The sequence below is a fragment of the Microlunatus antarcticus genome (genome assembly GCF_014193425.1).
Classification (GTDB): domain Bacteria; phylum Actinomycetota; class Actinomycetes; order Propionibacteriales; family Propionibacteriaceae; genus Microlunatus; species Microlunatus antarcticus.
In genome coordinates this window covers 227,540-284,561 of the sequence record NZ_JACHZG010000001.1, presented here as the reverse complement: position 1 = coordinate 284,561, position 57,022 = coordinate 227,540, and the positions used below count along the sequence as shown (strand labels likewise).

The window sequence follows — 57,022 nt, the reverse complement described above, 5'->3', positions numbered from 1 at the left end:
GCGCGCGGGGCGTCTCGAGCCCGGCCGCCTCCAGACCCTGGCGGGCCACCGAGGCGAAGATGCCGCTGACCGCGCCGAGCACCAGGCCCGCCACCACCAGCAGCGCGACGACGGCCACGACGATCCGCTTGAGGTCCATCGGTGTCGCACTCCCTCCGTGGACGCTAGAGTCTGGCCTGCCTCGTCCGCACCCCCGGGCGGCATCACCGGTGCCGGCGCGTCGTGCCGCCCGGCCAGTCTAAGGAGGTCGGCATGACTGCACCCAACGCTGAGAAGGTACGCGAGCTCAGCGGCCTGACGTTCGACGTCACGGTCGAGATCCCCAAGGGGAACAAGAACAAGTACGAGGTCGACCACGAGACCGGGCGCATCCGGCTCGACCGGACCCTCTTCACCTCGACGGCCTACCCGGCTGACTACGGCTTCATCGAGGGCACGCTCGGCCAGGACGGCGACCCCCTCGACGCGCTCGTGATGGTGTCCGAGCCGACGTTCCCCGGCTGCCTGATCAAGTGCCGCGCGATCGCCATGTTCCGGATGACGGACGAGGCGGGCGGTGACGACAAGGTGCTCTGCGTGCCGGCCTCGGACCACCGCCGCGACCACCTGCGCGACATCACCGACGTGCGCGAGTACCTGCTGCTCGAGATCGAGCACTTCTTCACCGTCTACAAGGACCTCGAGCCCGGCAAGTCCGTCGAGGGCGCCACGTGGACCGGCGTGGACGAGGCCGAGAAGGAGATCCACGCGAGCTTCCAGCGCGCCGAGGGCACGAGCTTCGCGCTCGGGGCCTCCGGGCACTGATCGACGCCTGCGCCTTTCTCCCACGGATGGTCGGTCCGTGCGCTCCCAGGTCCTGAGCGCACGGATCTCGTCCCCCTCGGCCTCGCTACTATCCCGGCATGCCCACTAGGGAATCGAGGCCCGACGCGCTGATCATCGGCGCGCCGAAGGCCGGGACCAGCGCGCTGCACGCCGCCCTCGCGCGGCACCCGCAGGTGTACGCGTCGGCGGTCAAGGAACCGAAGTACTACATGTGCACCGACGCGCCACCGCCGGCGTACGTCGGGCCGGGCGACGCGCACAGCCAGCAGGAATGGGTCTGGCGGGCCGACGACTACGCCGAACTGTTCGAGCCGGCTCCCGCGGACGCCGTACGGCTGGAGAGCACGCCCTTCTACCTCTACCTGCGCTCGGCGCGGCGGCGGATCGCCGAGGAGCTGCCGGACGCGAAGCTCGTCGTGATCGTGCGCGACCCCGTCGACCGGGCGTACTCGAACTGGATGCACCTCTACGTCGACGGGCTGGAGCCGGAGGCCGACTTCGTCACCGCCTGCCGCCTCGAGGACGAGCGGGTCCGGGCCGGGTGGGCGCCGTTCTGGCACTACCGCCGGATGGGGCGCTACGGCGAGCAGCTGGCCGACCTCTTCACCCACGTCGACCGCGAGCGGGTGCTCGTGCTGCGCTACTTCCAGCTGGTCAGCGCCCCCGTCGAGACCCTCGACCTCGTGGCCCGGTTCCTGGGGATCGAGGAGGGGCTCGTCGGCACCGTCCCGCCCGACAACTCGCGCGGGTTCGTCCGGCCCGGTCTCCGGACCGAGGCCCTGAGCCGGGTCATCCGGCTGGGTGCGGCCGCCGGGGCGTACGCACCCCCGCAGGTCTGGCGCCGCGCGAGCGAGCCCCTCACCCGGGCCCTCCAGCTCGGCGGACCGGACCGGCGCCCCAAGCTGACCCCCGAGCAGCGCGGCGAGCTGCTCGAGGGCTGCACCGACGACATCGCCGTGCTCGAGGACGTCCTCGGCCGCTCGTTCGACGACTGGCGCTCCGTCGAGGGCCGCGGCTCGTTCACCGAGCGGGTCACTCCCACGTCCTGACCCCTGGCACGCGCTCGTCCCCTCGCTCGAGCGAGCGGTACGCCCGACGCCTGAGCGGTACCTGTTCCCGGCCTGAGAGCGCGCCCGCCCGGGAACAGGTACCGCCGAGCTGCTTGCGTGACCGCTCGATCTGTCCACAGGAGTGGTCCGAAGGTCGCTGACGCCTGTGCACGAGCGGCACGATCGCGCGCGCCTCACCATCCTCTCGGCGTGGCCACTCCCGACCTGTCCGGCGTCGTACGCCCTCGCACCTCGCGCACCCTGCGGGAGCAGGGACTGAGCAAGCACCTGCTCGACGGCCCGAGGTACCGCCGGACCTCGCCCGGGCGGTACGTACCGGTCGGCGTGCCACCGACGACCATCCAGCGGCTCGTCGAGTCGGCCGCCCACCTGCCCGTCGGCGGCGCGCTCGGCGGCTGGTGCGCGGCCCACCTGCACGGGGCCACGAGGTTCGACGGGCTGGACCGCAGCCTGCGTCCGGCGCCCGTCGTCCTGTGCGTGCCCGACGCCCTGCACCGACGTGCGACCCCCGGACTGCGGTACGTGCGGCAGGAGCTGGCCGATGACGAGGTCGTCCACGTCGGAGGGATCCCCGTGACCAGCCCGGCCAGGACGGCCTCCGACCTGGCCCGATGGGCAACGAACCTGGAGGAGGCGGTGGTCGACCTCGACGCTCTGCTCGCGGCGGGCGTCGTCCAGGAGAGCGCGCTGCCACTCCTGGCCGACGGCCTCGGTGCACGTCGCGGCTCCCGCCAGGCGCGGTCCGCTCTCGCCCTCGCGCGGTACGGGGCCCGCTCACCGGGCGAGACCCGTCTACGGCTGACCTACGTCCTGGGGCTCGGCGTGCCGACGCCTCTGCTCAATCCTCGCGTCCACGACCGGCTGGGACGCTTCCTGGGCATCCCTGACCTGCTGGACCGCGACGCCGGGCTCGTCCTCGAGTACGACGGCGGCACCTGGCGGGACAGCGAACGACCCGACGGGCACCTCGATCCGGAGCAGCACCGTGAGGACAACGAGCGCGAGGAGTGGTTCGAGCGGAACGGTCTGCTCGTGCTGCGCGCGACCAAGGCGGACGTGGCCCGGCACCGCCCGGGTCTGGTCTCGCGCATGGGTGCTGCCCGCGCGGAGGGCCTGCTGCTCGGTCCGGCTCGCTGGACCTGGCGGGTAGATCCCGAGCGGTACACCATCCCGCCCGGGCGAGCCCGTTGACCGGGAACCGGCACCGCTCGATGCGGCGGTGCACCGGTCGAGGGCAGGAGCTAGTCGGAGACGGAGGTCATGAGTTCGTGCGAGCCGTCGGCCCGGGCAGCCTCGAAGTAGAAGCGACGACGGCCGTCGGGCAGCGCGACCACGCTCACGTAGCGCAGGGCGCCGTCGCCGTCGGGCGACATGGCGACGGGCTCGGGCGAGCCGACCAGACGCCCGTCGACCTCCTCCGCGACGCCGGTCTGCTCGAACCAGTTCGAGGCGGCGTCGGCGCGGCCGTCGTAGAGGACGCGGAGCGGCTCGTGCGACAGCACCGCCGTGACCCGCGCACCGCGGGCGTCCCAGCGTCCGGGCGCACCCTCGAGAATCGTCTCCTGGACGCCCCACTCGAGGCCGTCGTCGCTCGTCGCGTACGCGGTGACCATCCGGTCCTCCGCCCCCGCCGGCTCCAGCGGGTGGCAGCAGACCCACATCTCCCAGCGCCCGTCGGTCACCGTGACGACCGGGTCCTTGACCCCCCAGCGGCGGTCGCCCGGCAGCACGATCCGACGCCGGCCGCTCGCGAGCTCCTCGGGTCGGGCCGCGTCCACCGCCTCGATCCACCAGTGCTTGGAGTCGGGCGTCGCACAGCTGAGGTAGAGACGCCAGCCGCCGCCGGGCACCGGCAGGACCACCGGCCGCTCGAACGAGGCCGCCGCGAAGGTGTCCCGGTCGACGCTGGCGACGGGCACGAAGTGCACCCCGTCCTCGGACCGGGAGACCACGACGCTCACCCCGCGACCGGCGTCGAGGGGACGGCGTACGCGGTAGGCCATCCAGAAGACGCCGTCGGCGAGCACGACGCTGGCCGCGCCGGCCCAGTTCCCCGCGCCGCGTCCCGGCGCCGGGACGACCACCTCCGCCCCCTCGTACCGGGGCAGGTCCACGCCGACGAGGGTGCTCACCGCGACACCATAGGTCAGGCCGTCGCCGCCCGGGCCGCATTCCCAACCGTCGAACTAGGGAAGATCGCCCGGGTCGGGTGCCGAGCCCCCGAGGCGCTCCAGCACGAGGCGCGCCAGCTCCGCGGGCCGCTCGTCCGGGATCCAGTGGCCGGCGTCCTCCAGCACGACGAAGCGGTAGTCCGCCTCGACGCACAGCCCGGTGTGCTCGGCGGCCCACCGCCCCAGCGCTGGGTCCAGAGCACCCCAGACGTAGGTCGTGGGCACCCGGACCCGCGGGAACGGGGTGGCGGTGCGCCCGAGCAGCGGTCGCCAGGCGGCGCGGTACCAGTTCAGGAGGGCCCGCGCCGTCGACCGGTCGGCGAGCAGCGCCAGCACGGCGGCCGGGTCGGGGGTCCGCATCCGCGCGAGCAACGGCCCCGCGACGCGCGGGGAGCCCAGCAGCAGCTCGGGCAGGACCGGCAGCTGGAAGGCTCCGATGTACCAGGAGCGCAGCGCCTGACCGTGGAGCATGGCGGCGACGAGGGCGCGCGGGTGCGGGGTCGAGGCGACCGTGAGCGTACGCACGCGGTCGGGGTGGGCGGCCGCCACCGCCCAGGCGACGGCTCCGCCCCAGTCGTGGCCGAGGAGGTCGAAGCGTTCCGCCCCGGCCGCGTCGGCCAGCGCGAGCACGTCGCCCACCAGCGAGCGGAGCGCGTAGGCCGAGACCGCGTACGGACGCGCACCGCGCGAGTAGCCGCGCTGGTCCGGCGCGAGCACCCGGACACCCGCGGCGGTCAGGTGCTGCGTCACCGGTCCCCACGAGGCCGAGGTCTGCGGGAACCCGTGGAGCGCGATCACGACCGCACCGCCCTCCGGACCGCTGTCGCGGACGTCGAACGTCAGCCCGTCGTGCCCGTACGTCTCCAGCCGCTCTCCCATCGGCCCAGCGTTCCACCCGGCCAGGCCGCAGACCGTCGCTGCTCATCTGAGCAGGTTCGTCCACCGATGTTGGCGACCCGGCGGCGGACGCCCTAGCGTGAGGTCACCGGGCGGCGACGCCCGACGCTCCTCCCGCCCGACGACAGGAACCCGATGACCCAGACGACGATGACCGCAGCCGTGATGCACGCCCCCGGGGACATCCGGGTCGAGCAGGTGCCGGTCGCCTCCCCCGGCGCGGGCGAGGTGCTGCTGAAGGTCGCGGCCTGCGGCGTCTGCGGCTCCGACATCCCGCGGATGCTCCGCAACGGCGGCTACGTGATGCCGATCATCTGCGGCCACGAGTTCTCCGGCTGGGTCGAGCAGCTGGGCGAGGGCGTGACCGGCTGGGAGGTCGGCGACCTGGTCTCCGTGCCGCCGCTGATCCCCTGCCGCCGCTGCGACTTCTGCCTGCGCGGCGACTTCGGCCTGTGCGAGGACTACGACTACTTCGGGAGCCGCAACGACGGCGCGTACGCCGAGTTCGTCGTCTCCCCGGTGGGCAACCTCCTGAAGATGCCGGCCGGCATCGACCCGCGGGCGGCCGCCATGCTCGACCCGGCGGCGATCGCGCTGCACGCGCTGTGGAAGACCGGCCTGCGCACCGGGCACCGGGTGCTCGTCGTCGGCGCCGGTCCGATCGGCCTGTTCGCCGTGCAGTGGGCCAAGCTCGCCGGCGCGAGCCAGATCGTGACGATCGACCTCTCCGAGGAGAAGTCGGCCATGGCCCGCGAGGCCGGTGCGACCGACGCCGTCCAGACCCACGCCGAGGCGCAGGCGCTGGGCGGGGCCGGCTACGACATCGTGCTGGAGTCCGCCGGCGTCGCCGTCACCGCCGACATGGCGGCCAACCTGACCGGTCCGCTCGGGCACGCCGTCTTCGTCGGCATCCCGCACGCCCCCGTCGAGCTGTCGAAGGAGACCTGGAACCGCTTCATGCGGCTCGAGATCACCCTGCACGGGTCGTGGAACTCCTTCTCGGCCCCGTTCCCCGGCGCCGAGTGGCGGACCGCCGCGGACAAGCTCGCGAGCGGCGAGCTGAAGTGGGAGTTCATGATCACCCACGAGCTCCCGCTGTCGGCGCTGCCCGAGATGATGACCAAGCTCGGCGACCGCTCGGAGTTCTCCTCCAAGGTGATCTTCGTCCCGAACGCCGGCTGAGCGTGGGCATGCTGCTCGGGCTCGACCTCGGCACCGAGGGCGCGCGCGTAGGCGCCTTCACCACCGACGGGGTCGCGCTCGGGTCGGTCCACCGGCCCTACCGCACGACGTTCCCGCGTGCGGGCTGGGCGGAGCAGGACCCGCAGGACTGGTGGGCGTCGCTCGTCGACGCGTCGCGCACGCTGCTGGCCACCCCGGCCTGCCGGGCCGCCGGACCGGTGGTCGCGGTCGCCTCGGCCACCACCGCCTCGACCGTCGCCGTCCTGGACGCCGACGGCGTACCGCTGCGGCCCGCGATCCTCTGGATGGACTCGCGCGCCTCGCCGCAGGCCGACCGGACCGCGACCTTCGCCGCCGAGCACCCGATCCTCGCCTGGTCGGGCGGCTCGGACGCGTCGGAGTGGCTGCTCCCGAAGGCGATGTGGCTCAAGGAGCACCAGCCCGAGACGTACGACCGGGCCGCCCGGATCGTCGAGGCGGTCGACTACCTGACCTTCCGGCTCACCGGCCGCTGGGTGGGCTCGCAGATGAACGCGGTCTGCAAGTACAACTACGACGGCCTCGAGGGTGCCTTTCCCACCGCGCTGTACGCCGCGCTGGGCATGGCCGACCTGGTGCCGAAGCTGCCCGACGAGATCCTGCCGGTCGGGTCGGTCGTCGGCGCGCTCACCGCCACGGCCGCCGCCGAGCTCGGCGTGGTCGGCGAGCCCCCGGTCTGCATCGGCGGGATCGACGCCCACGTCTCGCTGCTGGCCTGCGGCTCGCCGGCCGGCGTCGTCTCGCTCGTCTCCGGGACCTCGTCGGCGATCGTCGCGGAGGTCGAGGACCCGGTGACGACGACCGAGGTCTGGGGCCCGTACCCGCACGCGCTCCGGACGTCGCGGTGGCTGGTCGAGGGCGGTCAGGTCACCAGCGGCTCGGTGCTGAAGTGGACGGGCGAGAACCTGATGGGCGTCGCCCGCGAGAACCTCTCCACCCTCGTCGCCGGTGCCGCGGCGGTTGACCCGGGCGCCCACGGGATCCGGGCGCTGGACACGTTCATGGGCAACCGCACGCCCTACCGCGACGCCCGGCTGCGGGGGGCCGTCGTGGGGCTCACCCTGGGCACGACCCGCGAGGAGCTCTACCGGGCCGCGATCGAGGCGGTCGCCTGCGGGACGCGGGGCGTCATCGACTCCTTCGTGCGCGCCGGCGTGGCCTGCGACCGGCTCGTCTTCTCCGGCGGCATCGAGAAGAACCCGCTGTGGCAGCAGATCAGCGTGGACGTGCTCGGGCGCGAGGCCGAGATCGTGGCCGGGGACAACCTCACGCTGCGGGCCTGCGCCGTGGTCGGCGCGGCCGGCGCCGGACTGGTCCGCGACCTCGACGAGGGCGCCGCGGCGTACGCCCCCACCACCCGGACGCTGACCCCCGACCCGGCCCACCACGAGGTGTACCGGCAGACGTACGACGACTACGTCGGGCTGCTCGCCGCGCTGACGCCGATCATGCACGAGTCGGTCGACCGGCTGGCCCGCCGGTGAGCCCGACGCCGACGACCCCGACGTCGGAGGCCGACCGGCCGGCGCCGACCGACCCGGGTGAGCTGCTGCTCCAGGTCGCGCAGCGCTACTGGGAGCAGGACCGCACCCAGGAGGACATCGGGCGCGAGCTGCACCTCACCCGCTGGAAGGTCGGACGGCTGCTCGAGCAGGCCCGGGCCGAGGGCATCGTGCAGATCACGGTCGTGCACCCGACGACCCGGCGCCGCGAGCTCGAGGCGACCCTGACCGAGCGCTACGGGCTGGCCGACTGCATCGTCGTCCCCACGCAGGACCGGGAGCAGGACACCGTCACCCACGTCGTGCGCGCGGCCGCCGGCTACCTCCGGGCGCGCGGGCCCCGGCTCCGGACGCTCGGCGTCTCGTGGGGGAACACGCTGCAGGAGATCGCGGCCATGCTGCCGAGCGGCTGGGCGCACGGGCTGGAGATCATCCAGGTGAACGGGGGCATCAGCCGCTCGGTGCGCCCGACCACGGCCGCCGACGTCGCGATGAGCATCGCCCGCAGCGGGCACGGCCGCGCCAGCCTGCTGCCGGTCCCGGCGATCGTCGAGCACGCCAGCACCCGCGAGGCCCTCTACACCGAGCACTTCGTCCAGGAGACGCTCACCAAGGCTCGCGCCGCCGACGCGCTGCTGTTCTCCCTCGGCGCCCTGTCGCCGAGCTCGGTGCTCGTGCGCAGCGGGGCGGTGACGCCGGACGAGCTGGAGCGTCTCCGCGCCGCCGGGGCCTGCGGCGACGTCCTCGGGCACTACCTCTCCCCCGACGGGACGATCGCCGACCCCGACCTGGAGAGCCGCACGATCGGGCTGAGCCTCGACGACCTCCGCGCGGCGACGCAGGCCATCGCCGTCGCCTCGGGCCCGGCCAAGGCGCCCGTCATCCGGGCCGCCCTCACCAGCCGGCTCTGCTCGGTCCTCGTCACCGACGAGGCGGCCGCGCGGTCGGCCCTGGAACCCTGACGCACAGCACTCACAACACGCACGGCACGCGCACCACAGCCGGAACCCCTGACCCACCTCACGAAGGAGCACCCACGATGAGCACCACCACTCACGACACGCCCAGCCCCGCCGACGTCGCCCGCCTGATCGACCACACCCTGCTGAAGCCCGAGGCGACCCGGGCCGACGTCGCCGCCCTGGTCGACGAGGCCGTGGCCCTGGGCACGTACTCCGTCTGCGTCTCGCCGTCGATGCTGCCCCTCGCGGTGCCGGCCGGGAGCGACCTCAAGGTGGCCGTCGTCGCGGGCTTCCCGAGCGGCAAGCACACCTCGGCCGTCAAGGCCGCGGAGGCCGCCGGCGCGGTCGCCCAGGGTGCCGACGAGGTCGACATGGTGATCGACGTGGGGGCCGCGCGGGCCGGTGCGTACGACGCCGTCGAGGCCGACATCGCCGCGGTTCGGGCGGCCGTGCCCGGCACCGTGCTCAAGGTGATCATCGAGTCCGCCGCGCTGAGCGACGAGGCGATCGTGGCCGTCTGCCAGGCCGCGGTGTCGGCCGGCGCCGACTTCGTCAAGACCTCGACGGGCTTCCACCCCTCCGGCGGGGCGACCGAGCACGCCGTCGCCCTGATGGCCCGGACGGTCGACGGCCGCCTCGGCGTCAAGGCCTCCGGCGGCGTCCGCACCCTCGACGACGCCCGCCGCATGATCGCGGCCGGCGCGACCCGGCTCGGCGTCTCCGGCTCCCGGGCCCTGCTCGAGGACGGCCGTCCGGACTCCTCCTACTGAGCCCCGGCCCGCCGCTCAGACGCTGAGCCCGGCCCCCGCCGGGTAGAGCGGGTCCTCGGTGTCGTTGGCCACGTCGGACTGCGAGCGGCGTACGGCGTCGGCCGACCGGGGCACCTCGAAGGGCAGTCGGCCGAGCGGGGCCACCGCCCCGGACAGCACGTCGGCGAACGCCTCGGCGGACGCGCCGACGTCGGTCAGGAGCACGGTCGCGACGTCGGCGAACGCCGCCAGCAGGGCCGGGCGCTCGAGGTTCGCGCCGATGATCAAGGGTGTCGTCCGCGCGATCTGGCGCAGCCGGGCCACGAGCCCGGGCCGGTAGGCCAACGACCCCTGGTGGAAGAACGTCTCGAGGAACAGGTCGTCGCGGGGCTCGAACGGCGCCTCGAGCCGGACGACGGCCACGTCCGCCTCGGCCGGGTCGCCCACGACCTCGCCGAGCCGGGCCGCCGCGGTCTCGGGCCACCCCTCGACGTAGAGCCTCAGCCCGGGCCGCAGCGGGAGGACGGGCGCACCGGCGACCGGGCGGTGCTCGAGCAGGACCATCGACTCCGCCTGCGCCCGGCGGCCGGCGGCGCGGAGGTCCGCACGTCCGACGACCTCCTCGGCCACGTCCTCGTCGACGAACGGGTCGTCGAACAGGCCCAGCCGGAGCTTGACCAGCAGCAGGCGCCGTACGGAGGCGTCGAGGCGCTGCTCGCCAACGAGCCCCTGCTCGACGGCCTCCAGCAGCAGGTCGGTCCGGGACTCCCCGCCGAGCTGGTCCGCGCCGGCGTCGATGATCTTCACCAGCCGGTCCAGCTCGCTCAGGTGCTCGACCCCCCAGGCCCGTGCGGGCAGCGGCCGACCGGCCACGACGGTGCCGGTGACGAGGCCCCAGTCGGTGCAGATGACGCCGTCGAAGCCGAGCTGCTCGCGGAGCAGGCCGGTGAGGATCTGCCGGTTGTAGCCGAAGCCGACCTCCTCGACCGGCACGCCGTCGAGCTCGAGCCCCACGGGCATCCCGTAGTAGGGCATGAGCGCCGAGGTGCCCGCGGCGATCGCCCGGCGGAACGGGACCAGGTGGTCGGCGAACCGCCCGCCCGGGTAGACCTGCTCGCGGCCGTACGGGAAGTGCGCGTCCTCGCCGTCGAGCTGCGGCCCGCCGCCCGGGAAGTGCTTGGCCATGGTTGCCACCGAGGTGGGGCCGAGGTCCGGGCCGAGCTGGAACCCCTCGACGTACGCGGCGGCGACGTCGGCCACGAAGGCGCTGTCGTTGCCGAAGGTGTGGAACTGCCGGCCCCAGCGCGGCTCGGTACCGAGGTCGATCTGCGGGTGCAGCGCGGAGCGGATGCCGACGGCCAGGTACTCCTGCCGGGCGGCGTCGGCGAACTCCCGCACCCGCTCCACGTCGTGCAGCGCGGCGAGACCGAGGGGCTCGGGCCACGCCGACATCGCCCCCGCGGCGAAGGCGGCGCCGGAGTTCTCGGTGCTCGAGTGCCGGGGGTCGGTGCTGACGGTCACCGGGATCGAGTGCGGCGTGGTCGCGGCGAGCGCCTGCAGCGCGTTCGACCACCGTGCCGACTCCCGCGCGGTCGGCAGCGCGTGCACGTTGACGTGGTTGATCAACCGGTCGACCACCCGGGCCCGCGTCGAGGAACGTGCGACCCGTCCGTCACCCTCCATCAGCGCGCCGCCCGGACCGACCTCGATGATGTCGTGGAAGAACAGCCCGATCTTCTCGGCCAGCGACAGCCGGGCGACGAGGTCGTCGGCGCGCTCCCCCGGCGTTCGGCGCGGGTCCTCGAAGGGCGCCATCACCCCGTCGTGGTCGAGGTCGCGGAACGCCGTCCCGTCGGGAGCGGTCAGCGTCGTCAGCTCGGGTTCGGGCATCGCGTGCGGTCCTTCCCTCAGGTCGCCGGCTGGTCCGCGGCGACGAAGTCGTACTCGGAGAACGACGCCACCTCGGGCACCCAGCGGGACGCGACGAAGCCGGTGTGGTCCGGGTGGGCGTCGTACGCGGCGTAGGCCTCCTCGTCGGCGAACACCATCGAGAACTGCCACGCGAGGTCGCTCTTGGCGCTCACCTGGCGGTGGACCGCGAAGTCGCGCACCCCGGGGATCGCCGGCAGCGTCGCGCGGGCGGTCTCGAGGAACGCCGCCTCCGCCGCCGACCCGGCCGGGTGCACGAGCCGGAAGACGACGGTGTGCTGGATGCGGGTCACGTGGGCCACGTTCTCACGACCGGGTCAGCGTGCGGACCCCAGCAGGTAGCCCAGCGCGGCCAGCGCGGTCGCCGCGACGACCTGCCCGACCCCGTGCAGCAGCGCCGCGCCCCAGCGGCGCTGCTCGGCCAGCCGGACCGCCTCGTACGCGGCCGTGCTGAAGGTCGTGTAGCCGCCCAGGAAGCCGGTGCCGAGCACCAGCAGCGCCGACCCGGGCAGCAGCGCCGTCGCGGCGAGCCCCGCGAGCAGCCCGAGCAGGAACGAGCCCGTCAGGTTGATCAGCGTGGTCGCCACCGGGTAGCGCCACGGCCGCGCGCTGGACACGGCCCCGTCGAGGACGAACCGCGCGACCGCGCCGAGCCCGCCGGCCAGGGCCAGGAGGAGGACGGTCACGCCGTACGCCCCCGGCGGCCCGCGAGCCGACGGGCGAGGGCGACGCCCAGGGCCGAGGCCAGGAGCCCGAGGACGACGGTGGCCAGGGCGTACGCGAGCGCGTGCCCGACGAGGCCGGACCGCAGCAGGGCGTCGGTGTCGACGGCGAGCGCGCTGTAGGTGGTGAAGCCCCCGCAGAAGCCGGTCCCGAGCGTCAGCCGGAGGGCTCGACGCCGATCCGTGTCGGGTCCTCGACTCCCGAGGTGCTCGAGGAGCGCGCCGAGGACGAGGGCGCCGGCCAGGTTGACCGTGAACGTGCCCAGCGGCAGGCGGAGGACGTGCGGCACGGCGAGCCCGACGGCCCAGCGCGCGAGGGTGCCCACCGCACCCCCGACGAGGACGAGGCCCATCAGCCGCACCTGCAGGTGCGGCGGACGGGCCTCGGACACGTCCCGCAGGCTAGCGGGCGGTGCGCCTCCTCGGGCTAGCGCTGCAGCTCGTGGCTGAGCTCGGCGAGCTCGTCGCCGCCGGCCATCTGCCGGGTCAGCTCGTCGAGGGTCACCTCGGAGCGGTTCTTGTCGAGCACCGCCTGACCGAGCTTGAGGATGACGAAGTGGTTGCCGACCAGGTACGCGTGGTGCGGGTTGTGCGTGATGAACACGACCCCGAGCCCCGCGTCCCGCGCCGCCGCCGTGTACTTGAGCACCACGCCGGACTGCTTGACCCCGAGCGCCGCCGTGGGCTCGTCGAGGATCAGCACCCGCGCACCGAAGTACACGGCCCGCGCGATGGCGACGCACTGGCGCTGGCCGCCGGACAGCTCGCCGATGGGCTGGTCGATGTCCTTGACGACGATGCCCATCTTGCGCAGCTCCTCGTCGGCGATGCGCTTCATCTCCTTCGTCTTCAGCCCCGACAGCGGGAACCGGCTGCCCGTCAGCTCGGAGCCGAGGAAGAAGTTGCGCCACACCTCCATGAGCCCGACGACCGCGAGGTCCTGGTAGACCGTGGCGATGCCGTGCGAGAGCGCCTCGCGCGGCGACCCGAAGTGCATCTCCTGGCCGTCGACGAGCAGCTGGCCCTCGTTGTGCGGGTGCAGCCCGGCGATGATCTTGATCAGCGTCGACTTGCCGGCGCCGTTGTCCCCCAGCACGCAGGCGACCTCGCCCGCGTTGACCGTGAGGTTGACGCCCTTGAGGGCTCGGATGGCGCCGTACGTCTTGCCGACGTCCTTCATCTCGACGAGCGTCTCGCCGTGGCTCAGGGTCGGGTCGGCGTGCTCCTGGAGCGTGTCGGTCATGACTAGCCCACCTTCCGCGTGGTCGAGAGCTTCTTGACGTACAGGTTGACCATGACCGCCAGGAGCAGCATCACGCCGAGGAACGCGCGGAACCAGTTGGGGTCCCACCCGGCGTAGACGATGCCGAGGCTGGTCATGCCGAAGATGAAGGAGCCGAGCGCGACACCGATGGTGTTGCCGTAGCCACCGGTCATCAGCGTCCCGCCCACGACCGCGGCGATGATGTAGAGGAACTCGTTGCCCACGCCGTTGCCGGCCTGCAGCACGTTGAAGTTGTAGAGGTAGTGCATGCCGGTGAACCAGCCGAGGAACGACACCGTCATGAACAAGCCGATCTTGACCCGAGTGACCGGGACACCGACCGCCCGCGCGCTCGCGGCGTTGCCGCCGACCGCGTAGATCCAGTTGCCGATGCGGGTGCGCTGCAGGATGTAGGCGGCCAGCGCCGCGAAGACCAGCCACCAGATGACGGTGATGTTGAGCTGCACCGGGCCGAGCTGGAAGACGTGGGCGAAGACGAACTGGAGCGAGCTCGAGCCGTCCATCTGGGTCGTGTTGGGGCTCGACACCGAACCCGTGACGAGCTTGGTGACGCCCAGGTTCGCGCCCTGGAGGACGAAGAAGCTGCCGAGGGTGATCAGGAAGCTCGGGATGCCGGTCCGCATCACCATGTAGCCGTTGAAGAAGCCGACGCACAGGCAGAAGAGCAGGCTGACGATCGCGCCGACCCAGAGGTTGATGCCCAGCTGGTAGCAGAACATCGCGTTGAACAGGCCCGCGGTGGTGGTGATGACGCCGGCCGACAGGTCGAACTCGCCGCCGATCATCAGCAGGCCGACCGCGACCGCGACGATGCCGATCGTGGAGGACTGGTAGAGGACGGTGAAGAACGACGGCAGCGACCGGAACGACGGCGCCACGGCCAGGAAGAAGATGAAGATGACGACGGCCGCGACGAGCGCCCCGATCTCGGGGCGGGCGAGCAGGCGGTTGGACAGACCGAGTTGCACCCGGTTCGACGCTTCAGCCGGGGCACCCGCCGGCGCGGTCTTGACGGTTTGACTCATGCTCAGCTCCGAGGTGTGAAGGGCCGGTGGCCGGGCTCGAGGAGCCCGGCCACCGGAGCCACAGGTACTAGCGGGTGTTCTGGTCGATGTAGGGCAGGATCGTCGCGACGTTGGTGTTGTCGACGAACGAGGGCCCGGTCAGCGTGGCCTTGCCGCCGCCCATGACGTTGCCGTTCTTCTTGTAGAGGTACAGCTGGTCGATCGCCAGGTAGCCCTGCAGGTACGGCTGCTGGTCGATGCAGAACTGCAGCGTCCCGTCCTGGACGGCCTTGGCCGCCTCGGCGTTGAGGTCGAAGGTGCCGACCTTCACGTCGTCCCGACCCGCGGCGCTCTTGGCCTTGATCGTGTCCAGGGCCTGCGTGGCACCGAGCGTGATCACCCAGTTGATGTCCTTGTCCTGGCTGAGCTTGGCCTGGATCGCCGAGGTGACGGCGGAGTCGTCGGCACCGTTGACCTGCAGGTTCTCGGTGTTCGGGAAGCTGTCCTTGACCCCGGCGCACCGGTCCTCGAGCGCGACCGAGCCGGTCTGCTGGATGGTGCAGAGGATCTTGGTGGCCCCGGCGTCCTTGGCCTTGGCGCCGGCCTGCTGGCCCGCCAGCTTCTCGTCGGAGGAGAAGTGCGCGATGGAGCCGGCCTGCTGGTAGTAGTCCAGGCCCGAGTTGAACGTGTCGACGGGGATGCCCGCCGCCTCCGCCTTCTTGAGCGACGGGATCAGCGCGTCCGGGGTCACCAGGGTGCTGGCGATGCCGTCGACCTTGGAGTTCACCGCGGCGTCGATGAGCGTGGCCTGCTTGGTCGCGTCCGGGTCGGCCGAGTAGTTCAGCGTCGAGCCCGTGTCCTTGGCCGCCTGCTCGGCGCCCGCCCGGATCCGGTCCCAGAACGTGTCGCCCGGGGTCTCGTGGGTGATCATCGCGAACGTGTAGCCGCTGTTGCCGCCACCGCCGCCGCCCGCGGCGGGCGCCGACGACGCGGGGGGCGCGCCGCCGCCGCTGCAGGCCGCGGTGAAGGCGAGCGCCGTGGTCGCCGCAGCGGCCAGCAGGGTGCGCGCGAGGCGGGGACGACGCGAGCCGCGTCGTCCGTCTCGGAGCGGAATCATCGATGAGTCCTTTCGGTCAACCGGTTCCGGCGGGTGCCGGGAGTGTCCAGGGGCGGACGGGGAGAGAGGCGTGCACGGGCAGCGCCGACGACGGCCACGGGGGCGGGGGGAAGGAGCGGTCGGTCGGTGGCCACGCCGTCCCGCGCGGCGACCGTGGTGACGGTCGCGGTGCGGTGGGACTCCTGGCTCATCGACGAACCTCTTCCAGCGTGGCCGGCGGCGGTGCCGACGCGGCCTAGCGTGTCCCAGCGCCGTACCCCTGTCAAGACTTTGTTCTGACATTGTTCCCGGCTTGTGACCGGTCCAGGCCGGACCTGGAGGAATTTCCCGGTTCGCCAGCGGTCCCGGATCCCCGCCGGTACGGTGAAAAGCGTCTTCCCAGGGGGGACGTCGGGCTGCTCTCAAGAGCCCGGCGCCTGCGAGGCGCGTCAGGGGACGTGCTCACCGCGGGACCTGGGGCGGCGGCGCCCGGAACGGGCGTCCGGGGGAATGCACGGGGGATCGATGTACACCACACATGTCTTTGGCCGCGCCTTGGCGCCACGCTCGGACGACGCCGTCCAGGGGCTCCGATGAGCACCCAGGAGCTCGACGGGCTCGACCTGCTCGGCCAGCCGCTGGTCGCCACGCCCGTACGGGTCGTCGAGCCGGTCCGAGTCACCCCGCCAGTCGTCGAACCCGTGGGCCACGCCCCCGTCGCGCTGCCCGTCGGACCCCGCTTCGGGGTCTGGGCCCGGCGCTACGTCGCCGCTCTCACGGCCTGGGACGTGCTGGTCGGCGCCACCGCCGCGCTCGTCCCCTCCATCATCAGCGAGACGCTGTCCTCCTCGGCCGTCCGCATCCTCGTCCTCGGCGCCATCGGTGCCGTGGTCTGGCCGCTCGCGGTCGGGGCCATGAAGGGCTACCAGCGACGGGCCGTCGGGGTCGGGTCCGACGAGGTCCACGCGGTCCTCCGGGCCTGGGTCGCCGTGGTCGTGGCCGGCGCCGTCAGCGCCGAGCTCGTCCCCGCCCTGCTGGAGACCGAGCGCGACGCGCTGCTCAAGCTCGCCGTCACGGGGACGCCGTTCGCGGTCGCCCTCAGCGTCGGCGGACGGTTCGCGGCCCGCAAGTTCCTGCACCGCCAGCAGCGCGCCGGACGCCTCGTCCGTCGCGTCGTCGTCGCCGGCAGCGCCGCGGCCGCGAGCCAGCTCATCCAACGGCTCGCGAACGAGTCCGAGTGCGGCATGACCGTCGTCGGCGTCTGCGTGCCGGACGCCGAGGTGGCCGGCCTCGTCGGGCTGCAGGTGCCCGTCCTCGGCGACCTGCGCCACGTCGGGACCGCGCTCAAGGAGCACGCCTGCGACACCGTCGCGGTCACCAGCGACGACGCCACGCGCTTCACCTACCTGCGCGAGCTCTCCTGGTCCCTCGAGGGCAGCGGGGTCGAGATGCTCGTCGACCCCGGGCTGGTCGAGGTGGCCGGGCCGCGGATGCACATCCGACCGCTGGTCGGCTTCCCGCTCCTGCACATCGAGGAGCCGCACTTCACCGGGCCGCGGCGGGCGGTCAAGCGCACGACCGACATCCTGCTCACCGGCGTCGGCCTCCTGGTCATCTCGCCGCTGATGCTGCTCATCGCGCTGGCGATCAAGCTGCAGGACGGCGGACCGGTGATCTTCGCCCAGACCCGGATCGGGCGCAGCGGGGCCGAGTTCACGATGTACAAGTTCCGCTCGATGCGGATCGGCGCCGAGAACGAGCTCGCCTCGCTGATGGAGCGCAACCAGGGCAAGGGCGGGCTGTTCAAGCTCAGCGACGACCCCCGGATCACGCGCCTCGGCCGCTTCCTGCGGAGCTTCTCCCTCGACGAGCTGCCGCAGCTGCTGAACGTCCTCAACGGCACGATGTCACTCGTCGGCCCTCGCCCACACCTCGCCCACGAGCTGGCCCTCATGCCGGCCCACTCGAGCCGACGCGCGCTGGTGACCCCCGGCCTCACCGGCCTGTGGCAGGTCAGCGGACGTTCGCACCTCGAAGGCGACGCCGCCGTGCAGCTCGACCTGCGCTACGTCGAGAACTGGTCGCTCACTCTCGACCTGCTGATCCTCTGGAAGACCTTCTCCGCCGTCCTCCGCCGCGTCGGCGCCGCCTGACCCAGGCGCGGAAGACGCGTCCCCGGGAACGCCGAAGACCCCCGTCGAGGACGGGGGTCTCGGGCTCCGGGCAGGTCAGCCGGCGGTGATCTTCAGGTTGTCCAGGTCGACGTAGGCGTTCTTCGCGCCGGCCCAGGTGGCGGAGTTGCCGCCGCGGAAGACGCTCCAGTCGAAGTGCGTGATGTGCACCTTCGGGTCGGTCCGGTAGACGACCTTGTCGGACTCCATCACCAGCGTGCCGTCGAACCAGGTCTGCAGGACCCCGTCGGCCTTGCCGACGGTGTTCATGACGTGGCACTGGCGCACGTGGTGCCACACGCCCGGGGTGAAGGACGACCCCCAGGAGACGTTGTCGCCGAACTCGCGGTTCTGGCCCGGGTGGTAGAGGTACGTCACGACCATGTTCGACCGCTTCGCGTCGCGGACGAACTTCCACATCTTCGCGCCCAGCCACATGAGACGCCCCGACCAGCCGTGCGCGGTCGAGCCGCCGCCCTCGGGCGTCTGGGGCTTCGTGCCCGGCGCCACCCCGACGAAGCCCGGCAGCTTGCCGCCGGCGGAGAAGTCGAACGGGGCGGCGAAGCGGACGTCGTACGACATGCACGCCGAGTCGTACGAGCCGGGCAGCTTGACCATGAGGACGTTGCCGCGGCCCTCGCCCTTCGACGCGATGAACTTCCCGCCCTCGAGCTTGTGCCGCACGACGTTGCCGGAGCCGCGGTAGTCCTGCCGGTAGGTCATGCCGGCGAAGGCGCCCTTGTTCTTGTTGGTCGGCCCCACCAGCTTGTTGAACGACTTGGGATCGACGGCCCCCCGCTTGGTGCCGTCGAAGTCGGCGGTGATGATCGTCCGCTGCGAGTTTGCCGTGGCCGCGGTCGGCGCGGGCGCCGCCTGGGCGACCTCGGTGGTGGCGGAGGAGGCGAACACGGCCGTCGCGGCCATGATCACGGTGGCGAGCGTCAGGCTGGTCCGGGTGAGGGCGTGCGTCATCACAGCAAGTACCTTTCGAGGTTCCCCGAGCTGGGTGGGCGTCGCGAAGGACTGGGCTGTCCCTCGTCGGGCCGCGGACCGTCTCGCCCCATCCCCCGCGTCCGGTCCGACGCTCGCCTGAGACATCGCAAGGATTGATCCGGTAATTACTGTGAGTTGCGAGGTAGGAGCCTGAGCGGCTCTCAGTCCAGAGGAAGGCGTACGCGGTGGTCGACGAACGCTCCCCAGAGCAGCCTGAGAACGCTGCTCGGATCCTCTTCGTCTGCTACGCCAACCACTGCCGCTCACCGATGATGGAGCTGCTCCTGCGCGACGCGCTGGACTCCTCCGGCGGCGCCGCCGGCCTGCTCGTGTCGTCCGCGGGGACGCACGCCCAGCCGGGGATGCCCGCCCACCCGTACGTCGTCCGGGCCCTCGCCGAGCACGGGGTCGACGCGACGGGCTGGGGCGCCACCCGGCTGGACCCGGCGCTGGTCGACGCCTCCGACCTGGTCCTCACCGCGGCCGCCGAGCAGCGGGAGGAGGTCGTCGCCCTGTCGCCCGAGGCGGCCGGGCGGACCTTCACGCTGCTGGACTTCTCGGCCTGGCTGCAGGCGGCCCCGGCGACCGGCCCGTCGGAACCGACCGTGCCCGCGCTCCTGGGCCGGGCGACGGCCGGCCGCGAGCGGCACCCCGACCACCGCGAACGGGACCTGCCCGACCCCATGGGCCGGAGCCTGCGGCACTTCCGGCGGTGCCGGCGTCGCGTCGAGGCCGCGCTGGTGCCGTTCGTCGGCCGCTGAGCCGACCGGCTCAGCCCGCGTGCTCGGGCGTGGTCGGCGACCAGGAGAAGGCGGAGGGGTCCGAGGAGTAGCGCCGGCGCTCCGACCGGGTGAGGCGGCGCCCGTTCAGCACGCTGCCCAGCACGGTGGCGTGCACCTGCTCGAGCATGACCACGGCCTCGGCCACCTCGCTGCGGCTCGTCCGACCCCAGCGCACGACCAGCAGCACGCCGTCGGCGACGGCCGAGCAGACCGCCGCGTCCGTCACGGGCAGCAGCGGGGCCGCGTCGAGCAGGACCTTGTCGTACGTGGACCGCAGCCCGCCCATCGTGTCGGCCATCCGGGCCGAGCCGAGCAGCTCCGCCGGGTTGGGCGGCACCGTCCCGGCCGGCAGCACGGAGAGGCCCTCCGCACCACCGGGGCGTACGGCGGCGGCCACCTCGGCCTGCCCGGCCAGCACGTCCGACAGCCCCGGACCGGGCTCGAGGTGGAGGGTCGGCGCGAGCGTCGGGCGGCGCAGGTCGGCCTCGACGAGGAGCACGCGCTCCCCGGTCTCGGCGAAGGAGCGGGCCAGGTCGAGCGCGGTGGTCGTCTTGCCCTCGCCGCCGAGCGCGGACGTCACGACGACCACCTCGGCACCGGAGGTGGGGGCGCCTGCGGCCCGCAGGAAGGCCAGGTTCGTCCGGAGCTGGCGGACCGACTCGGCTCTCCCCCGGTCGTCCCGGTCCTCGTCCACCACGGCCAGCGTCGGTGCGCCGACGACCTCGGCCGCCGTGGTCGACGAACGGACCGTCACGTCGAGCAGGTCGCGAAGCACGGCGAGCAGCGCCCCGAGGACGAGCCCGGCCAGGAGCCCGAGCGCGAAGAACTTCTTCAGGTCCGGGCTGACCGGGGAGGAGGCGACGGTCGGGCCGGACACGACGTCGACGCCGATGACCTGCGCCGGGCGGCCCGCGTTGTCGAGCTCGTCCACCAGCGGACCGAACGTGTCGGCGACGCCGCGCGCGATCGTGGCGGAACGTTCCGGGGAGCCGGTCTGCACGGTCACGGTCAGCAGCGTGGTGTTCAGCTGCGCGCTGGCCGTGATCGTCGAGGCGACCGAGGACGGCGAGGCCGTCAGCTTCTGGTCGGCGACCACCCGGCGGGCGACCTCCTCGCTGCGGACGAGGGAGACGTAGGAGCTGACCTTCGCCTGCGCGTACTGGGTCGACGTCGCGGAGCTGCCGCCGCCCGTGGGCGGGACGCTGACGTAGAACGTGACCGTGCTGGCGTAGACCGCCGGGGTCAGCAGGTAGGCCGCGAGGCCGAGCACGGCGCCGAGCACCGCCAGACCGGCGACGAGCCACCAGCGCAGCCGCAGCGCGTGCAGGTATCCACGCAGCTCCACGCGGCGTTCCTTGTCTCTCGGGGTCCGAAGACGTGCCCCGGGCGGGCCTGGTGCGGCGTCGGTGCCGGGCCGCCAACGATCCCGGGCAGCCCGCTGACGCCCTGAATGATCCCACACCCACCTCGGGCGGACCGGTAATCTTCCTGTCCGTGGCGGAACCCGAGCAGACGTCGCAGCCCACCGTCGTCGTCGGCGTCGCCACGTTCCGGCGGCCCGCCGCCCTGGCCCGGCTGCTGCCCGAGCTCGTGGACCAGGTCCGGGGCCTGGCCGGCGCGGCGACGGTGGTCGTGGTCGACAACGACCCCGCCGGGGGCGCCCGGGAGCAGGTCGAGGCGTTCGCCGGAAGCAGTGTCCGCTACGTCCACGAGCCGCGGCCGGGCATCGCGGCGGCCCGCAACCGGGCCCTGGCCGAGGCCGGCGACGCCAACCTGCTGGTCTTCGTCGACGACGACGGCCTGCCCACCCCGGGGTGGCTCGGCCGGATGGTCGCGGCGTGGCTGCGCTGGCGCCCCGCGGCGGTCAGCGGCCCGGCCGTGCCGCGCTTCGAGGCGGGCGAGCCCGACGCCTGGGTGGCCGGCTCCGGGGTCTTCGACCGGACCGTCCGGACCACCGGGACCCTGCTCGGCGGGGCCAGCAGCGCCAACCTGCTGCTCGACCTGGCGCAGCTGCGGGCGTACGGGCTGGAGTTCGACGAAGCCTTCGGCCTCACGGGCGGCAGCGACACGATGCTCACCCACGCGATCGTGGCCGCGGGCGGCGAGATCCGCTGGTGCGACGAGGCGGAGGTCCTGGACTTCCACTCCGTCGACCGGATGACCCGGGCCTGGGTGCGGCGCCGGTCCTACCGCACCGGGAACGACTGGAGCCGGGTCGCCCTCGCCCTGAGCGACTCCGGGCCCCGGCGGCTGGCCGAGCGGCTCGAGCTCGTGGCCCGGGGTGCCGTCCGCGGCGCGACCGGCGTGGCCAACCAGCTCCGCGGCGTCGCGAGCGGGGACGTCAGGCGCCGCGCCCTCGGGTCCTGCCAGGTGTCGACCGCGGTCGGCGTCGTCGGCGGCGCCCTCGGCGTGGTCAGCGTGGAGTACGGCCGGCCCAAGGCCCCGTAGCCGGACGCAGCCGTCAGGCCGCCGGGACGCGCTGGCGCCGCAGCAGCCCCCGGGCCGCGGCCAGCTCGGCGCGCTGGGACGGCAGCACGAGCAGGAGCAGCCCCACCCAGGCGAGCGCCAGGCCCCCGCCGAGCAGCAGCTGCGGAACCGTGCCGTCGACGAGGCGCGTGCCGAGGTAGGCCAGCCCGCCGACGGGGAGGCTGAGGACCGCGAGGGCGACCAGGGCCTGACGCAGGAGCCGGCGGCTGTCGAGACCGGTGACCTTGCCCATGTAGAGCAGGGCGACGATCCAGTAGACGGCGAACGCGGCCGAGTGCCCCGCCGCGACCCCGACGGGTCCCCACGGAAGGCCGGCCAGGATCATCCCGATCATCAGCGGGCGGGTGACCAGGTACATCCGCAGCTGCCGGTCGGCGCGACCGCGGGCGAGGAAGCCCCAGTACGTGACCAGCCCCACCCCGCGGAACACGCCCCCGACGGCCAGCGCGACGAACACGGGAACGACGGCGGTCCACTGCGGTCCGAACAGCAGCGCGACGAGCGGGGCGGCCACGCCCGCGGCCACCGCGAAGAGCGGCCCCAGCCCGTACGTGCCGACGCGTTGCGCCTTCTCGACGTAGCGCTGGAGCGTGGGCCCGTCGTCCTGCACCCGGGAGAGCACGGGCAGCACAACCCGGCTCATGGGGTCGTTGATCTGGTTGATGGGCACCATGAGCAGCTGGTACGCCCGGCTGTAGACCCCGAGCGGACCGGCGCCCCACACCGCGCCGATGCCGACGTTGTCGACGTTGTTCGTCGCGTAGCCGAGCACCTGGGTGCCGAGGACGTGGCTGCCGAAGCGGACGAACTTCCGCACGGAGGTGTCGCGACGAGGGCGCCCCGGGCGCCACCCGCAGAAGACGACGCAGAGCACGCAGGTGACCAGCACGACGGTGCCCTGCTGCGCGACGATCGACCAGTAGCCGGCCCCGAGCACGGCGCTGGAGATGGCCACCGCCACCCCGGCCGCCTGCGCCGAGAGCTCGACGACACCGAGCGCGACGAAGCGCAGGTCGCGGCTGAGCTCCGCGCGGAACTGGGTGGTCACGCCGCTGACGACCAGCAGGCCCGCGAGCGCGACGACGACGCCGGCGACCCGCGGGTCGCCGTAGAGCGACGCGATCGGGCGGGCGAGGACGAGCGCGAGGACCGCGCAGGTGGTGCCGATGCCGACGTTGACCCAGAAGAGGTTCGTCCGCTCGGCGTCGCTCAGCTCCTTCGCCTGGATCGCCGCCGAGGAGAGGCCGAAGTCGCGGATCAGCTCGGCGACGCCGAGGACGCTGGTCGCCATCGCCACGAGGCCGAACGCCTCCGGCGAGAGCAGCCGCGCGAGCACGACCAGCGAGCCGATCTGCAGGGCGAAGCGGCCGCTCTGGGCGACGAGCGTGAACGCCGTCCCCCGGGCCGCCGCGCGGCCGAGGTCAACCACGCGCGAGGGCGGGCAGGCGATGCTCGACGGCCCGCGGCGCTCGAGCGGCCTCGCCCAGCGGCTCGCCGACGAGCAGGGTCGCGAGCGGGAGCAGCAGGACCGGGTCGAAGGCGCCGCTGTCGTCGAAGAGCAGCGACACCTCGAGCAGCGACGCGCCCGCGAGGGCGAGGAGGATGGCGAGGCCGATCGTGCCGCCCGTGCGCTCGTCCGTCGCCCGGCGGATCACGGCGACCAGCAGGAGCCCGACCAGGACGACGAGCACCACCCCGCCGGTCACCAGCAGCTGCACGGTCTCGTTGTGACCGTGGTAGACGGTGCCGCCGAGGTCGGCGGTGGTCCGGGCGATCCGCGTGTAGAAGTCCGACCCGTTGCCGACCCACGGGTGCTCGCGCCAGTAGCCCAGGCTGTTGCTCCAGATCGCCCCGCGGCCCGTGAAGGCGAGCGGGGCGCGGGTGACGAAGGGCAGCACGGCGACGAGCGCGAACGCCCCGCCCAGCACGAGCCGGTACGGCACCGACCGACGTCCGGGGGGCAGCAGCGACAGGACGGCCACGACGAGGGCGAGCGCGACCGCCCCGGCGATGGTGGACCGGGCCGCACTCCACAGGAGGGCACCCGCGGTGACCGCGAGCAGCACCGCGCGCAGCCCGCGCCGCGGCACGAGCGCGATCAGCGGCAGCCCCATCAGCAGGTACTGCCCGAGGGTGTTGCCGTGGGTGAAGACGCCGACCAGGACCCCGAAGGGCAGGATCGCCTTCTCCTCGTTGATGGCGCTGCCGTCGACCGAGCGGAAGACCCCCTGGTCGGGGAAGCCGACGCCGATGACGATCGAGACGAGGGCGACCGCGGCGGCGAGGTAGCCGAGCAGCCGGAGGTGCCGCAGGCCGGGCCGGACGAGCCAGACCGCCACGACGACGGCCGGGTAGACCAGGTCCGAGACGCCGGACGCGGCGTCGAGGGTGAAGCCGCGCACCTCCACCCACGCCCACGGCGCGAGCAGCAGGACCGGGCCCAGGAGGTCACGGCGGACGTTGCTGCGCAGCGCGTCGAGGACGACGAGGAGGCAGTAGCCGAGCAGCGCCAGCGTCAGCAGGTCGGTCGCGAGGACCGTGACCGCGCTCGGCGGCGGGGCGGCCTGGTCGACGCGGACGCGGTACTTGGCCGCGGTGAGCGTCTGGAGGATCTTGGGCACGATCGCCCAGAGCCCGACGAGGAGGAAGAGGACGCTCGCGCGGTCGTGGGTCCAGCCCGCCGTCCGGCTAGGAGGCGCGACCACGGAACGTCACCACGGGCTGGCCCGACGTCACGTACACCGACACGGTCACCGGGGCGGAGCCGGCGTCGCCCAGCAGGAACGCGTACGTGGCCTGCGCCTTCGCGCCGGCCTTGAGCGAACCGGTCAGGGGATCGGTCGGCGAGCCGGAGACGAGAGTCCCGGGGTCGCCGGCGTCGTTCGTCACGTTGACCTGCACGAAGCTCGTGTCGAGGCGCTTGCCGGTCGTGTTGACCACCTCGAGCCGGAGCAGCACGCCGGGTCCGGAGCTGTCGCTCGGGCCGCTGGCCTTGATGTCCGTCGACCGCACGGAGACCAGCGAGACCTCGGCGCCGGCGGTCTTCGTCGACTCGTCCAGCCTCTTCGGCGGGGCGGTCTCGACGGGCCGGTTGGGCTCGACGGTCCCGTCGCCGGTCGCGGTGGGGGCCGGGGCGGGCGTGGCGCTCGAGGGTGCCGACGTCGGGGCGGCGGAGGACGACGCGGCCGTGGGGGTGGCCGCGGGGGCCGAGGCGCTCGGGGCCGACGCCGACGGCGCGGGCAGGGCCGGGCGGGGTGCCGGGTCCGAGCAGCCGACGAGCAGCACGGCCGAGCCGGCGACGAGGCCGGCGAGGCGGAGCGGGACGGGGGGTCGGGTGCGCGGCAAGGTCGTCAGCTCGCGGTGACGAGGAGGTTGTCGAAGTCCAGCTGCACGGGCGCGTTGGTCGCAGCCTGCGCCTGGTAGCCCCAGACGCCGACCGAGCCGGCCTTGTTGAGCGCCTTCGTGCTGTCCTTCACGGAGAGCTGGGCGCTCGGCTCCTTGGTGCCCGCGTTCCACACCGTCGCCTTGATCGTGGCGTTCTTCGCGCTGCTGATGGTCGCGCGGAGACGGAGGATGTCGCCGGGCTCGTACGTCGTCTTCGGCTTCACCGTCTTGATCACCTTCTCCTTGCCGTCGACCACACGGCTGACGACGAGGAACAGCTTGCCGTCCTCGACGAAGACGAGCTTGGCGCGGTAGTCGGCGCTGCCCCGCTGGCGAAGCACGTACGCGGCCGTGGTCCCGTCCTTCGACCCCGTCTTGTCGATCGACACGTCGCCGACGACGTTGGCCTTGGTGGAGGACACGCGGGCGAGACTCGCGGTCCCGCCCTCGCCGGCCCCGCCCAGGCTCAGCACGCCCTGCTGGCCGTCGGTGGAGAAGGCGGCGTCGCCGTCGGTGGTCCAGGCGCCGCCCTTGTCGGCCTTGCCCCACCCGTCGGCCTTGCGCTGAAAGGCGTCAGACGCAAGCGACGACCCCCCGGTCAGGAGGGTCGTCGAGGTCCAGCCGGTCGCGCCGTCGTCGTCGGTGACCGCTAGCTTGACGAAGTAGGAGCCGGTCCCTTTGTAGGTGTGGCTGGTCTTCGCCTTGGTGCTGGTCGACCCGTCCCCGAAGTACCACTTGTACTTCTTGATCTTGCCGTCGTAGTCGACGGCCTTGCTGCCGTCGAACGTCAGCTTCTTCCCCTTGGCCTTGCTGGTGAAGACCGCCACCGGCACCGAGTTGCCGACGGCGTCCACGGTCTGGACCGCCGACGACACGTTCCCGGCGCTGTTGGTCACGGTCAGCGTGACGTCGAAGGTGCCCGCCGACCGGTACGTGTGGTCCGCCTTCATGCTCGTGGCCGAGCTGCCGTCGCCGAAGCTCCAGGCGTAGCCGGCGATCGTCGGCGTGGGGCCGTCGGCCGGAGCCGCGGAGACCGCGGCGGCAGTGGCCGCCGCGGTCTTCGCGTTGCTGATGTCCGGCGTGGACGGGCTGGCGTCGTAGCTGCACGCCAGCGAGTCGCACGACATCGTGAAGGCCGCCGTCGGCGCGACCGCCGCCGTCCGGCCCGAGTCGTTGTAGTGGTCCTTGACCTGCGTCCCGCTCAGCGCGGTCGGGTAGACGGCGACGTCGTCGATCGAGCCGCTCAGGTACTTCGAGGTGGTGGCCGTGGTGCCCGGGAGCAGGTCAGCCCCGACTCGCCAGAACCCGCCGTACGCCCGGCCCGAGGTGATCGAGGACCACGAGGCGGACTTCGCCCCGTCGGCGTAGAGCACCATGCCCGAGCCCGACGAGAGCGTCGCGACCACGTGGTGCCACGCGCCGTCGTTGTACTTCTTGGGACTCGTGATCGACCGCGAGGTGCCGGCCTGGTCGAGGTAGTAGACGAGGTTGCCCGCCGCGTTCAGGTAGACCTGCCGGTCGTGGCGGTAGCTGCTGCCGGTCGGCACGTCGCCGAAGCCCACGACCTGCCCGCCCGAGGTCGAGGTCGTCTTGAACCACGCCTCGACGCTGAAGGTGTTCGGCGCGCGGACGAAGCCGTTGTTCGACGCCGCCGAGGCGCTGACCGTCGCGTTGACCGAAGCGCCGGTGTCGGAGCCGATGGCCCCTGCGACACCCAGCCCGAGACCGGAGGCGCGGGTGAGGTCCGTCGAACCCGCCCAGTCGGTGATCGAGGTGCCGGACGACGGGTCGTCGAGGCGCCAGTAGTTCGCGGCGCCGTCGGCCTTGACCTGGTCGGAGTAGGTCGAGTCGGCCAGGTTCGTGCCGCTCGGCGTGACGGATCCCGCGTTGCTCGTCGTGGTGTTGCCGTGCGCGTCGGTCATCCGCAGCTTGTAGCTGTACGTCGTGCCGGCCGTGATGTCGGTGTCGGTGTAGGCCACCGTCGTCTGCCACCAGGGCGCGGTGAGGTCGTTGTAGGTCTTGACCACGACGTTGTTGCGGAGCAGGTCGACCTTGCTCAGCACCAGGTCGTCCCGGTCCCAGGGCGCGGCGGTCACGCGGACGGTGTTGCCCCCGACGACCTTGACGCTGGGGGTGCCGACCGAGGTGTTGGCGCTGCCGGGGTCGGAGAAGTAGACCCGCGGGCCGTCGGTGCCCGGCGCGAGGCCCGGACGGCCGAAGCGGACGAGGCCCTGCTGGGCCTTGCCGTTCACCGTCGGGAACTGGCCGCCGACGACCACGTAGTCGCTGGTGCTCTCGATCGTCAGGGTCGGCTGGCCGGAGTAGTAGCCGCTCGTCGGGCCCTGGGCGAACTGGGGGAACCAGTTGATGACGGCCGGGGCCTGGTAGGTCGAGTAGTCCTTGAACTTGGTCGGCGAGAACGAGTTCGGGAGCACGTCGCCCTTGGCGTCGGCGGTGAACGCGTTGGCGCGCCACTCGACCTGCGTCGGGCGCTGCTGCGGGAACGAGCCGATGTTGGAGCAGTCGTGCTGGTGGCTCGCGGCGTAGACCACGCCGTTGGCGATCGTGGTGTCGTACGTGTCGCCGTGGCAGTCGGCGAGCCACTTGATGGAGCCGTCGTCGGGCGTGACCGCCCAGGCCCCCTCGAAGTTGGAGTCCGTGCCGCCGAACCAGAAGCCCGCGCCGAACACGGTGGTGCCGTCGGTCTTCAACGACAGGACGCCGCCGTTGGCCCCGTACTGCTTGATGACCTTGTTCACGGCCCAGGTCTTCGTGACCCCGGTGGTGGGGTCGAGGGAGACCGACCCGGGCGCCGTGACCAGCGTCGAGTTCGAGAGGCTGCCGATGGTGGCGAACTGCCCGCCGGCGATCACGCTGCCGCCGGGGGCGACGAGGAGCGCCCGCACGGCCTGGCCGTCGCCCACCTTCGGGACCCAGGCGGTGAGCAGACCGCCGTCGGACGCGCGGAACGCGGCGAAGCGGCCGCGGTTGACGCCGTTGGCCTGCGTGAACTGCCCGCCCACGTAGACGGTGCTGCTCGTGGCGGAGATGGCGTAGACCGGCCCGCCGAGGTTGACCGCGAAGGTCGGGTCGACCTGACCCGTGGCGGTGTTGAAGGCCACGAGACGGTTGTGCGTCGCGCCGTCCACCGTCGTGAACTCTCCGCCGACGTAGAGGCGCGACTTGTCCGGCGACAGCTCGAGGACCCGCACGATGCCGTTCACGGCCGGCGCGAAGCTGCCCAGCGCGCCGCTGCTGATCGAGTAGGACAGGAGGTTGGTGCGGGCGGACTCGCTCGTGCCTGCGGCGGCACCGGCGGGGCGGGCCGAGGTGATCGAGCCGCCGGCGTACACCGTGTCGCCCACGATGGCCTGGTCCTGGACGTAGTCGCCGGCGGCGATCTGGGTGGTCGGGAGGACGTCGGACGTGACACCCGAGGAGCTGTCCGGCTGGACGGCCGCGGGCGGAGCGGCAGCGGCCGCGGCCGGCAGGCCGAACGCACCCAGCAGGCTGACGAGCGCCAGCGCCAGCGCGAGCGGCAACGACACCGCACGCCGAGGCAGCAGAGAATGAGAAGTCACGCGAGGTCCCCCGACAGAAGAATGAGTGGGGCGCTGTATCCCCCGGCCCCGCGTAGGAGTATAAGGGGGTTCTCAGACGTCGCGTGCGGACTTCGCCCGACTCCTCGCGAGAAGGAGCCGGGCGCCACGCTCAGGTCGTGAGCGAGGTCACCGACCGGAGTCGGTGTAGTGGTCCTTCACCTGGGTCGCGGTCAACGCGGTCGGGTAGACCGCCACGTCGTCGACGTAGCCGCCCAGGTAGCCGGTGGCGGTGCCCGGGAGCTTGTCCGCCCCGATCCGCCAGAAGCCGCCGTAGTTGCGGGCCGAGGTGACCGAGGTGCTGGACGCGACCTTCGCCCCGTCGACGTAGAGCACCATGCCCGAGCCCGACAGGGTCGCCACGGCGTGGTGCCAGGCGCCGTTGTTGTACGCCTTCGGGCTGGTGACCGTCCGGACCGCGCCGTTGTCGACGTGGAACACGACCTTGCCCGACGAGCTCAGCGAGATCTGCCGGTCGTGGCGGTAGCTGCTCCCGGTCGGGACGTCGCCGAACCCGACCACGGCCCCGCCGGTCGTCGACGTCGTCTTGAACCAGCCCTCCACGCTGAAGACCTGCGGCGCCCGGACGAAACCGGTGCTCGACGCCGCGGAGGCGTTGACCGTCCCGTTCACCGACGCGGCCTTGTCGGAACCGATCGCGCCGGCCGCCCCGAGACCCAGGCCCGACGCCCGGACGAGGTCGGTCGAACCGGCCCAGTCGGTGACGGCGGAACCTGAGGACGGGTCGTCCAGGCGCCAGTAGTTCTTGGCGCCGTCGCTGCGGACCTGGTTGGAGTACGTCGAGCTCGAGATCGAGGTCCCGCTCGGCACGGCGCTCGCGGAACCGCTGCTGACGACGTTGCCGTCGGCATCGGTCATCCGGAGGTAGTAGGTGTACTTCGTCCCCGCCGAGACGCTGGAGTCGGTGTAGGCCACGGTGGTCTGCCACCACGGCGCCGTCAGGTTGGTGTACGTCTTCACCACCGAGCCGTTGCGGAACAGCTCGACCTTCGCCAGCACGGCGTCGTCGCGGTCCCAGGGGGCGGCGGTGACGCGGACGGTGTTGCCGCCCACGACCTTCACCGTCGGGGAGCCGACGGAGGTGGAGGCGCTGCCCGGGTCGGAGAAGTAGACGCGCGGGCCGACCTTCTTCGGCGCGACGGACCCGCGGGCGAAGCGGACCAGACCTTGCTGGGCCTTGCCGTTCACCGTCGGGAACTGGCCGCCGACGACCACGTAGTCGCTGGTGCTCTCGATCGTCAGCGTCGGCTGGCCGGAGTAGTAGCCGCTGCTCGGGCCCTGCGCGAACTGCGGGAACCAGTTGACGACGGCCGGGGAGTCGTAGGCCGAGTAGTCCTTGAACTTGGTCGGCGACAGCGAGTTCGGCAGGAGGTCGCCCTTGGCGGCCGCGGTGAACGCGTTCGCGCGCCACTCGACCTGCGTCGGGCGCTGCTGCGGGAACGAGCCCAGGTTGGAGCAGTCGTGCTGGTGGCTCGCCGCGTAGACCACGCCGTTGGCGACCGTGGTGTCGTACGTGTCGCCGTGGCAGTCCGCGAGCCACTTGATCGAGCCGTCGGAGGGGTTGACCGCCCACGCGCCCTCGAAGTTGGACTGCGTGCCGCCGAACCAGAAGCCGGCGCCGTACACGGTGGTGCCGTCGGTCTTCAGCGACAGGACGCCGCCGTCGGTGCCGTACTGCTTGACGACCTTGTTGACCGCCCAGGTCTTGGCGGCCCCGGTGGTCGGGTCGAGCGAGACCGAGCCCGGCGCGGACGTCAGGGTCGAGGACGAGAGGGTGCCGACCGTCGCGAACTGGCCGCCGGCGATGACGTTCCCGCCGGGGGCGACGAGCAGGGCCCGCACGGCCTGGTAGTCGCCCGACTTGGGCGCCCAGGCGCTGAGCAGACCGCCGTCTGACGCCCGGAAGGCGGCGAAGCGGCCGCGGTTGACGCCGTTGGCCTGCGTGAACTGCCCGCCCACGTACACGGTGCTGCTCGTGGCGGCGATGGCGTAGACGGGCCCGCCGAGGTTGACGTTGAAGCTGCCGACGACCGCGCCGGTGCCGGTGTCGAAGGCGACGAGCCGGTTGCGCGTCGCGCCGTTGACCGTCGTGAACTCGCCGCCGACGTAGAGGCGCTTCTTGTCCGGGGACAGCGCGGTGACGCGGACGATGCCGTTGAGGCTGGGCGCGAACGACTTGAGGGCACCCGTGCTGATCGAGTACGCGAGCAGGTTCGTGCGTCGGCTCTCGCTGGTGCCCGCCGCGGCGCCGGCCGGTCGCGCCGAGGAGAAGGACCCTCCGGCGTAGACGGCGTCCCCGACGATGGCCTGGTCCTGCACGTAGCCGCCGGCGTTGATCTGGGTCGTCGGCAGCACGTCGGCCGTCACGCCCGACGAGGCGTCCGGCTGCACCACGGCGGGGGGCGCGGCCGCCTCCGCCGTCGGCAGCCCGGTCGCGCCGAGGAGGCTGACCCCCGCCAGGGCGAGCGTCAGCGACAGGATGGCGGCGCGCCGAGGCGCGGCGAAAACATGGGTCATGACGTCGGTTCCCCCGCAGGACGTGCTGTTGCGCCGGCGGAAGACCCGCCCCGGCGATGTCGCGAGGTTACGAATCGGACACGGCCGCTGTCCACACCAGGCCCCGTGCGCTCCCCGCAAGAAGGTCGGGTGCCGCTCAGGCCGTGAGCGAACTCACGCGCGGAAGCGGGCGGCCCGGACGACCCGGCCCTGGACGAGGGCGTCGCCGAGCGAGCGCCCGCGCAGGCCGACCTCGCCGTACGCCGTGAGCACCCGGTCCACGAGGTCGAAGCGGTCCACGTCGGGCTCGACGAGGCTCTGACCCCCGTCGTCGGAGCCGTCCTCCGCGCTGCCCCCGGCCCCGTCCGACGCCCCGGCGAAGGCGTCGTGGCCGAGCACGACGGCGCCCGCCCGCGCCCCCTGGAGCGCCTTGGCGACCCGGTCGTCCTGGGGCAGGTCGCGCCAGTCCCAGGTGGTCGGACCCCACAGCACCGGCATCAGGCCCGTCCGCCGCACCGCCAGCCAGGTCGCCGGGATCTGGGCGCCGTACGGCGGGCGGAACCAGCGGAGCGGCTCCCCCGTCAGCGCCTCGAGCTCGGCCCGGGCCGCCGCCGTCCGGGCCCGGACCTCGGCGCCGGAGAACCGGGTCAGCCGCTGGTGGTCGACGCCGTGCAGGCCGATCTCGTGGCCCTCGCGCCGCACCCGGGCGAGCAGCTCGGGGTGCCGACGGACCCGGGTCATCAGCACGAAGAACGTGGCGGTCGCGCCGTGCGCCGCGAGGGCGTCCAGGACGGCCGGCGTCCCGACGGGGTCGGGTCCGTCGTCGAAGGTCAGCACGATCTCCGGCGCCGCGGTCCGGACGGCCTCGACCGACCCGAGGGGTGCGGCCGCCCGGCGCAGCGTCCGCTTGAGCGCGGCGGGCAGCCCGCTCCGCGCCGTCACCGCGGGACCTCGTGCTCCGGCCGGGCGTACTCGACGTGGTGCAGCCCCCACGCGCCCCGCACCATCCCGACGCCGCGCATCGCGGCGCGGCGTCCGCGGGCCTGGTCGACCGGGCGCCGCAGCACCTCCCCCGCCGCCGCGCGGGCGCCGCCGAGGACCACCCGGGCCGTACCGCCGAGGACGGAACGCACCCGGAACGTCGCCCGGCCGGCCGGCCCGGGCGCCAGCCGGAGACCGACCCGCACCCAGGCGTCGCCGTGGCTCATCGCCCGCTCCAGCACCCACCGTCGCGTCATCCGGTCCGGCGGGACGCGGTCGACCGCGACCGACTCGGCGCACCAGACCATCGAGGCGCCCTTCGCGTGCAGCTCGCGGCTGAAGAGGGTGTCCTCGCCGCCGGCGAGCCCGACGGATTCGTCGAAGCGCTGCCCGAGGTCGCGCACCTGACCCAGGTCGAGGAGCAGGTTGCCGGCCGCGGCCACGGTGAGGGGCGCCCCGGTCGTCAGGTTGCGCCGGGTGTGGAACCGGCCGGCGGCGACCCAGGGGTCGAGCGGACCGCTGAACTCGGGGACGACCCGCCCGGCGACGAGGGCAGCACCGGTGCGCTCCCACGTGCCCACGAGCGCGGCGAGCCAGCCGGGCTCGGGACGTTCGTCGTCGTCGATCATCGCCACCAGGTCGGCGCCGAGGTCGCCCGCCGCCCCGTCGAGGATCCGGTTGCGCACCGCGGCGATGCCGGGCACCGCCTGCACGGTGTAGTGGACCCGGTCGTCCGCGGTCGCCGCCACCACGGCGCGCGCCGAGGCGGCCGGGTCGTTGTCGACCACCAGCACGTCGAGGCGTCGGTCGGCGAGCTCGTCGGCCTGGGCAAGCAGCAGCGGCAGCAGGGCCGCGAGGTCCTCGGGCCGCCGGTAGGTCGGGACGCCGACGACGACACGCGCGCTCACGGGGCGGGCCTAGCGGGCGTCGAGAACGGAGCGGAGGGCGGTGCTGGACGTGTGCGGGGTGTACGGGAAGTAGCGCAGCTCGACCCCGACCTGGGCCATCTCGGTCTCCAGCCGGTCGCCCTTGGCGGTCCCGCGCCAGTCGTCGCCCTTGAACAGGACGTCGAAGCCGACCCGCTCCCAGGCGAGCAGCTTGTTCGACGACGCGTCGGCCACGACCTCGTCGACCAGGCCGACGGCGGCGACCACGGCCGCGCGCGCGGCGAACGGCACCATCGGCGGCCGGCCCTTGGCCGCGACGAGCGCCTCGTCGGTGACGACGCCGACGACCAGGCGGTCGCACTGGGCGCGGGCGCGCTCGAGGATCCGGAGGTGGCCGATGTGGAACATGTCCCACCCGCCGGGCACGTAGCCCGTACGCGTCCCCGGGTCCGTCGCGTCGGTGCGGACGAGGAAGTCGGGCACGGCGGGCAGGACGGGGCCGTCGGGACGGGGGCGGAGCACCTCGCCCTCGGCCGGCGAGGACGCGTCGGCGAAGTCGTACGCGAGCCCGCGCTCGGTCCGGCCCACGAGGTGGTCGTCGGCCGCCACGTCCACGTCGTCCACGACGCGCAGCGCAGCCACCAGGCTGACGCGCTCGTCCAGGGGCATCACCGGCGCCAGGCCCTCGATGCGGAGCACCTGCTCGTCGGTGCGCACGCGGGCCACGAGCCGGTCGCAGCGACCGCGCGCCTGCTCGATCACGTCGAGCTGCGCGACCGTCAGCAGGTCGAACGCACCGGTCAGTCGTCCGACGTCCACGGGCGTCACGCTACCGGCGGTGACCCTCGGGCGCCGCATTCGTGCGGGCCCCGGTCCGGAGGACGTCGAGGGCGATCACGTCGCGCCGCCACTTGGCCACGACGAGCAGCGTGTAGCCGACGGTCGCCGCGGCCAGCAGCGTGTAGACGCCGAGGAACAGGGTGTGCGCGCCCAGCAGCACGGTGGCCAGGCAGAAGACGCCGTAGTCGGTGGGCAGCTTGAGCAGCGCGGTCGACGCACCCGGGGCGGTCTTGAGCGGGGCCGCCAGGGCCAGCTCGGCCCGCGTGGCCCGGCCCAGCAGGTCGACCAGGATCATGCCGAAGAAGTGCACGCTCGACGCCACGGCGAAGGCGAGCGGCACGAGCAGCCACCCGATCGCGAGGTCGAGGTGGAGGTAGAAGGTGACGAGCACGGCCAGGTGGACGACGACCACCTTGAGCGAGTCCACCGTGTGGTCCAACCACTCCCCCTGCAGGCTGCCGCCACCACGCAGCCGGGCGAGCTGGCCGTCGGCGGAGTCCAGCGCGTAGCCCAGGACGAGCAGCAGGCAGACGGCGACGCCCGTGACGTACGAGGCCGGTGCGGCCGCGAGGAGACCGACGCCCACGAACGTGGCCACGGCGCTGAGCGCGGTGACCTGGTTCGGGGTCAGCCCGGCCCGGAAGGCCAGCGCGGCCAGCACCCGTCCCATCGGGCGGTTGACGAAGATCGAGTACGGCGGTCCGCCGCGCGCGCTCTTCTGCGCACCGCGCAGCCGGGTCATCGCGTCACGGAACCCCGGTCGCGTGTCCGTCGTGCTGTCGCTGGGCATCGGGGCGGAGTTTATCCCGGGAGGCGCCACTACTGTGCGCCCATGCCCGCACCGCTGCACCCGACCGAGCGGCGCGGTCCGCTCGTCTTCGTCCACCCCAGCGACGAGCTCTACGGGGCCGACCGGATGCTGCTGGAGATGGTCGAGGCCGCCCGCGCCGACCCGCGCGTCCCGGGGCTGGAGGTCTGGCTCCCCACCGACCTCGAGCACCCTGCGCCCGAGCTCTCCCTGTGCCGCGTGCTCGAGCAGCGCGGCGTGACCGTGCGCCACCTCGACGTGCCGGTCCTGCGCCGGGCGTACCGGACGCCGGCCGGGCTCGCCCGCCTCCTCGGCCGCGGGGCCCGGCTGCTCGCCGAGCTGCGCCGCGTCCGCGCCTCGACCGTCTACTGCACCTCGAGCGCCACCCTGCTGGCCGCCCCGGTCGCCCGCCTGGCCCGCGTGCCCCGGGTGCTCGGTCACGTGCAGGAGATCTGGACGCGGGCCGACCTCGCCGCCCTCACCGGACCGGCCCTCGCCTGCGGCCGGCTGGTCGCGATCTCGAGCGCGGCCGCCGGGTCGCTGCCCGCCACCCTGCTCGGGCGCACGGTCGTCGTGCCGAACGGGACGCCCGACCCCGGGCCGCCCGTCCCGCTGGCCGGCCGGAGCGGCGGGCTGCGCTTCGTCGTGGCCAGCCGGTGGAACGGGTGGAAGGGCCACCGCACCCTGCTGGCCGCCTGGGACGCGGCGCAGGTGGCGGGGACGCTGACCGTGCTCGGCGGCCCGCCGGCCAGCGGCGAGCGCACCGACGTCCCGGGGCTCGTCGCCGCACTGGCCCACCCGGACAGCGTCGAGGTCGTCGGCGAGGTGCCCGACCCGTCGCCCTACCTCGAGGCCGCCGACGTCGTCGTGGTCCCCTCCGACCGGCCCGAGCCCTTCGGCCTGGTGGCGATCGAGGCGCTCGCCCGGGCCCGTCCGGTCGTCGCGAGCGCCGGCGGCGGGCTGGTCGACATCGTCACGCCCGAGGTGGACGGCTGGCTCTTCCCGCCGGGCGACGTGGCCGCGCTCGCGGCGGTGCTCCGCCGGCTCGACCGGGCCGGGGTGACGGCTGCGGGCGTACGGGCGCGGGAGACCTACGAGGCGCGCTTCACCGAGCGCGAGTTCGCGGAGCGCTGGCGCGCGGTGGTGCTGGGCGAGGCCTAGGCGGAGCGGTTCGGACGGCGGTGCGCGTCGGTCAGACGCGCGCGTCGGCCCGCCCGTGCTGGTCGGCCTGCTGCGGGTCGCCGACCTCGCGGAAGGCGACGGCCGGACCGGCCGCGTCGAAGCCGGTGACCGTCTCGTCCCAGGTCCCGACCCGGCGACCGCTCGGGCGGCGCTTGGCGCGGGGACCGGCGACGAGCCGGGCGCACAGCGCCTCGTAGCGGCGGGCGACGTCGTCCCAGTCGTAGCGGCGGATGGCCTCGCGGGCGAACGACCCGAGGGCGACCGCCTGCTCGGGCTCGCGCTCGCTGGCCTCCAGCAGGGCCGCCAGCTCCTCGGGCGAGGAGAAGTAGTCGCCGTCGCCGTTCAGGACCTCGCGGTTGAAGATGCAGTCGTAGGCGATGACGTACGCCCCGGCCCCGGTCGCGCGCAGCAGCGAGGGGTTGGTGCCGCCGACGGAGTGGCCGTGGACGTAGCTCAGGGCGTTCGCGTAGAGCTGGTCGAGCTGGGTCTGGTCCCAGACCGCGCCGAGCAGGCGGACGTTGTCGTTCGCCGCGGCCTCGATCTCGGCGGTGTAGTCCTCGCCGTACGGGGAGGAGCCCACGACGACGAGCGGGAGCTCGGCGTTGCTGGCCACGTGGCCGCGGACGATCTCGAGGACGTGGTTCTCCGGCTCGAAGCGCGCGACCACGAGGTGGTAGCCCTTGGGCTCCAGCCCGAGCTCGCCGATGCGGTCGTGACCCGGGTCCGTGAGGATCGGGGCGCCGTACGCGATCAGCTCGGTCGGCGCGGCGAACTCCGTGCGGTAGTAGTCGGCGATGCCCACCGCGTCGGCGATCAGGGCGTCGGACCAGCGCACGGCGAGCGCCTCGACGGCGCGGTAGTAGCGGCGCCCGACCTTGCTCCACTTGCTGCGGCGCCACTCCAGGCCGTCGACGTGGGTCGCGACCGGGATGCCGTGCGCGCGCAGGACGGGGATGAGCGGGGCGTTGCCGGCGTTGAAGACGATCGCCACGTCGGCCTCGGAGATCGAGCGGTGCATCATCGACACGGCGGTGTGGGACAGGGTCTCCAGGACCCGGTGCCGCACGGCGGGCAGGTGCACGAGCTGCATGCCCAGGTACTCGTCGGGCTGGTCCCCGGCCTTCTCGCCCTCGGGGGGACGGCAGTAGACGACGACCTCGTGGCCTGCCTCGACCAGCCGGCGGCCCACCTCCTCGACGCAGGTCTCGAAGCCGCCGTACCGCGCGGGGACGCCGCGTGTGCCGACCATGGCGACCCGCATCGACCCGTTCGTGGGAGTCCTTCCCGCTGTGGTCGCGCTCGACGCCCTCCGTCGTGGAGGACGCCGCGCAACCAGACCTGATAAAGCACCCGAAGATCTGTCGACCTCCGGTGATCACTCGACCCGAGGCCCGCCTGACACGTGCTGCAGGCTCCCCGAATAATACGGTAGGCAGAGACGCCCCCGGGACGTTCTCCCCAGCGCTGAGGTGTGACGGTCAGCACCTCGTCGCTCTCCGGACCGCCACTAAAGTCTGGCCCATGGTCGCGACCACAGCCCACCCCCCGCTGCACGCCGGCGACGACGTCGTCCTCGTCGACGCGGACGGGACCCCCGTCGGCACGGCGCCCCGCACGACCGTCCACGACACCGAGACCCCGCTGCACCTCGCCTTCTCCTGCTACGTCACCGACGGGGCCGGGCAGGTGCTGCTGACGCGCCGCGCGCTGAGCAAGCGCACGTGGCCCGGGGTGTGGACGAACAGCTGCTGCGGCCACCCCCGCCCGGGCGAGGAGCCGACCGACGCCGTCCGCCGCCGCCTCGACGACGAGCTCGGGCTCGAGGTGGGTGCCGTCCGCAGCGCGCTCCCCGACTTCGCCTACCGCGCCGTCGACGCCAGCGGGGTCGTGGAGAACGAGGTGTGCCCGGTGTTCGTGGCGCAGACGCACGCGGGCTCGCGCGTGTCCCCGAACGCCTCGGAGGTCATGGAGTGGCGGTGGGTGCCGTGGACGTCGCTCGCCTCGGCGGTGACGGCGACCCCGTTCGCCTTCAGCCCGTGGGCGGCCCTCCAGGTCCCCTTGCTCGACCAGCAGCCGTCGGTCTGGGTATGAGGTCTGCGTGACCGCCTCCACCAGCCCGCGTCGCCCCGCCGCCGACCCGGGCCCCGACGGCCCACGGACGGGCGACCGCACCGTCCGCACGCTGCCGCCCGCGTCGACGACGGCCCTGACCCACGAGTACCTCGTCGCGGTCGACAGCGCGCTGCGCGCCGCCATCACGGCGCTGGTCCACACCTGGCGCGTCGAGCTCGCCTCGCCCCTGGGGCCGGGGAGCCCGGCGGCGCCGCCGGCCGACATCCTGCTCGACCACGACCTCCCCGAGATGCTGCAGGCGCTGAACGGCACCGGGGGCAAGCGGATCCGGCCGAGCATGACCTACTGGGGCTGGGTGGCCGCCGGTGGACGGCGTGACGACCGGGGCGAGGCGGACGTCGTCCGGGCCGGTGCCGCGCTGGAGCTGCTCCACATCTTCGCGCTGATCCACGACGACGTGATGGACGAGTCCGACTCGCGCCGCGGGCAGCCCTCCGTGCACACGCTCGCCGCGCAGCTGCACCTGCACGCGGGGGCCCGAGGGGACGCACGCCACTTCGGGGAGTCCATCGCCGTGCTCGTCGGCGACCTCGCCCACGCGGAAGCGGACCACCTGGTCACCGAGCTCCCGCGGGCCATGCGCCAGATCTGGCGCCTGCTGGTCGTCGAGCTCGTGCACGGGCAGAGCCGCGACCTCACCGGCAGCGCCGCGGGTCGGCGCGACCTCGACCACGCCCGTCGGGTCGCCCGGATGAAGTCCGGCCGCTACACCGTGCAGCGTCCGCTCGAGCTCGGCGCGGCCGCGGCGGGCGCACCGGACGAGGTGCGCGACGCGCTGATGGACTACGGCGAGGAGGTCGGCGAGGCCTTCGCGCTGCGCGACGACCTGCTCGGCGTCTGGGGCGACCCGCGCTCGACCGGCAAGCCGGCGGGCGACGACCTGATCAGCGGCAAGCCGACGGTCATCATGGCGCTCGCCGACGAACGGCTGCAGGGCGGCGCGCGGCGCACGCTGCGCCGGGTGGGCACCCCGGAGCTGAGCCCGGCCGACGTGAGCCTGCTGCAGACCGCGCTGGCCGAGCAGGGCGTGGTCGAGGCCGTGGAGGCCCGCATCAGCGAGCACGTGCGCGCGGCCGGTGCCGCCCTGGACCGGACCGCGCTCGACCCGGCCGGGGTCGCGGGCCTGACCGGCATGGCCCACCTCGTCGCCTGGAGAGACCGCTGACCCCCGCGCTCATCCGCGGCGCCCCCGCCGCCCGAACAACCACGGTCGTCCTCCGCGCGACCGCCCGGTCACGCAGCACCACCCGAAGAACCTGGAGATCTCGTTGAGTCCCGTCATCGTCATCGGGGCGGGCCTCGCCGGCCTCGCTGCGGCCTGCCACCTCACGGGTGCCGGGTACGAGGTCACCGTCGTCGAACGGGCGTCCGGCCCCGGCGGCCGCAGCGGACAGCTGCAGCTCGGGGGCTTCTCCTTCGACACGGGCCCGAAGGTCCTGACCATGCCCGACCTGATCTCGGACGCCCTGCGCGCCGCCGGGTCGGACCTGTCCGCGCTCGGTCCGCTCAAGCGCCTCGACCCCGCCTACCGCGCCCGCTACGCCGACGGCAGCACGATCATGGTCAAGGGCGACCGCGAGTCGATGCGCCAGGAGATCGCGGACACCTGCGGCAGCGTGGACGCGGCCGCGTTCGAGGAGTTCGTGACGTGGCTCCGCAAGCTCTACCTCGCCGAGATGCCGCACTACATCGACGCGAACTTCGACTCCCCGCTCGACCTGCTCCGCAGCCCGCGGGCGGCCGCGCAGCTGGTGCGGCTCGGCGCGTTCCGCAAGCTCGGTGACGCCGTCCGCTCGTTCTTCCACGACCCCCGCCTGGTCAAGCTCTTCAGCTTCCAGGCCATGTACGCCGGGCTCGCCCCCGAGAAGGCGCTCGCGATCTACGCCGTGATCACCTACATGGACAGCATCGAGGGCGTCTACTTCCCCGAGGGCGGCATGCACGCCGTCCCGCAGGCCCTGGCGGCCGCGGCGGAGAAGAACGGCGCGGACCTGCGGTACGACTCCACGGTGGAGTCGGTGCTCCGCTCCCCCAGCGGCCGGGTGGCCGGCGTCCGGCTCAGCGGCGGCGAGACGCTGCGCGCCGACGCCGTCGTGTGCACGCTCGACACCCCGGTCGCGTACGAGCAGCTGCTCCCCGACCTGCGCCCGCCGCGGGCCGCGCGTCCCGGCCAGGGCGACTACTCCCCCTCCGCGGTCGTCTGGCACGTCGGCGTCCGCGGGATGCCGCCGGCCGAGGCCGCGCACCACAACATCCACTTCGGCGAGCAGTGGGACGAGTCCTTCGAGGCGCTGCTCGAGCGCGGCACGCTGATGCCCGACCCGTCGCGGCTGGTCTCGGTGCACTCGCTCGACGCCCCCGACCAGGCCCCCGAGGGCTGCTCGTCGCTCTACGTCCTCGAGCCGGTCCCGAACCTCGACACCGGCCGGATCGACTGGAAGCAGGAGGCACCGCGCATGCGCGACCGTCTGCACGGCTTCCTGGGCCAGAACGGCTACCCCGACGACGTCGTCGTCGAGGAGCTCCTGACGCCGCTCGAGTGGCAGGAGCAGGGCATGGCCGCGGGCACGCCCTTCGCGCTGGCCCACACGTTCGCCCAGACCGGGCCGTTCCGCCCGCCGAACGTCGAGAAGCGCCTCCCGGGGATGTTCTTCGCCGGCTCGGGCACGGTCCCCGGCGTGGGGGTCCCGATGGTCCTGATCTCGGGCAAGCTCGCCGCGAAGCGGGTGGCGGACTACCTGCCCGGCGGGCGCCGATGAGCTCCACTCCGGTCGAGCTTGCCGTCCCCGTCGACGGGTCCGCCGAGGCCGCGAAGCTCGCGGCCGGCTACGCGGAGTGCGGGCGGCTGACGAAGCGGCACGGCACGACCTACTACTGGGGCGCGGCGCTGCTGCCCAGGGAACGTCGCCGGCACGTGTACGCGGTCTACGCCCTGTGCCGGCTGGCCGACGACATCGTCGACCTGCCGCAGGAGGAAGGTCCCGACCCGGACTCGCGTCGTCCCGTGCCCGTCGAGGGCTACCCCGAGACGGCCGCCCGGCTCGAGGCCTTCGCGCAGGCGTTCCGCGTCGCGATCGCCACGGGTTCCAGCGACGACCCCGTGATGGCGGCGATCGCGCACAGCGTCCGGCTCTGCGCCATCGACCCCGAGTGCTTCGACCGGTTCTTCGCCGCGATGGCGATGGACCTGACGACGACCACGTACGAGAGGTGGGAGGACCTGCTCGGCTACATGGAGGGCTCGGCGGCCGTGATCGGGGAGATGATGCTCCCCGTCCTGCGTCCGACCTCCCCCGCGGCCAAGGATCCGGCGCGCTCGCTCGGCTTCGCCTTCCAGCTGACCAACTTCCTGCGCGACGTCGACGAGGACCTCGACCGGGGTCGGGTCTACGTCCCGCAGGAGGACCTGCGGCGCTTCGGGGTGGATCTTCTCGCCCCGGGTGGCCGGACGGTGACGCCGGAGTGGCGGGCCTGCCTGGCCTTCCAGATCGCGCGCAACCGCGAGCTGTACGCCCACGCCGACACCGGCATCGCGCTGCTCCCGCCCCGTTCCGCGCGCTGCGTCGGGGCCGCCCGGGTCCTCTACGCGCGCATCCTCGACCGGATCGAGCGGGCCGGGTACGACGTGTTCAGCGACCGCGTCCGCGTGCCGACCTGGCGCAAGGCGCTGACGACCGCGCGCATCCTGGTCCTCGGACCCCGGCGGATCCAGACCCGAGGGGAGCTGGCGTGACCCTCGAGGCCGACCGTCCGCGGGCGAGCCGCGCCCGCCGCAGCGCGCCGACGCCGGCCGCGGTGCCCGTCGCCGGGCGCCCCCGGCCGCGGGTCCCCATCGAGCGGGTCCCGCAGCCGCGCGAGGACAAGATGAGCGAGACGTGGCGGCTGGCCCGCCCCTCGCGCATCGGTGCCTCGCTCGAGCTGGCCCAGCAGCGCAACGCCGGCGGCTGGTTCGTGGCCGGCGTCAGCGGCGACGTGGGCCGGACCGAGTCGACCACCCGCACCATCGCGGGCCGCGAGGTCGTCCTCTGGCGCGACGAGCGCGGTGAGCTGGTCGCGGGGCCGGGCTCCTGCCCGCACCTCGGTGCCCTGATGGACCGTTGCCCGGTGATCGACGGCACGATGTACTGCCGCTGGCACGGGCTCGCACTGACCCGCGAGGGCGACCGCACCTGGAGCCCGTACCGGACCCACGACGACGGCGTCCTCATCTGGGTCGGGCTGCCGACCGCCGGCGAGCCCCCGACCGACCGCCCCGCGCTGCCGGTCCGACCGCCCGCCCGCGGCTCGGTGGCCGCGGTGATCGCGGAGCCCGCCGTGTGCGAGCCGCAGGACGTCATCGCCAACCGGCTGGACCCCTGGCACGGGGCGTGGTTCCACCCGTACGCCTTCAGCCACCTCGTCGTCGACGACGCGGCGAGCACGCCCGACCGGCTCGTCACGGACGTGACCTTCCGGCTGAACAAGACCTGGGGCGTGCCGGTGCAGGCCGTCTTCACGTGCCCCGACTCGCGGACCATCGTCATGACGATCACCGACGGCGAGGGCGAGGGCAGCGTCGTCGAGACGCACGCCACCCCGCTCGGCGTCGACGCCGAGGGGCGCCCACTGACCATGATCACCGAGGCGACGATCGCGTACTCCGACCGACCCGGCTTCAAGATCGCCAGCGCGCTCTCGCCGCTGCTGATCCCGATGATCAAGCGCACCACGCGGCTGCTGTGGATGGACGACCGCGACTACGCCGAGCGGCGCTACGAGCTGCGCCGCCGCGGCGAGTTCCCGGGCTGATCATGGTCCGCGGGCAGCTCTAGCCCGCGAGCCGTCCGGTCCGCATCAGGTGCCGGACGTCGTCGCCCACCTGGTTGGTGGCGGCGAGTGCGGTGATCAGCTCCGCGACCCGGCTGCCGCGCAGCCCCGCGTCGGTCAGCGCCCCGTCGCGGACGAACGTGCAGACGCTGCTCACCGCGAACGGGGTGACGTGGCTGACGAGGCCGCCCAGAGCCGCGTTGGCCTCGGCGAGCGGTCCGTCCGCCAGCGCCCGGCGGCGCGCGAGAGCGTCGGTGAACGCGACCTCGAGCACGACCAGCTCCACCCGCTCGCCGACGACCGTGTGCGCGACCCCCGGCGCCGGCGGGTTGGGCGTGCTGTTGTCGTGCGGCTCGAGCGGGTGGATCCGGGCCGTGACCAGGTCGGCCGTCCGTGCGGCCAGCTCCGTGAGCCCGCGGCTCAGCAGCTCGACCACGTCGTCCCTCGCCCCGGGACGCACACCGAGGTGGACGTGCTGGCGGTCGTACGGGTCCGCCCCGTTCGGCGTCGCGTCGGGGTTGCGGTCGAGCAGCGTGGTCGACCCGGCCGGCAGCGGATAGGCGGCGGTCTCGGAGAAGACGTTCTGCTCGTCGGAGAAGAGGATGCTCGACGCCTCCTGGAACGTGGCCTGCGCGGCGGCGTCCGCCCAGCCGATCTCCACGGCCCCGTCGAGGTCGTAGCCGGCCAGCCGGTCGGCACCCTCCGGGCCGGGCCACAGGTGCGCGTCGTGGTGGCGGGCGAAGTGATGCTGCACGTACCAGCCGAGCCCGGGCACCCGGGAGCAGAGGGGTCCGTGGACGTCGCGCCAGTAGGCGCGGAAGTCCTCCTCCGCCAGGCTCAGCCGGCCGAGCACGGTCGTGTACGAGCTGATCGCGGTGGTGCGGTCCCGGCCGGCGTGGTCGGGCGGTGTCGAGTTGCTCACCCGGCGACCGTACGACGACTGACGGCCCGGGCCCGGTGACCAGCAGGTGATCATCGCGTCGATCATGGACTCCGGCGTGATCGTCGTCCTCAGGCTGTGGACAAGCCTGTTGATCGAGCCCCGAAGCCATGATCATCATTCACAGCGTCAGCACAGGAGCGCACAGCCGGGTCTCAGTGTTGATGCGTCCGTGACCGGGAGTTCAGCACCCGTTCACCCGCTGTTCCGCCCCGGTGGGTCAGATCAGGGCAGTTCCTGCACGGGGCAGGAGCGACGAAGCGAAAGCAGGCCCATGCCCAAGCTCTCCCTCCCCCGACCCCGGGCTCGCGCCGTCGTGGTCGCCTTCGCCGTGACGGGTCTGGCCTTCAGCGCCGGCGCCGCCGTGGCCGGTCCGGTCACGACGCCCGCGGCCCTGGCGAAGCACGGTGGCGCCACGCGGCTCGACGGCGACCAGACCAAGAAGGTGCGCAAGGCCGTCGCGGGCGGCAAGGCCAAGAACGTCATCCTCCTCATCGGCGACGGCATGGGCGACTCGGAGATCACGTCGGCCCGCAACTACCAGTTCGGCGCGGACGGCCGGTTCCCCGGCATCGACGCCCTGCCGATGACCGGTCAGTACACGACGTTCTCGCTCGACCAGGAGACCGGCAAGCCCGACTACGTGACCGACTCCGCCGCCAGCGGCAGCGGCTGGGCCACCGGCACCAAGACCTACAACGGCGCGGTCTCGGTCGACGTCAAGGGCAAGAAGCAGGTCACCCTGCTGGAGCTGGCCAAGCAGCGCGGCCTCAAGACCGGCAACATCACCACCTCCGAGATCCAGGACGCCACCCCGGCGGTCGAGGCCTCGCACGTCACGGCGCGTTCCTGCTACGGCCCGGTCGCCACGACGAAGACCTGCCCCACCAACGCCCTCGAGAACGGCGGGGACGGCTCGATCACCGAGCAGATCCTCAAGACCCGCGCCGACATCACCATGGGTGGCGGCGCCAAGACCTTCGCCGAGACGGCCACGGCCGGCAAGTACAAGGGCCAGACGCTCTCGGCCCAGGCGCAGGCGCTCGGCTACCAGGTCGTGAAGACGGACGCGCAGATGGCGGCCGTGGCCAAGGCCGACCAGTCCAAGCCCGTCCTCGGCCTCTTCGGCGAGGGCAACCTGCCCGTCCAGCTGGCCGGCCCCGCCGCGACGCCGACGGGGGCCGAGCAGCCCGCGGCCCGCTGCACGCCGAACCCCGACCTGCCCAAGACGCAGCCGCAGCTGGCGGCCATGACGGCGAAGTCGATCTCGCTGCTCAAGAACAGCAACAAGGGCTTCTTCCTCCAGGTCGAGGGCGCGAGCATCGACAAGCAGGACCACGCCGCCAACGCGTGCGGCCAGATCGGTGAGGTCGTCGCCTTCGACGCGGCCGTCAAGGTCGCCCTGCAGTTCGCCAAGGACGAGGGGAACACCTCGGTGTTCGTCACGGCCGACCACGGCCACACCAGCCAGATCGTCGAGACCGGGACGAACACCCCGGGCCTCACCGTGACGCTGGAGACCGCAGACAAGGCGCCGATGACGATCAGCTACGGCACGGCCGCCGCCGGCGAGAGCCAGGAGCACACCGGGACGCAGGTCCGCATCGCCGGCTACGGCCCGCAGGCCGCGAACGTCGTCGGGCTGACCGACCAGACCGACCTGCACTTCACCATCGCGCGAGCCCTCAAGCTCAAGACGCCCGCCAAGGGCTAGTCAGCGCAGGCCAGGGGACGGAGAACGCCCCCTGAGCCTGTCGGAGGGCCTCGGAGAGGTCGGCGCTTCCTACGAGGAGCGGACCCCTTCGGGGCCCTTCGACGGGCTCAGGGGGCGCTCGTGCGTCCTGGCCGCCCGCTCAGGAGACGCGCAGGAGCAGGCGGTGGAGCGGTGCGCTGACGCGGTTGCGGGCCTGCATCGGGACGCTCCACAGGTCGTGGCCGCGGACGCCGACGTCGGCGAGGAGGCGGTTGGCGGCCAGGAAGCCGGTCGTCGCGGCCCGCTCCATCAGCGCCACCGGGTAGTCGCACCGCACGCCGTCGCCGGCGAGCACGAGCCGCGGGTCCGGGGTCGAGACGGTGAGCCGGTCGGCCCAGGGGGTGGGCGCCGCGAGCGGGCAGTCGCGCCGGACGAGCCACTCCTCGTGCACCGCCACGGCGTGCGTGAGCTCGGGGCAGACCCGGGCCAGCTCGACCCGCATCCGCGCCCTCAGGGCCTTTTCGTCGACCACGCCGTCCTCGTGCGGGAGCGCGTACGCGTGGAGCTCGACGACCGAGCCGCCGTGCTCGTCGGACCACGCCCGCGCCCCGGCCTCGAACTGCTCGAGCAGCGACACGTTGTCCACCGGCCCGAAGCCGCTGGTGCCCAGGAACGGGGGTCGCCCGGGCGCCGCGCGCCGGTCCAGCCACAGCCGCCAGACCGCGAACGGCGGGGCGAGACGCTGGAGGGCGACCCGCTCCCGCCAGGCCTCGTCCTCGATCCCCGAGGCGAGCAGCAGCCCGCGCGCGGTGGTCGGGTCGGCGGCCAGCACCACCGCCGCCGCCTCGAGCTCCTCGCCCGAGGCCAGCGTGACGACCGCCGCGCCCGCGCCGGACAGGTCCAGCCCCGTGACCGAGGCACCCGTCCGGACGTCGACGCCGAGCCCTTCGAGGTGGAGTCGCACCGGACCCCACAGCGTCGTCTCGTAGTCGTCGTCGGGCACGTCGAAGAGCAGACCCTCCGAGGAGCCGAGGAAGTACGCGTGGAACATCGCCACGAGCTCGCCGGCGGCGAAGTCGTCCGGGTCGGCGAAGAAGCTCCGGGCGAACACCTCCAGGGCGAGGTGACGGGCGAGCGGGGGGAAGCGCAGGCGGTCGAGGAAGTGGGCGGCGCTCTCGCCGTCGTAGTCGGAGAACGTGGCCGGGAACGCCACGTCGAGCAGCTCCATGGCGGCGCCGGCGTCGACCCGGGTCAGGTCCCGCAGCGTGAACGACGGGCTCTTGGCCACGAACGCGGCGAGGTTGAGGGGCGGCGTACGCGGGATGCCGGTGAAGGAGTCCTCCGGCCCGTCGGCCATGACCAGCGGGTAGTCCTCGATCGGCACGAGGTGGTCGAGCCCCGGGTCGGCACGACGCAGCAGGGACCGCAGGTTGTAGTACTGGCGGAAGAAGGCGTGGAAGCCGCGGCTCATGCTCCGCCCGTCCTCCAGCGCCCAGGCCCGGACGCGGCCGCCCAGCTCGTCCTGGGGCTCGACGAGGACGACCGGGACGCCACGTTCCGCGAGGCCGGTCGCCGCCGCGAGGCCGGCGACCCCGCCACCGACGACGACCACGGGGCCGGCGCCCTCGGCCGCGCGGTCCAGACCGGGGAGGGCGGGGTGCCGGACGGCCCGCGGGTCCCGTCCGGGGTGCCAGGGACGGGACCGGCGGGTGACGGGGAAGAGGCTCACGCTGGCTTTCGGGCGCGGAAGGTGTGGAGGATGCCGTGCTGCCACCCCGGGACCGTCCGGACCTCGACGTCGACGAAGCCGGCCGCGTACAGGCGGTCGGTGAAGGTCTGGACGGAGTCGAAGCCCTGGACGCTGCGCCACAGGTAGCGGTAGAGGCGCGTCTGGCGCGAGGTGATCCAGGCGAGCGGGATGACCACGGCCCAGGAGACCATCGTCCAGGTCGCGGAGGCGAACGGCGAGCCGGCGACCGAGTACTCCTGGACGACCAGCGTCCCGCCCCCGGAGAGCAGGTCGTGCACGTCGGCCAGGACGGCGTCGCGCTCGGTCACGTTCCGGAAGAGGTACGCGGCCAGCACGCCGTCCGCGGGTGCCTCCAGCCCCCAGGCCGCGCGCTGCTCCCCGAGGTCCTGGGCCAGGCCCTGGTGGAAGTCGACGCCGGCGGGCCAGGTCTTGGCCTCGGCCTGCTCGAGCATCCCGGCGGACGCGTCGACACCGGTCACGCGGATCTCGGCCCCCTCCTCGCGCGCCGCGGCGAGCAGCGCCCGGGTGGAGGCCCCGGAGCCGCAGCCCAGGTCGAGCACGCGCAGCGGACGGTGCGGGTCGAGCGTCTCGAGGAGGGCCGAGGCCGCCGAGCGGAGGTGGCGGTGGTAGCCGGGGTTCAGCGACACCATACGGTCGTAGCGCGACGCCGCCTCGGTGAACGCGGCGGGCACGTCGTCGACGTCGAGACGGGCGGAGTCGGTCACGGTGCGGGGGTCTCCTGGCGCTGCGGGGCCGGTCCGGCACCGGCGCGGGGAAACCTTAGCGAAGGCATCGGCAGGACGGCCGGGGCGAGCCCCGAGCGATCGGTCGCGCGCGACGTATCGTTCCGTGAGACAGCGTTGTCAGCCCGTCACGCCCGGGCCGTCGGAGGCCTCCAGCAGCGGCTCTCGGGCCGTTACCTGCCCGTGGCCAGGGGCTTCGCTCCCCTGGTCGGGACGGTCACGCCCATTCGGCGGCGCCGCGGAAAATCCTTGTGACGTTGGCGTTTGGTCAAGATTTCTGCAGGGTTTGCCAGAACGCGTCAGTTTCCAATTCAACGGTTAAGTTGGTTCTCATGGCGGGGATACGTATGGCTGAGCCGACCGGTCTGAGAGACGGCAACGTCTCGCGGGGCGGCGGTTCGGGAGAGCTGCGGCAGAGCAACCTGACGGCGATCCTGCGGTACCTGCGTGACCACGGCCCGAGCAGCCGGCACGACACGGCGCGGGGCTGCGGCCTCGGCGTCTCGACGATGACCGACCTCGTCGGCGACCTCCGTTCGCGCCGCCTCGTCGCCGAGCTCGACCCCATCCGCCGCCCCGGTGCCGGACGACCCACCCGTCCGATCGCGCTCGACGGCGAGCCCTGGTGCGTCATGGGCGTCCACGTGGAGGTCGACCGCGTGCACGTGCAGGGCTCCACCGTCGGTGGCACCGAGCTGTGGCAGGACACCCTGTCCGCCGTCTTCGCGGACGACCACGACGGCGCCCTGGTGCTCGCCGACGCGATCGCCAGCCAGCTGTCGCGCGTCCCCGAGGGCCACCAGCTCGTCGCGGTCGAGATCGCGGTCCCGGGCTACGTCGGGCTCGACGGGACGAGCGTCACCTCCCGTGCGCTGGGCTGGGACGGCGCCGGCGTCGGCAAGGCCGTGCGCGCCGCCCTCGGCGAGACCGGCCTGACCGACGTGAGCGTCGGCATCTCCTCCGACTTCCACCTCGCCGGCCTCTACGCCGCCCGCGTCCTGCTGAGCGACCCGGCCACCACGGTCGCCGCCTACTTCGGCGGTCTGTCCGAGGTCGGCAGCGCCCTCGTCGTCAACGGCGAGATCTTCCGCGGTGCGGGGGGCGGCGCCGGCGACCTGGCCCACCTCCACGTGCAGGCCGACGGCCCCGAGTGCTGGTGCGGCCGTCTGGGCTGCCTCAACTCCGTGCTGCGCGTCCAGGAGCTGCTCGCCCGGGCCGGCCTGCGCGACGCCGAGCAGGCGGCCGAGCTCGTCGTCACCGACCCCGAGCAGGCGGTCAGCCTGCTGGTCGAGGGGGCGCGCGACGGCGACGCCGGCGTGCTCGCCGCGCTGGAGCAGGCCGGGTCCTCGCTCGGGCGGGCCGTCGACGACGTCCTCGGCTCGGTCAACCCGCACGCCGTGATCCTCGGTGGCTACCTCGGCCGCCTCGCGCCCTTCCTGATGCCGGCGCTGGACCGTCAGCTCCGGGCCCGGGTGCACGAGGGCCCGTACGCGGACACCCAGATCCTCGTCACGGACCAGGACCCGCCGGTCACCGCCGGTGCCGTCCTCGCCGCGCGCGACGCCTGCCTCTACGACCCGCTGGCGCTCACCACCCCGCTGCGCTGACCCGGGTGCCGGGCCGGTCCCGGGTAGCCCAGGTACCGGTCGCTCAGCCCCGGTAGGTCAGCACGTAGTGGTGGGTGCCGTCGTCGTCGACCGTCAGCTCGAGGTCGCCGGTGAGGCCGGCGAGGTCACCCGTCGCGGACCCCGGGACCACCTGGTAGGTCAGGGTCTGCGCACCGTCGACCAGGTGCCCGAGCTGCTGCAGCACGACGCTGCCGCGACGACCGTCCAGGCGTCCCGTCAACGACTCGAGCGCCACGTAGCCGGCCGACCCCTGCTGGGGGTCGCCGGCCGTGAGCATCACGCCGGTCCCCCGGGCGTCGAGGTCGCCGTGGAACGTCTTGTCGAAGTCGAAGCGCCCCACCGCACCTCCGAGCTCGGGTCCGGCCGGGCGCAGCCCGACGTCGAAGGTCCCGCGCGCCAGCCGGACGGCCGGCCCGCTGCCCGCCGCGCCGTCGACCGCGTCAGGACGCTCGTACTCGAGCAGGACGACCCCGGCGTCGTCGTAGGTGCGGCTCGACCGGAGCCGCCAGCGCGCCGGCGCGAACGGGCCCTCGAGCAGCGGGCGCCCGGCGCCCAGGGTCAGCGGGTTGAGCTTGATCACCAGCCGGTCGATCTCGTCGGTGAGCGCCGCGGCGAGGCGACCCCCGCCGCACAGCCAGATGCCTGCCCCGTCGCCCGCCTTGAGCTCCCGCACCCGCGCGACCGCGTCCCCGGGCACCACGTGGACGTCCGGCACCTCGGCCGGGTCCAGGGTCGCGGAGAAGACGTGGGTCTCGAGGTGCTCGTACGGGTTGCGCAGCCCGGCCGCGAGCGCCGGCTCGAAGGTCCCGCGTCCCATCACCACCGTGTCGAAGCGCGTCTGCGGCGGCACCGAGCCGACCGCCCGGTGGAAGGCGGTCGGGAAGGCGTCGCCCCACTCCGCGGCCAGCTCGGTCAGGTAGGCGGGCTCGGTCGTGAAGAGGTCGAACGCCCCGTCGGGCGCGGCGACCCGACCGTCCAGCGTGGCGGCGATGAAGTAGGTCAGCTGACGCACGGTGGTCCGCCTCTCGTCCGGGACGGGCACCGTACCGTCCGCGCCGGGCGGGTCAGCGCGACGCGAGCGCCCAGACGAAGAGCACGACCAGGGCCAGCACCCCGCCCACGGCGCACAGGACGACCGGGTCGACGCCGTCGTCCTTCCCGGGGTCCTTCTTCACCACGGGCGGCTTGCCCAGCCGCTCGCGGTGCAGGTCGCGCCGCCGCTCGTACTCCTGCTCGACCGCCTTGCGCGGGTCGAGGTGCCGGTCGAGCTGCGCGGGGCCGGCGATGTAGAGCAGGTTGAAGACCACCAGCGACTTGAAGCGGTACCAGAGCCCGAAACGGTCTTCCACATCCACTGCCCTGTCGGTTCGTGTCACAACACTTAGTGTACGAAGTATCTGCGTACGCGTAAAGTCAGAGCATGATCGACACCGAGGTGAACCCGCTGGCGCTGGAGCGCCAGGTCTGCTTCGCCCTCGCCGTCGCCTCCCGCAGCGTGATCGGGGTCTACCGGCCGGTGCTCGAGCGCCTCGGGCTGACCCACCCGCAGTACCTGGTCATGCTCGCCCTGTGGGAGCAGTCGCCGCTCTCGGTGTCCGACGTCGCCCGGCTGCTGCAGCTCGACCTGGCGACGGCGTCGCCGTTGATCAAGCGGCTGGAGGGGCTGGGCCTGGTCGACCGACGCCGCGACCCGGCCGACGAGCGCACCCTCCGCGTCACCCTCACCGACGCCGGGCGTGAGCTGCGCACGGAGGCGCTCGAGGTCCCCGGCACGGTGATGGAGCGGCTCGACCTCACGCTCGACGAGGTGCAGGCCCTGCACGCCGCCCTGACCCCGTTGATCACCAAGAGCCGGGTGGCGCAGGCCGTCGCCCGCTGAGGCTCGCGAGAACGGGTCGAGGCCGAGGCGTCAGCGACGCGACCGCACCGGCGGGGTGGTCGCGATCCGCAGCAGGTCCCGCGCCGGCGGACTCGGCCGGCGACCGGGGACCCACACGGCGCGCAGCACCCGCGTCAGGTCGACGCCAGTGGTCGCGACCTCGACGAGGCGGCCACGGTCCAGGTCGTCGCCGACCGCCAGCCGGCTGAGCACCGCCGGCCCGGCCCCGGCCGCGGCCGCACCGCTGACCGCGCTCGTCGTGGACAGCTCCAGGACCGGCGCGGCCATCGGCGCGTACGCGGCGAGCGCGGCCTCGAGAGCGCCTCGGGTCCCCGAAGTCGGCTCACGCTGCACGAGCCGGGTCGCCGCCAGCTCGGCCGCGTCGACCCGGCGGCGCCGCACCCAGGGGTGACCGGGCGCCACGACCACGACCAGCCGGTCGTGCGCCACGACCTCGTCGGCCAGCCCGTCGGGGACGTCGGGGCCCTCGACGAAACCGAGGTCGACCCGACCGGCGAGCACGGCGAGCGCGACCTGGCTCGAGTTCATCGCCTCCAGGCTCACCTCGGTCAGCGGCCGCTCCGCCGCGAGCCGCACGAGCCAGCGCGGAAGCAGGTGCTCCGCGACGGTCATGCTGGCCCCGACCCGCAGCCGCTGCTCGTCGCTGGCCCGGAGCGAGGTGATGCCGGCGTCGAGCACCTCGGCGGCGGCCAGCACGTCGCGCGCCCAGCCGGCCACCAGCACACCGGCCGGCGTCAGCGTCGACCCGCGGGCGGTGCGGGCGACGAGCGGGACGCCGACCAGCCCCTCCATCGTGCGGACGCGGGCCGACACCGCGGGCTGGCTGATGCCGTGCGCCGCGGCCGCCCGCCCCAGGGAGCCCGTCCGGGCGATCTCGAGCAGGAGAGCCAGGCTGTCGAGGTCCGGCACGCGGGGAGAGACCACGGGTGAACCTTATCGCCGGCCATCAGCCGCCCTGATGGATCCATGCCCCGAAGCCTCCTACTGCCGACGGCTCGGGACCCGCACGCTGGTCCCATGACCACCACGACCGCGCCGGCTCGGCCCCGCAGCCGCTGCCGACCCGACTGCGACCTGGCCCCGTTGGACGTGCGGCACCTGCTCGGTCACCGGTCGGGCGGGCCGGCGCCGTCCGTGCTGCCGGGCCTGGCCGCGGTGGGGGCGGCCACGGCGCTCTCCTTCGGCCTCGCCCACGTGGTCCCGGGACTCAATCCCTCCACCGTCGCCGTGGTGGTCGGCGCCGCCGCCGCGAACCTGGGCCTGCACAGACCGGTCCTGCGCGCGGGCACCCACGTCGCCTCGCACCGGCTGCTGCGGATCGCCGTCGTCCTGCTCGGGCTCCAGCTCGGGCTGCCCCAGCTGCGCGAGCTCGGCCTCGGCGGCCTCGGCGTGGTCGTCGCGACGGTCGGCGTGACCTTCGTCGGCACGCAGCTGCTCGGTCGGGTGCTCCGCGTCCCCCGCGCCCGCGCCCTGCTCGTGGCCACCGGCTTCTCCGTCTGCGGGGCCTCCGCGATCGCGGCCATGTCGGACGTGGCCGACGGCGACGAGGACGACACGGCGGTGGCGATCGCCCTCGTCACGCTCTGCGGCAGCCTCGCGATCGTGCTGCTGCCGCTGCTCCGCGTGCCGCTGGGGCTCGACCCGACGGACTTCGGCCGCTGGGTCGGCGCGAGCGTGCACGACGTGGGCCAGACCGTCGCGACCGCCGACCGGGTCCCGGGCGCGCTGACGACCGCCGTGGTGGTCAAGCTCAGCCGGGTCGTCCTGCTGGCCCCGCTGGTCGCCGGGGTCGGGCTGGCCCGGCGCCGTCGGGCACGGCTGACCACCGCTGACGGGTCGCGCCCCGCGGCCCTGCGTCGCGCTCCGGTCGTCCCGCTCTTCGTCGTCGGCTTCCTGCTCGCGATCGCCGTCACCAGCACCGGCCTCCTGCCGGGCGCCGTCCTGACCGGAGCCAAGCACGCGCAGTCGGTGCTCCTGGTGGCGGCCCTGGCCGGGCTCGGCACCGGGATCGACCTCCGTACGCTGCGCCGCACCGGCGGGCGGTCCCTGGTGCTCGGCCTCGCCTCCTGGGCGCTGGTCGCCGGGACCGCGTACGCCGGGGTGCTGCTGCTCCGGCATTGAGCGCGCCGCGCGTCGACGGCACGCGACGTCAGGGTCGAGGACGCGACAGCTCGTCGGCGGCGAGCACGACCGCGGCGGCGGTCCAGGCCAGCGGCGCGACGGCGGCCGGGCGCCCGTCCGCCAGCACCTTCTCGGGCAGCGACCCCTCCGGCGTGCGGTGGTCCTGCAGCCAGGCCAGCCGGGCGACGGCCTGCTCGCGGTCGCCGATGCCGGCCGCCACGAGCGCCCAGGTGGCCGTCGTGGGGGTCCAGCTCACCCCGTCCCGCTTCCAGGACCCGCCCGGGGCGAGACCGCCCGCCGGGCGGGTCAGCGCGGCGGGCGCGGTCTCGAACCGCGCATACGCGACCGGGTCGACGGACTCGGCGAAGGGCGGCAGCAGGAACGCGACCCCGAGGTCGACGCTGCCGGCGCGGCCGCCGAGGCGCCGGGGGAAGCCGCGCGGGGCGAAGTCCCGGCTGATCGCCTGGCTCAGCCGGGCCCCACCCGCGGCCGCGCGCGCGGCCGCCGGGCCGTCACCCGCGGTCGTCTCCAGCCGGGCGGACGCCTCGAGCCCGGCGCGCAGCACCGCTGCGGTGGCGAGCGTCGTCCGACGTTCGGGGACCTCCCAGTAGTCCGGCGAGGCCGGGGGCAGGTCGCCCGGCCGGTCGATCGCAGCCAGCGCGGCGGCGGTCGAGGTGTCCACGAGCGCCCGGTGCCGCGCGACGAAGGCCGGCCGCTCCGCCGGCGGCAGCGTCTCGGCCACGCCGGCGGTCGCCCAGAGCGCCCACCCGACCCCGTCGAGCTGCGTGCCGCGGTCGTCGGGGACGCCGCTGCCGTCAGGCAGGTAGCGCGCCTGGAAGACGCCGGAGCCGGGTTGCACACGGCCGAGGAAGTCGAGGACCCGTCCGGCGTCGTCCCCGTGGCCGGTCCGGGCGAACGCGACCGCCGCGAAGGCCGCGTCGCGCGGCCAGACGTAGCGCCAGGCCCCGGTCCAGCCGGCGACGGGCACGCCGTAGGTCTGGGTCAGCACGTGCAGGTCGAGCAGGGCGCCGCGGACCAGGTCGCTGTCGGCGCCCAGCTCGGGGACCGCCGGGACCGTCCCCGCGGCCAGCCAGGCCTGCTCGGCGGCCACGGCGGCGGCGCTGCCCGGCCCGGCGAGCACCCGGGTCCCGGGGACGACGGTGCCGGCGCCCGGCGCGACCTCGCCCACCGCACCGCCCGGACCCACCGCGACCGTGCCGCTGTAGAGCGGGACCTCGGCGTCGTGCGGCGCCACGCGGGCGAGGACCACCCCGCCGGCGGTGAGCAGGAGCGCGAGGCAGAGGCCCAGGGTGAGCGGGACGGGGAGCCGGGCCAGACCCAGGCGCGGCCGGGCGACCACGCCCGGGAGAACCGCCGCCACCGCCATGACGAGACCCTAGTGCGCACACTGGAGGCGTGCCCGAGGGAGACAGCATCTACCGCCTGGTCCGGCGGCTCGAGCCCGCGCTGGTCGGTCGACGCGTCGTCCACGGGGAACTGCGGGTGCCGGCGTTCGCGACCGTGGACCTCGCCGGAGCGACGATCACGGGCATCGGCACGCACGGCAAGCACCAGCTGACCCGGTTCCTCACCACCGAGGGCGAGCCGCTCACCCTCCACACGCACCTCAAGATGTCGGGCAGCTGGACGGTCGTCGGCGCGGGCAAGCGCCTGCCGCGCCACCTGATGGACCAGGTGCGCGTGCTGCTCGAGCTGGACGACGGGGCCACCGCGTACGGGCTCGACCTGCCGGTCGTCGAGGTCCTGCCGACCTCGCAGGAGGCCGAGGCGGTCGGCCACCTCGGCCCGGACCCGCTGCGGGCGGACTGGGACGCGACCGAGGCCGTACGCCGCCTCGGGTCCCGGCCGGAGCGACCCGTCGCCGCCGCCCTGCTCGACCAGCGGAACCTGGCCGGCCTGGGCAACCTGTGGGTCAACGAGCTCTGCTTCCTGCGCGGGACCAGCCCCTGGACGCCCGTGGGCGAGCTCGACGTCCCGGCCCTCGTGGCCCTGGCCCGGCGCTGCCTGCGGCACTCGGCCTACGTCGCGAACGCCTACCAGGTGACGACCGGCGACAGCCGCGACGGGCGCCAGCACTGGGTCTCCGGCCGGGCCGGGCAGGCCTGCCTGCGCTGCGGCACGCCGGTCCGGGTCGTCGACGAGGTCCCCGGCGACGCGGAACGTCGCCGGACGTGGTGGTGCCCCCACTGCCAGCCCGGCCCGGGACCCGAGGACACGCGCACCGGTCCCGTCGCCGCGCCGCGCGCCTGGGACCGGCCCCTGGCCGCCGGCACGACGCGGTCGGGAGGGCTCAGTCCTCGATCACGGACAGCACGTTCCCGGCCGGGTCGGTGAACCAGGCGATCGCGGGTCCGTACCCGCGCTGGATGCCCTTCGGGTCCTTCACCCAGTCGTAGCGCTCGAAGACCACCCCGCGCTCCACGAGGGCGTCCACCGCCACCTCGACGTCGGGCACGGGGAAGTTGAGGATCGTGTACGTCGCCGGCACGTGGCCGGGCTTGGGGTAGACGAGGGTCCGGGTGCCGCCGGCGAGGTGGAGGAAGAGCATGCCGTTCTCCTCGGTCACCTCCAGGCCGAGCGTGTCCGCGTAGAAGGTCCGTGCCGCCTCGACGTCGTCGACGGAGAAGCCGTGGAACGCCTCTGAGCTGCCGAGCATGGTGGTCCTTCCGTCGGGTGCTGGTGCGGGTGCCTGCATCACTGGGACCACCGTCCTCCCCCGGACTCATCGGCCGCGGACCGGGCGCGATCCGGGACGGCTGCGGGTGAGCCCGCCGAGCCGTACAGTGCTCGAGCAGTTCCATAGCCGCACGTCGTGAAGGTGGGCCAGCGTGTCCGGGTTGTTCGTGTCCGCGATCGTCGTCTTCGTCGTCGGGCTGGCGGTGCTCGTCGCCTGCATCGGCGCCAGGAACCGGATCGGTCGTCTAGTGGGGGTGAGCACGATGACCCTCGGCGTGATCATGGTCGTCGCGGGCAGCGTGACCCAGGTCCAGGCCAAGTCGGTCGGCGTGCAGGTCTCCTTCGGCAAGCCGATCCACGAGTTCGCCCCCGGCCTGCACTGGAAGCGGCCGTGGAGCCGGGTCGTCCAGATGGACGGCAGCACCCAGATCGACGACCACCTCGGCGACCAGAGGACCGAGATTCGGCTCGGCAACCAGGCCACCGGCTACGTCCAGAACGCGCTGCGCTGGAAGATCCGGCCCGAGGCGGCGGGCGAGCTCTACGC

General features: G+C 73.6%; 52 protein-coding genes (2 of these 52 cut by a window edge). 22 read left to right on the top strand and 30 right to left on the bottom strand.

The genetic code is table 11. The features are described from left to right. Nucleotides 1-139, bottom strand: partial view of a D-alanyl-D-alanine carboxypeptidase/D-alanyl-D-alanine endopeptidase gene (dacB, locus tag FHX39_RS01385; protein ID WP_183336156.1) — the start only. 1,370 nt of this gene lie to the left of the window's left edge; only the first 139 of its 1,509 coding nucleotides appear in the window; its start codon is at nt 137-139; its stop codon lies beyond the left edge, outside the window. A gap of 113 nt (nt 140-252) precedes the next feature. Between dacB and FHX39_RS01380 the strand changes: the two genes are divergently transcribed. The 3 genes from FHX39_RS01380 (at nt 253) to FHX39_RS01370 (ending at nt 3,086) form a co-directional block, all read left to right on the top strand. Further along, nucleotides 253-804, top strand: a complete 552-nt coding sequence (locus tag FHX39_RS01380; RefSeq protein WP_183336154.1) for an inorganic diphosphatase — start codon at nt 253-255, stop codon at nt 802-804. Between the two features lie 98 nt (nt 805-902). Continuing rightward, nucleotides 903-1,874, top strand: coding sequence for a sulfotransferase family protein (locus tag FHX39_RS01375; RefSeq protein WP_183336152.1), 972 nt, complete (start codon nt 903-905; stop codon nt 1,872-1,874). A 210-nt stretch (nt 1,875-2,084) separates the two neighbouring features. Continuing rightward, nucleotides 2,085-3,086: a type IV toxin-antitoxin system AbiEi family antitoxin gene (locus tag FHX39_RS01370; protein WP_183336150.1), complete on the top strand. Its 1,002-nt coding sequence runs from the start codon at nt 2,085-2,087 to the stop codon at nt 3,084-3,086. A gap of 50 nt (nt 3,087-3,136) precedes the next feature. Here FHX39_RS01370 and FHX39_RS01365 read toward each other — a convergent pair whose 3' ends face one another. After that, complete coding sequence (locus FHX39_RS01365) at nt 3,137-4,027, bottom strand: glycoside hydrolase family protein (RefSeq protein WP_183336148.1); 891 nt, start codon at nt 4,025-4,027, stop codon at nt 3,137-3,139. Between the two features lie 54 nt (nt 4,028-4,081). After that, a complete protein-coding gene (locus FHX39_RS01360; RefSeq protein WP_183336146.1) occupies nt 4,082-4,945 on the bottom strand; it encodes an alpha/beta fold hydrolase in 864 nt (287 codons plus the stop codon). A gap of 153 nt (nt 4,946-5,098) precedes the next feature. Between FHX39_RS01360 and FHX39_RS01355 the strand changes: the two genes are divergently transcribed. From FHX39_RS01355 to deoC, 4 genes are all read left to right on the top strand, one after another. Next, a complete protein-coding gene (locus FHX39_RS01355) occupies nt 5,099-6,145 on the top strand; it encodes a galactitol-1-phosphate 5-dehydrogenase (RefSeq protein ID WP_198423218.1) in 1,047 nt (348 codons plus the stop codon). Nucleotides 6,146-6,153: 8 nt separating this feature from the next. Next, on the top strand, nt 6,154-7,668 hold the full coding sequence (locus tag FHX39_RS01350) for an FGGY-family carbohydrate kinase (RefSeq protein WP_198423501.1): 1,515 nt from the start codon (nt 6,154-6,156) through the stop codon (nt 7,666-7,668). Continuing rightward, nucleotides 7,665-8,648 carry a sugar-binding transcriptional regulator gene (locus FHX39_RS01345; protein WP_183336142.1) on the top strand — a complete coding sequence of 328 codons (984 nt, stop codon included), beginning with the start codon at nt 7,665-7,667 and terminating at the stop codon, nt 8,646-8,648. Before FHX39_RS01350 ends, FHX39_RS01345 begins: the two co-directional genes overlap by 4 nt. A gap of 77 nt (nt 8,649-8,725) precedes the next feature. Further along, on the top strand, nt 8,726-9,418 hold the full coding sequence (gene deoC / locus FHX39_RS01340; protein WP_183336140.1) for a deoxyribose-phosphate aldolase: 693 nt from the start codon (nt 8,726-8,728) through the stop codon (nt 9,416-9,418). Between the two features lie 15 nt (nt 9,419-9,433). Here the strand turns inward: deoC and FHX39_RS01335 are convergent, their stop codons facing one another. The 7 genes from FHX39_RS01335 to FHX39_RS01305 form a co-directional block, all read right to left on the bottom strand. Then, on the bottom strand, nt 9,434-11,287 hold the full coding sequence (locus tag FHX39_RS01335) for a glycoside hydrolase family 3 protein (protein WP_183336138.1): 1,854 nt from the start codon (nt 11,285-11,287) through the stop codon (nt 9,434-9,436). Between the two features lie 17 nt (nt 11,288-11,304). Further along, nucleotides 11,305-11,619, bottom strand: coding sequence for a Dabb family protein (locus tag FHX39_RS01330; RefSeq protein ID WP_198423217.1), 315 nt, complete (start codon nt 11,617-11,619; stop codon nt 11,305-11,307). Between the two features lie 24 nt (nt 11,620-11,643). Further along, nucleotides 11,644-12,012, bottom strand: a complete 369-nt coding sequence (locus FHX39_RS01325; protein ID WP_183336134.1) for a fluoride efflux transporter FluC — start codon at nt 12,010-12,012, stop codon at nt 11,644-11,646. Beyond that, nucleotides 12,009-12,440: a fluoride efflux transporter CrcB gene (gene crcB, locus FHX39_RS01320; protein ID WP_198423216.1), complete on the bottom strand. Its 432-nt coding sequence runs from the start codon at nt 12,438-12,440 to the stop codon at nt 12,009-12,011. Before crcB ends, FHX39_RS01325 begins: the two co-directional genes overlap by 4 nt. Nucleotides 12,441-12,475: 35 nt before the next feature. Continuing rightward, a complete protein-coding gene (locus tag FHX39_RS01315) occupies nt 12,476-13,291 on the bottom strand; it encodes an ATP-binding cassette domain-containing protein (protein WP_183336132.1) in 816 nt (271 codons plus the stop codon). 2 nt (nt 13,292-13,293) lie between these two features. Then, nucleotides 13,294-14,358: an ABC transporter permease gene (locus FHX39_RS01310; RefSeq protein ID WP_183336115.1), complete on the bottom strand. Its 1,065-nt coding sequence runs from the start codon at nt 14,356-14,358 to the stop codon at nt 13,294-13,296. 67 nt (nt 14,359-14,425) lie between these two features. Next, nucleotides 14,426-15,454 carry a substrate-binding domain-containing protein gene (locus tag FHX39_RS01305; RefSeq protein ID WP_183336113.1) on the bottom strand — a complete coding sequence of 343 codons (1,029 nt, stop codon included), beginning with the start codon at nt 15,452-15,454 and terminating at the stop codon, nt 14,426-14,428. Nucleotides 15,455-16,026: 572 nt separating this feature from the next. Here FHX39_RS01305 and FHX39_RS01300 point away from each other — a divergent pair. Beyond that, nucleotides 16,027-17,586: a sugar transferase gene (locus FHX39_RS01300; protein WP_183336111.1), complete on the top strand. Its 1,560-nt coding sequence runs from the start codon at nt 16,027-16,029 to the stop codon at nt 17,584-17,586. A 75-nt stretch (nt 17,587-17,661) separates the two neighbouring features. Here the strand turns inward: FHX39_RS01300 and FHX39_RS01295 are convergent, their stop codons facing one another. After that, nucleotides 17,662-18,576, bottom strand: coding sequence for a polysaccharide lyase (locus FHX39_RS01295; protein WP_183336109.1), 915 nt, complete (start codon nt 18,574-18,576; stop codon nt 17,662-17,664). A 206-nt stretch (nt 18,577-18,782) separates the two neighbouring features. Between FHX39_RS01295 and FHX39_RS01290 the strand changes: the two genes are divergently transcribed. Continuing rightward, nucleotides 18,783-19,358 carry an arsenate reductase/protein-tyrosine-phosphatase family protein gene (locus tag FHX39_RS01290; RefSeq protein WP_183336107.1) on the top strand — a complete coding sequence of 192 codons (576 nt, stop codon included), beginning with the start codon at nt 18,783-18,785 and terminating at the stop codon, nt 19,356-19,358. Nucleotides 19,359-19,368: 10 nt separating this feature from the next. On the opposite strand, the gene FHX39_RS01285 is transcribed toward FHX39_RS01290, so the two are convergent. Further along, nucleotides 19,369-20,724, bottom strand: coding sequence for a polysaccharide biosynthesis tyrosine autokinase (locus FHX39_RS01285; RefSeq protein WP_183336105.1), 1,356 nt, complete (start codon nt 20,722-20,724; stop codon nt 19,369-19,371). A 149-nt stretch (nt 20,725-20,873) separates the two neighbouring features. Here FHX39_RS01285 and FHX39_RS01280 point away from each other — a divergent pair, with 149 nt between their 5' ends. Then, nucleotides 20,874-21,827, top strand: a complete 954-nt coding sequence (locus tag FHX39_RS01280) for a glycosyltransferase family 2 protein (protein ID WP_183336103.1) — start codon at nt 20,874-20,876, stop codon at nt 21,825-21,827. A gap of 13 nt (nt 21,828-21,840) precedes the next feature. Here the strand turns inward: FHX39_RS01280 and FHX39_RS01275 are convergent, their stop codons facing one another. The 9 genes from FHX39_RS01275 to FHX39_RS01235 form a co-directional block, all read right to left on the bottom strand. Continuing rightward, a complete protein-coding gene (locus FHX39_RS01275) occupies nt 21,841-23,295 on the bottom strand; it encodes a lipopolysaccharide biosynthesis protein (RefSeq protein WP_183336101.1) in 1,455 nt (484 codons plus the stop codon). Continuing rightward, the gene (locus tag FHX39_RS21920; RefSeq protein WP_183336099.1) at nt 23,288-24,571 is read right to left on the bottom strand and encodes an O-antigen ligase family protein; all 1,284 of its coding nucleotides are present in this window, start codon (nt 24,569-24,571) and stop codon (nt 23,288-23,290) included. The genes FHX39_RS01275 and FHX39_RS21920 overlap by 8 nt, the downstream gene beginning before the upstream one ends. Further along, on the bottom strand, nt 24,555-25,211 hold the full coding sequence (locus FHX39_RS01265; RefSeq protein ID WP_183336097.1) for a hypothetical protein: 657 nt from the start codon (nt 25,209-25,211) through the stop codon (nt 24,555-24,557). Before FHX39_RS01265 ends, FHX39_RS21920 begins: the two co-directional genes overlap by 17 nt. 5 nt (nt 25,212-25,216) lie before the next feature. Beyond that, nucleotides 25,217-28,831 (bottom strand): PKD domain-containing protein, encoded by a 3,615-nt coding sequence (locus FHX39_RS21915; RefSeq protein WP_332836606.1) that lies wholly within the window; start codon nt 28,829-28,831, stop codon nt 25,217-25,219. 147 nt (nt 28,832-28,978) lie between these two features. Continuing rightward, nucleotides 28,979-31,387 (bottom strand): LamG domain-containing protein, encoded by a 2,409-nt coding sequence (locus FHX39_RS01255; protein ID WP_183336093.1) that lies wholly within the window; start codon nt 31,385-31,387, stop codon nt 28,979-28,981. Nucleotides 31,388-31,540: 153 nt separating this feature from the next. Beyond that, entirely contained in the window at nt 31,541-32,308 is a 768-nt protein-coding gene (locus tag FHX39_RS01250; protein ID WP_198423215.1) for a polysaccharide deacetylase family protein, read from the bottom strand. After that, nucleotides 32,305-33,255: a glycosyltransferase family 2 protein gene (locus FHX39_RS01245; protein WP_183336091.1), complete on the bottom strand. Its 951-nt coding sequence runs from the start codon at nt 33,253-33,255 to the stop codon at nt 32,305-32,307. Before FHX39_RS01245 ends, FHX39_RS01250 begins: the two co-directional genes overlap by 4 nt. 9 nt (nt 33,256-33,264) lie before the next feature. Next, nucleotides 33,265-34,053, bottom strand: coding sequence for an adenylyltransferase/cytidyltransferase family protein (locus FHX39_RS01240; protein ID WP_183336089.1), 789 nt, complete (start codon nt 34,051-34,053; stop codon nt 33,265-33,267). Nucleotides 34,054-34,063: 10 nt separating this feature from the next. Next, entirely contained in the window at nt 34,064-34,864 is an 801-nt protein-coding gene (locus FHX39_RS01235) for a CDP-alcohol phosphatidyltransferase family protein (RefSeq protein WP_183336087.1), read from the bottom strand. Between the two features lie 42 nt (nt 34,865-34,906). Between FHX39_RS01235 and FHX39_RS01230 the strand changes: the two genes are divergently transcribed. Continuing rightward, nucleotides 34,907-36,043: a glycosyltransferase family 4 protein gene (locus FHX39_RS01230; protein ID WP_183336086.1), complete on the top strand. Its 1,137-nt coding sequence runs from the start codon at nt 34,907-34,909 to the stop codon at nt 36,041-36,043. Nucleotides 36,044-36,074: 31 nt separating this feature from the next. Here FHX39_RS01230 and FHX39_RS01225 read toward each other — a convergent pair whose 3' ends face one another. Further along, nucleotides 36,075-37,313: a DUF1972 domain-containing protein gene (locus FHX39_RS01225; RefSeq protein WP_232530559.1), complete on the bottom strand. Its 1,239-nt coding sequence runs from the start codon at nt 37,311-37,313 to the stop codon at nt 36,075-36,077. Between the two features lie 272 nt (nt 37,314-37,585). On the opposite strand from FHX39_RS01225, the gene idi reads away from it, so the two are divergent. The 5 genes from idi (at nt 37,586) to FHX39_RS01200 (ending at nt 42,985) form a co-directional block, all read left to right on the top strand. Then, the gene (idi, locus tag FHX39_RS01220; protein WP_183336082.1) at nt 37,586-38,155 is read left to right on the top strand and encodes an isopentenyl-diphosphate Delta-isomerase; all 570 of its coding nucleotides are present in this window, start codon (nt 37,586-37,588) and stop codon (nt 38,153-38,155) included. A gap of 7 nt (nt 38,156-38,162) precedes the next feature. Further along, entirely contained in the window at nt 38,163-39,362 is a 1,200-nt protein-coding gene (locus FHX39_RS01215; protein ID WP_183336079.1) for a polyprenyl synthetase family protein, read from the top strand. A gap of 103 nt (nt 39,363-39,465) precedes the next feature. After that, entirely contained in the window at nt 39,466-40,956 is a 1,491-nt protein-coding gene (crtI, locus tag FHX39_RS01210) for a phytoene desaturase family protein (protein ID WP_183336077.1), read from the top strand. After that, nucleotides 40,953-41,930, top strand: a complete 978-nt coding sequence (locus FHX39_RS01205) for a phytoene/squalene synthase family protein (protein WP_183336075.1) — start codon at nt 40,953-40,955, stop codon at nt 41,928-41,930. Before crtI ends, FHX39_RS01205 begins: the two co-directional genes overlap by 4 nt. Continuing rightward, entirely contained in the window at nt 41,927-42,985 is a 1,059-nt protein-coding gene (locus tag FHX39_RS01200) for a DUF5914 domain-containing protein (RefSeq protein WP_332836605.1), read from the top strand. The genes FHX39_RS01205 and FHX39_RS01200 overlap by 4 nt, the downstream gene beginning before the upstream one ends. Before the next feature lie 19 nt (nt 42,986-43,004). On the opposite strand, the gene FHX39_RS01195 is transcribed toward FHX39_RS01200, so the two are convergent. Next, nucleotides 43,005-43,925 (bottom strand): EthD domain-containing protein, encoded by a 921-nt coding sequence (locus FHX39_RS01195; protein WP_198423214.1) that lies wholly within the window; start codon nt 43,923-43,925, stop codon nt 43,005-43,007. A gap of 292 nt (nt 43,926-44,217) precedes the next feature. On the opposite strand from FHX39_RS01195, the gene phoA reads away from it, so the two are divergent. Next, nucleotides 44,218-45,657: an alkaline phosphatase gene (gene phoA, locus FHX39_RS01190; protein ID WP_183336073.1), complete on the top strand. Its 1,440-nt coding sequence runs from the start codon at nt 44,218-44,220 to the stop codon at nt 45,655-45,657. Between the two features lie 139 nt (nt 45,658-45,796). Here phoA and FHX39_RS01185 read toward each other — a convergent pair whose 3' ends face one another. Both FHX39_RS01185 and FHX39_RS01180 read right to left on the bottom strand, forming a co-directional pair. Continuing rightward, nucleotides 45,797-47,365, bottom strand: a complete 1,569-nt coding sequence (locus FHX39_RS01185; RefSeq protein WP_183336071.1) for an FAD-dependent oxidoreductase — start codon at nt 47,363-47,365, stop codon at nt 45,797-45,799. Then, complete coding sequence (locus tag FHX39_RS01180) at nt 47,362-48,111, bottom strand: class I SAM-dependent methyltransferase (protein WP_198423213.1); 750 nt, start codon at nt 48,109-48,111, stop codon at nt 47,362-47,364. The genes FHX39_RS01185 and FHX39_RS01180 overlap by 4 nt, the downstream gene beginning before the upstream one ends. 365 nt (nt 48,112-48,476) lie before the next feature. Between FHX39_RS01180 and FHX39_RS01175 the strand changes: the two genes are divergently transcribed. Then, nucleotides 48,477-49,736: an ROK family protein gene (locus FHX39_RS01175; protein WP_183336068.1), complete on the top strand. Its 1,260-nt coding sequence runs from the start codon at nt 48,477-48,479 to the stop codon at nt 49,734-49,736. Between the two features lie 43 nt (nt 49,737-49,779). Here the strand turns inward: FHX39_RS01175 and FHX39_RS01170 are convergent, their stop codons facing one another. Together FHX39_RS01170 and FHX39_RS01165 are read right to left on the bottom strand one after the other, a co-directional pair. After that, on the bottom strand, nt 49,780-50,769 hold the full coding sequence (locus tag FHX39_RS01170; protein WP_183336066.1) for a DUF3224 domain-containing protein: 990 nt from the start codon (nt 50,767-50,769) through the stop codon (nt 49,780-49,782). Nucleotides 50,770-50,821: 52 nt separating this feature from the next. After that, the gene (locus FHX39_RS01165; protein ID WP_183336064.1) at nt 50,822-51,106 is read right to left on the bottom strand and encodes a hypothetical protein; all 285 of its coding nucleotides are present in this window, start codon (nt 51,104-51,106) and stop codon (nt 50,822-50,824) included. 71 nt (nt 51,107-51,177) lie between these two features. On the opposite strand from FHX39_RS01165, the gene FHX39_RS01160 reads away from it, so the two are divergent. Continuing rightward, on the top strand, nt 51,178-51,636 hold the full coding sequence (locus FHX39_RS01160; protein ID WP_183336062.1) for a MarR family winged helix-turn-helix transcriptional regulator: 459 nt from the start codon (nt 51,178-51,180) through the stop codon (nt 51,634-51,636). A gap of 30 nt (nt 51,637-51,666) precedes the next feature. Here FHX39_RS01160 and FHX39_RS01155 read toward each other — a convergent pair whose 3' ends face one another. Continuing rightward, a complete protein-coding gene (locus tag FHX39_RS01155; RefSeq protein WP_183336060.1) occupies nt 51,667-52,581 on the bottom strand; it encodes a LysR family transcriptional regulator in 915 nt (304 codons plus the stop codon). A 93-nt stretch (nt 52,582-52,674) separates the two neighbouring features. On the opposite strand from FHX39_RS01155, the gene FHX39_RS01150 reads away from it, so the two are divergent. Beyond that, nucleotides 52,675-53,778 carry a YeiH family protein gene (locus FHX39_RS01150; RefSeq protein ID WP_183336058.1) on the top strand — a complete coding sequence of 368 codons (1,104 nt, stop codon included), beginning with the start codon at nt 52,675-52,677 and terminating at the stop codon, nt 53,776-53,778. Between the two features lie 28 nt (nt 53,779-53,806). On the opposite strand, the gene FHX39_RS01145 is transcribed toward FHX39_RS01150, so the two are convergent. Beyond that, complete coding sequence (locus tag FHX39_RS01145; protein WP_183336056.1) at nt 53,807-55,165, bottom strand: glycoside hydrolase family 15 protein; 1,359 nt, start codon at nt 55,163-55,165, stop codon at nt 53,807-53,809. A 29-nt stretch (nt 55,166-55,194) separates the two neighbouring features. Here FHX39_RS01145 and FHX39_RS01140 point away from each other — a divergent pair, with 29 nt between their 5' ends. Beyond that, nucleotides 55,195-56,133, top strand: coding sequence for an Fpg/Nei family DNA glycosylase (locus tag FHX39_RS01140; RefSeq protein ID WP_183336054.1), 939 nt, complete (start codon nt 55,195-55,197; stop codon nt 56,131-56,133). On the opposite strand, the gene FHX39_RS01135 is transcribed toward FHX39_RS01140, so the two are convergent. Further along, complete coding sequence (locus tag FHX39_RS01135; protein WP_183336052.1) at nt 56,090-56,455, bottom strand: VOC family protein; 366 nt, start codon at nt 56,453-56,455, stop codon at nt 56,090-56,092. The two genes, FHX39_RS01140 and FHX39_RS01135, sit on opposite strands and share 44 nt — an antisense overlap. A 172-nt stretch (nt 56,456-56,627) precedes the next feature. Between FHX39_RS01135 and FHX39_RS01130 the strand changes: the two genes are divergently transcribed. Then, on the top strand, nt 56,628-57,022 hold the start of the coding sequence (locus tag FHX39_RS01130; RefSeq protein WP_183336050.1) for an SPFH domain-containing protein. It continues 505 nt past the right edge of the window; 395 of the gene's 900 nt are visible here — the first part of the coding sequence; its start codon is at nt 56,628-56,630; the stop codon falls past the right edge of the window.

Excerpts from the sequence above, each read along its gene's own strand:
- FHX39_RS01255 (WP_183336093.1), bottom strand. The coding sequence starts at position 31,387 with ATGACCCATGTTTTCGCCGCGCCTCGGCGCGCCGCCATCCTGTCGCTG.
- FHX39_RS01225 (WP_232530559.1), bottom strand. The coding sequence starts at position 37,313 with ATGGTCGGCACACGCGGCGTCCCCGCGCGGTACGGCGGCTTCGAGACC.
- FHX39_RS01380 (WP_183336154.1), top strand. The coding sequence starts at position 253 with ATGACTGCACCCAACGCTGAGAAGGTACGCGAGCTCAGCGGCCTGACG.
- FHX39_RS01205 (WP_183336075.1), top strand. The coding sequence starts at position 40,953 with ATGAGCTCCACTCCGGTCGAGCTTGCCGTCCCCGTCGACGGGTCCGCC.
- FHX39_RS01360 (WP_183336146.1), bottom strand. The coding sequence starts at position 4,945 with ATGGGAGAGCGGCTGGAGACGTACGGGCACGACGGGCTGACGTTCGAC.
- idi (WP_183336082.1), top strand. The coding sequence starts at position 37,586 with ATGGTCGCGACCACAGCCCACCCCCCGCTGCACGCCGGCGACGACGTC.
- FHX39_RS01150 (WP_183336058.1), top strand. The coding sequence starts at position 52,675 with ATGACCACCACGACCGCGCCGGCTCGGCCCCGCAGCCGCTGCCGACCC.
- FHX39_RS01135 (WP_183336052.1), bottom strand. The coding sequence starts at position 56,455 with ATGCTCGGCAGCTCAGAGGCGTTCCACGGCTTCTCCGTCGACGACGTC.
- FHX39_RS01310 (WP_183336115.1), bottom strand. The coding sequence starts at position 14,358 with ATGAGTCAAACCGTCAAGACCGCGCCGGCGGGTGCCCCGGCTGAAGCG.
- FHX39_RS01230 (WP_183336086.1), top strand. The coding sequence starts at position 34,907 with ATGCCCGCACCGCTGCACCCGACCGAGCGGCGCGGTCCGCTCGTCTTC.
- FHX39_RS01335 (WP_183336138.1), bottom strand. The coding sequence starts at position 11,287 with ATGCCCGAACCCGAGCTGACGACGCTGACCGCTCCCGACGGGACGGCG.
- FHX39_RS01355 (WP_198423218.1), top strand. The coding sequence starts at position 5,099 with ATGACCCAGACGACGATGACCGCAGCCGTGATGCACGCCCCCGGGGAC.
- phoA (WP_183336073.1), top strand. The coding sequence starts at position 44,218 with ATGCCCAAGCTCTCCCTCCCCCGACCCCGGGCTCGCGCCGTCGTGGTC.
- FHX39_RS01160 (WP_183336062.1), top strand. The coding sequence starts at position 51,178 with ATGATCGACACCGAGGTGAACCCGCTGGCGCTGGAGCGCCAGGTCTGC.
- FHX39_RS01315 (WP_183336132.1), bottom strand. The coding sequence starts at position 13,291 with ATGACCGACACGCTCCAGGAGCACGCCGACCCGACCCTGAGCCACGGC.
- FHX39_RS01350 (WP_198423501.1), top strand. The coding sequence starts at position 6,154 with ATGCTGCTCGGGCTCGACCTCGGCACCGAGGGCGCGCGCGTAGGCGCC.
- FHX39_RS01175 (WP_183336068.1), top strand. The coding sequence starts at position 48,477 with ATGGCTGAGCCGACCGGTCTGAGAGACGGCAACGTCTCGCGGGGCGGC.
- deoC (WP_183336140.1), top strand. The coding sequence starts at position 8,726 with ATGAGCACCACCACTCACGACACGCCCAGCCCCGCCGACGTCGCCCGC.
- FHX39_RS01375 (WP_183336152.1), top strand. The coding sequence starts at position 903 with ATGCCCACTAGGGAATCGAGGCCCGACGCGCTGATCATCGGCGCGCCG.
- FHX39_RS01235 (WP_183336087.1), bottom strand. The coding sequence starts at position 34,864 with ATGCCCAGCGACAGCACGACGGACACGCGACCGGGGTTCCGTGACGCG.
- FHX39_RS01145 (WP_183336056.1), bottom strand. The coding sequence starts at position 55,165 with ATGGCGGTGGCGGCGGTTCTCCCGGGCGTGGTCGCCCGGCCGCGCCTG.
- FHX39_RS01295 (WP_183336109.1), bottom strand. The coding sequence starts at position 18,576 with ATGACGCACGCCCTCACCCGGACCAGCCTGACGCTCGCCACCGTGATC.
- FHX39_RS01305 (WP_183336113.1), bottom strand. The coding sequence starts at position 15,454 with ATGATTCCGCTCCGAGACGGACGACGCGGCTCGCGTCGTCCCCGCCTC.
- FHX39_RS01300 (WP_183336111.1), top strand. The coding sequence starts at position 16,027 with ATGAGCACCCAGGAGCTCGACGGGCTCGACCTGCTCGGCCAGCCGCTG.